The organism is Sunxiuqinia rutila (genome assembly GCF_050589705.1).
In the GTDB taxonomy this organism is placed as follows: domain Bacteria; phylum Bacteroidota; class Bacteroidia; order Bacteroidales; family Prolixibacteraceae; genus Sunxiuqinia; species Sunxiuqinia rutila.
This window is the reverse complement of the sequence record NZ_JBNGOT010000002.1, coordinates 407,429-465,099: the sequence shown is the minus strand read 5'-3', so window position 1 is coordinate 465,099 and position 57,671 is coordinate 407,429. Positions and strand designations below refer to the sequence as shown.

Below are 57,671 nucleotides of genomic sequence, written 5' to 3'. Positions count from 1 at the left end.
TGTTCGTATTCGTAGTCTTCTTAATAATAAATATTTTAAAAGCAGCTTTGGATTTGAAAAGGAAGTTACCGATGATAAAGAGTTTTCGACAATGTTGAAGGAATTTTTAGAGGCAGGAGATAAAAAGAATCTTTTGTACGTCGATTTTAAGTCTGTTGGATATGAATTTCAAATACGGGAGATTTTAACCAATGCTATTGGAAATAAGCTATTAAATCAAGCAAGAAAAGGCAAGTTTAAGGAATCTCCAACAATCTGCTTCATCGATGAGGCACATCAATTCTTAAATAAAAAGATTAAAGATGAGTTTTTTGAAACTATTGAACTGAATGCATTTGATCAAATTGCCAAGGAATGTCGAAAATATGGTTTGTTCCTTTGTCTTGCAACACAAATGCCACGAGATATTCCTCAGGGCACTTTAAGTCAAATGGGAGCATTCATTGTTCATCGTCTCATCAATGAGAATGATAAAAAGACTGTTGAAAATGCTTGCGCATCAGCTAATAGGGATGTTTTAGCCTATATGCCTGTATTGGGCGAAGGTGAAGCGCTTCTATTAGGTGTTGATTTCCCAATGCCTTTGACGATTAAGATTAAAAAACCAGATGTAACTCCAGATTCTGAAACACCAAAATTCTCAAAAAATGGATAAAGAGAAAAAGACAGGTTTAGAGTTTTATAATTTGCTGTTTGAAGATGAGGGTTTTACGATGGAAATGGGACGTGTGACATTGGCGGCAGGACGGTTAGAAGCTGAGTTAATGCAATTTTTAAAAAGAAAAGGCATAAAAAGGAATGTTACTAGCAAAACATTAGGCCAATTAATCTACATAGGAAAAGATAAAGGGGTTATAGATAATGATGTTCTAAAAACATTAGAACTAGTGTTAAAACAACGTAACTATTTAACACATAATATCTATTCTCTATTTAATGAACTAATAGATGAGCCTGATATCGTAAAAGGAGACTTATTATTAGATGATGTTACGGTGTATACAGATCGGGCATTTGTATTGAGAAATAACCTAAATGATATTGCGGACATGCTTACAGGTTGATCTTCATCGACCTTGAATAATTATGATGTTTATATCGTATTTTTTGGGAAAGTGACAGTGGTATAGTAATTTGACCTCAGCAGAACCTTAAGTTTAAAGACATCTGAGGATGAATATGATTCAACCAAAACTTTCCTGCGGTTGAATCTTGCTTGGGCCTATTGCTTGCCGGAGGTTCGTCTGCCGATGGCTTCCAGCGCCGGGATCAGCAGTTCGGGTTCATCGGTTTGGATGATGTTGGCTTGGTATTTTAAAAGGTTATCCAGGGCTTTCTGTAGGCTTCCGGAGCGCATGATGGAATCCTGAGTTCCGAGGGCATTTAGCCAAATGCGGGCGCCTTGGTTTTGGATCAATTGGCAAACTTCTTCGGTGTAAAACGAATGGTCGATATGCACCACGGGCGGCTTGAAAAGCAAGAGGGCCGAGTCAGCCATTTGATAGGAGTAGGCACGGGGCATCAACATGGCATCGGGCTGCCTGTCGCGCACTTCCTGTAAGGCCAGGTAGTCGTTGTCAAAGAAAAAGATGTGATCCCAGGTGTCCGTTTGGGTAATGACATCAACAATGGGCTTGAGATGGCTGGTTTTGATGTCGATGTCAATCATGGCCTTGCCTTTGACCAGCAGCAGCGCCTCCTCGAAGGTGGCTATTCGCTCGTTGGTCAGGGTACCATCCGGCATCTCCAGTCGAAATTGTTGCAGTTCCTTCCAGGCATAAGCTTCCGGATCTCCGGTCCCATTGGTTGTGCGGTCAATGGTTCGGTCGTGGTTTATAACGACCACACTGTCGGTGGTCACTTTCACATCCAGTTCAATGATATCAACGCCCAGGCCAATCGCATGCCGGATGGCCGGAAGCGAGTTTTCGGGGTAACCATTATGTGCCGCGCGGTGGGCAGCCACCATCACATAGCTGGAGTTTGGGTTGTGAAATTCGGCCAGGATGCGCGCTATGGGCTGCTGTGGTTTGCAGGACCAAATCGTAAGAGCAAGCAGGACTGCAAGGCGGAGAACGGAACTTTTTAGAAAAGGGCGCATATTTTTTTAGTTGTTGGATTGATGACGTTTCATGATTTCTCGCCAGGTGGTGAGCACAATGCCGTGATCTTTAAAAAACCGGATGACCTCCGGATCGGAAAACATCTTGGCTTCCCAAACCCGCTGTTGCCACGAGCCGGTAATGCTTTTAAGGTGGTCGGTTTCAATGGACGGATGAAAGATAATCTCGGTAAGCCCGGGATCGAGCGCGTTGACCAGCTGAAAGAAGTTGGCCTTCTTTTCTTCGTAGCTTGATCCTTTGGGAACACTGGTAAAGTTGTCGAGCTTCGGAAGCGTATAGGCGGCCAGCTGGGCAATGGTTTCTTCTGAAATTGGATAGCCGGCTTGCTTGTAGTAGGCGGCCACCTTGGGGTTGGAGAGGTCGATGGCATTTGCCGGAATCTGGTATTCCTGTGCCACTTTCAAAAATACGGTCAGAAATTCGGCCGAGCCATAGAGCGTTCCCATATGCGTATCGATATGCGTTGGTTGGTACCCAAGCTCAAGCATGCGGTCAATCTGGGTGCGAATCTCCTGTTCCACCTCTTCGGGGCTGGCATGACGAACCACATCAATGACTTCGGGCCAAAGCTTTCCTTTGGGATCAATCAATCCGGGAACATCAGCAGCCGGAGCCAAGGGCCCCCAGCGATAGTTTTTCCACTCACTGGTCAGCGTCAGGTGAACACCGATGTCGGCTTGCGGATGTTTCTTGGCCCAGGCCACCATTTCTTCCGCGTTGGGGCAGGGCATCATCACGGCCGCCGATTGAACGTGGTTCTTCAGGGAATAGGCCATCACCGAAAGGTTGGCTTCTTCACACATCCCGGCATCGTCGGAGTGCAGCAGCAGGATCTTTTTTCCTTTGGGGAACCCCAGTTTTTCGGCATTGGTTGGGGCTGAATTTTGGGCGGTCGAGGTTTTGCCTGTAGCAACTGTGGCCAGCAGGAATACACCAGCTAAAAGCATTCGACCCGTTTGTTGTAAGGAGTTGGCTCGTTTCATGATGTGCTTATTTTTGTTGGTTGTTTTGATGTGGATTTTCGAGGTAGTAAAAATGCCCGTCTTCCGCTCCAATTAAAAGATCGGGGATGCCATTCTTGTTCCAATCAACAAGGGTAGGCGAAGTGGTGTGTCCAGCCAGCCGGTGCTTGGAAACCGGGCCCATATCTTCTAGAACTGTCCGGCCATTGTGAGTGCCTTTGTTCCGCAGGAAGTTAACATTTACGCTATTGACCAAGAGGTCGGGCAAGCCATCGCCATCCCAGTCGGTGATGCAGAACTTCCTACGTCCGGAGCCTCCGGCCTCCCTGGTGTTGAGGCGTAGTAAGCCGTCTTTGTCATTGGTGAATTTATCGTTGAAGGCTTGTCCTTCAGCAGCGGTGAACAGGCGTTGTCCGGGGTTCAGGTGAAGCTGGCTGTTCTCTTCATAACGCTCCCAAAAGCAAAGGTAACCTTCGTGATCCAACATGATGAGATCCATCAATCCGTCCTGGTTCCAATCGTAGCCAAGCGGTGTCGTTCGCCATTGCGTTGCCAGGGTGTTCCCTTCCGGACTCCACCAGTTCCAAGCCGGTTTGGGATTGTCGCCTGGCCAGGCAACTTCCAGCGGTTGCGAAGCCGCCAAAACCGGGTTGCCGGGAACGCCAATGTTTTTGAACCAGCCAACTTTCCCCCAAATGGAGTTGTAAAGAATATCAAGCAGCCCATCGTTGTCCCAGTCCACCACGGACAGTGTTGTATAGCCCCATTTCTTTTCGGCAGGCCCTTGGATGGAGCCGTTTTCTCCGGCTTGAATAAGAATGGTTTTGCCATCGGCCTGAAGGAATTTGGGCTCGGCCCATTGAGGCGGATTTGCACCGCCCAGATTCTCGATGAAGCCAATGTGTCCGGCAGTGTTCCCACAAATTAAGTCCTCATCGCCATCCTGATCCCAATCCACGCTGAAGGGAGTCACCAGCGCCCCGAATTTCAGGTGTTGCGCTTCCTGGCGCAGGTATTCCGGCTTTTGAAAGATCGGGCCATCGGAATTGGTTTTTCCGGTATTTCGAAGATAGACCACGCGCCCGTCTTCAATGCCTACAACCAAATCCATGTGTCCGTCCTGATCCATATCGGCTGCAGTGGGCACGATCATTTCCAAATCCAAGTGAAGCACCTCTCCCTCGATTTTCAAAAACTCAGGCGTGGCATAGTTCGGATGCTTGCGTGTTCCCGTATTTTCAATCCAGCTTAATCGATCGACAAATTCCCCAAGAATCAGGTCCAGATCACCATCGCCATCAAAATCTTCGAAAAGCGCTCCTGAAATGCTGTAATTGTCAATCGGTTGGCCTCCCGCTAAAACCGGAACGGGCTTTTTATACGTATTGGCGGCTTCCTGCTCGATGAGGTAAACAGTTCCATGCAGCGGGCCGTTGGTCCAAACACCTGCTTCATTAAAGGCATTGTCCCAGCCGTAGTCCGTCCAATCATCCAGGGCAAGGATTAAATCCAGGTCGCCATCCTGATCATAATCAACCTGACGCCAGAGGTTAAAACGGGCCTTTTTGACAAGGTGTTTGTAAAAGCTTTCCGAAATGATGGTGTCCGGCTTTTGAAAGAAGGAATGCTTAAAATCGCGGTAAACAACCCCGGGAGTCATGGCCATGATTTCATTGTCGATCACCGATAGTTGCAGGTTTCGTTTGCTCTCAGCCAACCAAACAGGGGCTTTAAACAGCAGCTCGTTTTGATTGTCCCCATTGTTCTCAAAATACCAAAGTCCGTTGAAAGGCTTATCGGGGCAATTGACCAGTAAGTCGAGGTCTCCGTCGTTGTCAAAGTCAACCGGAAAAGGCCAGGCCCACAGCCCGACTCCAAGGTCGGCATGCAGGCCTGTATGGTTGTATTGAACTCTTGTAAGCTGATTGGACTCATTGGGTTGAGCCCCGCAAATGAGAGTCAGCACAACACAGCTTATGAGAAAAAATACTTTGAGAATAATCGGTTTATTGGTTTTCATTGCGTCGGTTCTAAGCAGATTTTAACGATTGGGCCATTGTCCGTTTTTAATGGGTTTAGTGCTTAGCTTTTGCGGATCCACCACCACATGCTTGATTAGCTTTCGGTTCCAGGTATAGGTGATGTGAATCTTTCCATCCTCGGTTTGAATGACGGCCGGATAGGAATATTCTGAGTCCGGATCGGAATCGTTTTCAAGCAGAGCGGCTGCTTCCCAGTTGATGCCATCTTTGGATATGGCCAGGTTGAGGATGTTGCGATCGCCCCATGACTCGGCAGGTTTGACGTGATTGTAGATCAACACATGTGTGCCATCGTTTAAGGTAACGCCATCAATGCCTGAGTTGGGGTTGGGCAGGTTGATGGGAGTTAAGGGTGTCCAGCTGCGGCCGTTATCTTCCGACCAGGTCGATAATATCTGTTTATTCTGACTGCGGCACAAAGCCTGCAGTTTGCCATTCGGATGAATCAAGATGGTTGGCTGGATAGCGCCAACTTCTTTACCGTCATTTAAGGATTTGGTCCGTTCCCAGGTTTTTCCCATATCCGGAGTAATTTCCATGTGCACCTGCCAGCCGGTAAGCTCAGTGCTTGAAGGGCAGAGCAGATCGCCATTGGCCAGGCGTACCGGCTTGTTTTTGATGGGGCCCCAGATTTCTTCGGGCAGGCGCTCGGGCGTCGACCAGCTTTTCCCATTATCCGTTGAGCTAATTACTTCTCCCCACCAGTCGGAACAGTTGGGGCCTTCTTTGTAAAAAAGCTCGATGGAATTACCCGTATTGAATAAAACCGGGTTCCAGGTAGGATAGCGCAGGTCTTTGTGCTGAATGCCATTGGCCACTTCCTTGGGATTAGTCCATTTGCCGTTAGTCCAGCGGCTCACCCAAATCCCCACATCGGGGTCTTTCTCGGCAGTGCCTCCAAACCAGGCAGCAATAAGTCCTTCATCGGTTTGTTCAATGGTGGAAGCATGACAACTTGGAAAAGGAACGTCAGCGGACTGGTAGATAAATTCTGATTTTACGATGGCTTGATCGCTATTGAATAAGCTTTGTGCAATGCCCGAAAATGTCGTAAGCAACAGGGCTAGGATTAGCAGGTGTTTCATTGTTCCGTGTATTAATGGTTAAACAGTTTGAGTTTGCTTCTTGTTGAACAACTTCATACTCAGAAAGCCAACAAGGAAAATAACGAGTGTTCCAATAACAATGGTCAGGTTACTATGGAAGGGGCTTCGAAAAGCCAAGAGATCTTCATCATTGAAATAGAGGGGCGACAGGCTCATCCAAACGATGATCAGAACACCCAAAATAACCCCAATGAGTGCGTCAATATTGCGTACTTTTTTCGACATAAATGCCAGTAAAAACAGGCCGAGCATGCCACCACTGAAAATGGAGGCCAATGACCACCAGGCATCCAGAACACTTTCAACACCAACAAGTGTCAAGGAGATAATGATACCAAGACTTCCAAAAACGATCGATGAAATGTAAAGCACAGTCATCGATGACTTCTCGGAGGCTTGCTTGTTGATATAGCGTTGGTAGTAGTCGGATAAAACAATGGTGGCGGTGCTGTTCAAGCTGGTTGATACCGTACTCATTCCAGCCGCAAAAATAGAGGCAATGAGCAAGCCGGTAATCCCGCGTGGAAGACCATTTACAATGAAATAAGGAAATACCTTGTCGCCGGCACTGGGGTCCTGCAGTTCGGCGGGTAACAGGTTGGGCTGGGCGGTATAGTATGAATACAAGGCAGTTCCGATATAGAAGAAGACCAGCGAAACAGGAACATACAGTAAGGCGCCAAATAAAGCCGATGATTGAGCTTTTTTGTTGGAGCTGGTAGTCATGTAGCGCTGAACAAAGTTTTGGTCAATGCCGTAGTTTTGCAGGTTGATAAACAGTCCGTAAATGAGCACAACCCAAAAGGTGGAGTCGGCCAGACTGGAGCCAAAACTGCCCAAACTAAATTTATCGTTGGCCGCAGCAATTTCAAATACCTGTGCCGGCCCTTCCGGCATGGAAAAGGTTAAAACAGCTGCACAAACCAAAGCACCAATAATCAGGATGATTCCCTGAATGGCATCGGTCCAGATCACCGCCTGAATTCCTCCCATCATGGAATAAACCGTAACTGCGATGCCGGTTACAATAATGATGGTTTTGATGTTCCAGCCAAATAAGGCGTTGAGGGGGAGGGCCAGGAGCAGCAGAATGGCCCCGGTTCGCATCATTTGCGTTAAAATGTAACAGGTTGAAGCATAAATGCGGGCCCAGCTTCCAAAGCGCACTTCCAGGTAATTGTAGGCCGAAATGCTACCAAGGCCGCGGTACAGCGGAACAAAAAAGCGTGACGCAAGAATCGCAGCCACCGGGATGGCAAAGCTAAAAACCAAAGCATTCCAGTTGGACATATAAGCTTTGCCGGGCAGTGCCAAAAAACTGATGCTGCTCACAAAAGTGGCAAATATGGACATGCCCACCACCCAGGCCGGCAACTTGCCTCCGCCGGAAGTAAACTGATCCGAGGTTTTGTTTCTCAGGAAGAAGCTGGCTCCAAAAATGACGTTTCCAAGGGTTATAATGATAAAGACGATCAGGTCGATAACCGGTAAGTTCATAAGTCGTTTTTTAGTTTAGTTGGTTTGTACCGTTTAGTTTTTACTGACCATTTCCTGTAGGTTGGCTGCCAACTGCTTTTGTTGTTCGGGGCCAAATTGCCGGAAAGGCATGGCAACAAACCCATTGCAGATTCCCATGATGGAAAGGGCACATTTAATGCTTTTAATGTATTTGGAACTTTCATGCCCGACATTGTAAACCTTGTCTTCAATTTGAATGATTTTTTCGCGGAAAGCAGCAATTGCTCGCGCATCCTTCTTTTTGCTGGCATCATATAAATCAACAAAAAGTTTGGGAAAGAGGTTGGCTCCTCCCGGAACAGCACCATGTCCGCCATTGATCATTGTTTCAGGAATGAATAGTTCAGTTCCTACAATGATAGAAAATTCAGGAGAATCTTTAAACTCTTCAATGAGTGCGTACAGGTAGGCCAAATCGCCTGAACTGTCCTTGATTCCTATAGCTCCCAGCTCTTTGGCTTTTCTTACTGTGTTTAACGACATATGCATTTTAGTACAGGAAGGCATATTGTATAACATAAAAGGTAGCGGAAGTTGTGGAACCAGGTATTCCAGGTAGGCTGCCATCTCTTCCTGCGACATGGGGAGGTAGTAAGGAGCAGAAATAACAAGGGCATCAGCGCCTGCTTCGTGCGCTGTTGCAGCTATTGCCAGCGATCCGGTAATGGAGGTATCCGTAATTCCTACAACTACCGGAATGCGGTTTCTGATTAGCTTACAGGCCTTTTTGATAAAGGTTTTTCTTAGCTCGTAGCTCAGGTTGGGGGCTTCCCCGGTTGTGCCCAAAAGAAACACGCCATGAACACCGCCAGCAATAAGGTGTTCAATCAATTTTTCCAATCCTGCTTCATCCAGTTTGGTATTACTAAGTAAAGGGGTTACAATAGGAGGGATCACTCCGGTTAATGGTAATTTCATCTCAGTATAGTTGTTCGTTTTCATAGGTTGTTGGTGGGATTTACTTGTACTGTTTTTTCGGCATGCATTTGTGTTTATATGCTCGTTTCAAATTGATTGAAAAAGGTGTTCATGCTTCCGTTCAATTAAATTGGATGCTTGTCCCATCTTTACAAAGGAACTGCAATCGGCAACCAATTGCTTAGTGTATCTTGTTCGTTTTGCATTGAATTTTAACCTGAACCTTTCCAATAATTGCCTATATTTGTTAGGAACGGTTAAAAAAGTGTATTATGGAATTTGTCTATGAAAAGATCTTTGTTCCCCACAAACACTCCTTTATCACCCGGCGTCTTCAGATGGATCCCAACTCGGATCAGATGCATTCCCATAAAAATTTTGAGCTGAATTTGATTACAGAAGGGGCAGGCCGACGGATCATCGGGAATCATATTTCGAGTTATACACCTGGTGATTTAGTCTTGCTGGGTCCCAATCTTTCGCATTGCTGGGAGGTATTGGAAACCGAAAAAGGGAAGGAGCCGGAGTGCATTGTAACACACTTTTATGAGAACATCATCAGTTCGGATTTTTTCAATATCCCGGAATTGGAAGAGGTCATTGAATTGCTGAAAAAGGCAGATAGTGGGATTTTATTCAAAGGCCCCAAAACAGAACGGGTAGCGGCAACCTTAAAGCGAATGGTTGACCTGAAAGGGCTGGAGCGCTACATCGGGCTGTTGAAGGTGTTTAATCTTTTGCTGAAGATTGAAGACCGCGAATTTCTGGCTTTGCCGTCCTCACTACCCAGTTCGTATGATAAAGACCGGGACCAGATTAATAAGATCTACGAATATGTTTTTCAGAACATTCAGGAAGGGATAAACCTGAAAGAGGCTTCGAAACTGGTTTTCATGGAGCCCAGTTCGTTTTGCCGTTATTTTAAAAAGAAAACCAATCAAACTTTTATGGAGTATGTGAAAAGTGTGCGGATTGGTATTGCTGCCAAGCTTTTGGCCGAGACGGATAAGCCCATTACCCAGATTTGTTATGAATGTGGCTACAACAACCTGGCAAATTTTAACCACTATTTCAAAGTTATTATGCAAAAAACACCTTCTGAATACCGAAAGGATTTTAAGTAGTTGAGAAGATAGCTTGTCCTGATTGTCTGGCGTATTTAGTGGTATGTGGAGTTATCAGATCAATTGTTGTTGGTAGTTCATGTGAACTAAGACCTTATTTCATTCTGTTAAAAGTATGTCGAAGGCAGGTTTGTTTTTTTACTTAATCCGGCTTAACTTCCTCAAGTTAATATTGTATTGAAAACAGCCAACAAATGTGAGGTTTAGGAACGTAATCTTTTGTTTTTTTGATTGTGCCCGATTTGCTGGCTATTTTTTAAAGTAAAAGAAAACAGTTTAAATTTTTATCGATATGATTTCAGCAAAAGCCATCATTTTTGATATGGATGGGGTATTGGTTGATAGTGAACCGCATCATATCCGGTCAGAAAGACGGATGTTTGAAAAAATGCAAATCCCGATCTCGCAGGAAGAGCATGCTCGTTTTATGGGAACAGCCACCGATGTGATGTGGTCCAGGATAATTGAGAATAAGCAACTTGATCTGGAGTTGGAGGAAATGGTGGCTATGCAAAACCGGGAAACCCATTTATACTTTTCGGGACTGCCATACATGGAACCGATGTCCGGCTTAGTATCGCTTTTAAAACAGATCAAGAAACAAGGAATACCGATGGCTGTAGCTTCGTCCTCCAGCGTGGAAACGATTGATATTGTTATGGACAAATCGGGTTTGCGGAGTTTCTTCGAGCATGTTGTAAGTAGCAGTGTTGTTGGAAAAAGTAAACCGGCGCCTGATGTATTTTTATATGCTGCACAGTTGCTGCAAACAGCACCAGAGGACTGCATGGTGATCGAAGATTCAACAAATGGTGTTCGAGCGGCAAAGGCAGCCGGTATGTATTGTGTGGCTTATGCCGGTGCCAGCAGCGAAGGACAAGATCATTCCTTAGCTGACCGGATTATTTACGATTATGCTGAACTTGAGGAACTCGTGACGACTGTAATCGATGGAGGATCCTAAGCGGTGAATTGACTACCTAACCATAACTAAATGAAACAGCTATTCTCAAATTTTTACTGGATCAACCCGCCTGATGAGTTTTCGATTGAGGAGCAAGAGGTTTGTTGGCACACAAAACCGCAGACTGATTTGTGGCAACGTACGGGTTATGGCTTTCGTCACGATAGTGCTTCGCTTTTCGTAACGGAGGTCACCGGCGACTTTTCATTCCAGTTAAAGACAGCTTATCCTAATGCGGAGTCTTTGTACGATCAGTGTGGGATCGTGATGTATCAAAATAGCGAGCAATGGCTGAAAGCTTCGGTTGAGCTCATTTCCCGGGATCATGCTCATTTGGGAGCCGTATTGACGCAACAGGGGTATTCGGATTGGAGCAGTACCGATATTCCTGCTTCGGTGCGGGAGATGTGGTACCGCTTGAGTCGCCGCGGCAATGATTTTTATCTTGAAAATTCGGAGGATGGAAAGTTGTTCAAACAAATGCGTCTGTTTCATTTTAAGTTGGAAACAACAAAAGCCCGAATTGGAGTTTATGCTTGCAGCCCCACATCCGGAAGTTTTCAAGCTTCCTTTTCAGAATTTGAGCTCGGCCCATGTACCTGGAACCTGAAATAGATCAAACGAATACCTAAACTTCAATACCATGAATCGAACGAACTGGTTAAAAGAAAGAGGCATGATCATTCTTTTAGCATTAATAACAGGTGCTGGACAGCAATTGAAAGCGCAGGACAATTTGTTGTGTCAAGGACGTCATTGGACCGAAGATGAAGGAGCAGAAATGATGGCTGTATTTCAGCAGGAGTGGCATGATCAGGCTTCGTGGGAAAAGCGGGCAAATCGCATTAAGCAAGGACTTATTGAAGGCATGCAGCTGGATCAAATGCCTCCAAGAAGTACGGAGTTTAACGTTCGAATAAGCCATGCACGGAAAATGGATGGCTATTGGGTTGAAAATATTGTACTGGAGAGCTTTCCTGGCTTTTACATTACCGGTAATTTGTACCGACCAGTTGACTTGAATGGAAAATGTGCAGCTATTCTTTGTCCGCATGGACATTTACCTGATAAACGATTAAAAGAGGATGTACAAACCCGGGCGACAGCATTCGCGCGGATGGGTGCGGTGGTGTTTGCTTACGATATGGTTGGTTTTGCCGATTCGAAACAGGTCACACACGATATTCCGATTGCCTTGGTTTTGCAAACATACAATAGCCAGCGAGTGTTGGACTACCTTTTATCGCGAGCGGACGTGGATGCCGAGCGTGTAGGGATAACCGGAGGCTCTGGTGGTGGAACGCAGACTTTTATGTTGACCGCTATTGACGATCGCATAACAGTGGCTGCTCCGGTGGTTCAGGTGTCAGCCCATTTCTTTGGCGGTTGTGTCTGCGAAAGTGGAATGCCGGTACACAAAAGTGCTGATCATCAGACCAACAATGTGGAGATTGCTGCTCTGTGCGCTCCTCGTCCCTTGTTGCTCATCTCCAATGGAGCCGACTGGACCCGAAATACGCCAGCTATTGAATTTCCTTACGTCAAACGTGTTTATGAGGCGTATGGTGTTCCTCATCGGGTGGAGCATGTACACCTGCCGCTCGAGAAACACGACTATGGCCCCTCGAAACGTGCTGCTGCCTATAACTTCTTTGCGCACCACCTTAAGCTGAATTTGAACAAGCTACCCTATAAGAATGGTTTTGATGAACGTTTCGTGCATGTCTTTCAAACCGACGAATTACGGGTTTATTCAGCCGACAATCCATTGCCAGCAAATGCTTTGAAAGGCAATCAAGCTGTGATGGATTACCTGGGAATTTGGGGCACTGATTCGAAATAATGAATCACAAACTAATCAACTAAACGGATTATGGAAAATTCAACGTATTACCTGGGAATTGATATTGGAGGAACCAAATGTGCGGTGGTGGTTGGCAATGCCAAATTTGAAGTGCTGAAGAAGGTGCAGTTTCCAACGCGAACCCAGGAGCGAGGTTATGAGGAAGTACTACAGGAGTTTCATCGTCATATTACGGAACTGTTCTTGATATTCCCGAAAGAACAATTTGAGAGCATTGGAATCAGTTGTGGTGGCCCTTTAGACTCTGTTCAAGGGGTGATTCAATCGCCGCCCAATTTGCCGGGATGGGATGAGGTTCCCATTATCGATTGGTTTCGCAGGCAATATGGTATTCCGACTTCCTTGCAAAATGACGCGAATGCTGGCGCACTGGCTGAGTGGATGATGGGAGCGGGGCAGGAGACACGCAACATGGTGTTTCTGACTTTTGGGACGGGCATGGGTGCAGGCTTAATTTTGAATGGGCAGCTTTACGCCGGAACCAATGACTTGGGAGGTGAAGTGGGGCATATTCGCTTGGCTGATCAAGGCCCTGTCGGATTTGGAAAGGCTGGATCGTTTGAAGGTTTTTGCAGTGGCGGAGGAATTGCCCAGCTGGCTCAAAAGATGGTGCGCGACAGCTGGGAGCAAGGAAACGATGTTGCCTTTTGTCGGAATGAAGAAGAATGGGAAAGTCTAAGTGCTAAAACAGTGGCCCTGGCTGCGGCGGACGGCGATGCTTTGGCGCTGGAAGTTATCCGGATTTCAGGAGAATTCCTGGGGAGAGGATTGGCTGTGTTGGTTGATATTCTGAACCCGGAGTGTATTGTTATTGGAAGCATTTATGCACGAAATGAATCGTTGTTCAAGCCTTTTGTTGATCGAATTTTACAGGAAGAGGCCATCCCCGGAGCTTGGCGTGTTTGCCAGGTGAAGCCTGCCGCCTTGGGTGAAGCTATTGGTGATTTTGCCGCCTTATGTGTGGCCATTTACTCCAACCAGCAAATGTCAGCCGAATGAATGATCATCTTGCCTTAAAAGCGCTGATAAACCGTTATCCGGAGTTGGAATCGCAGGGGCCTGCTATTTCCGAGGCAGCTTCTTTGTTGGTTCACTCTTTTCGAAAAGGCAACAAGCTGTTGTTGTGTGGGAATGGTGGAAGTGCTTCGGATACCAATCATCTGGTTGGAGAATTGGTCAAAAGCTTTGAGGCAAAACGGCCACTTCCGATTTCCTTTCAGCGTAAATTAAAAAGAATGGATGAGGAGCGAGGTGCATTTTTAGCTAAAACGCTGCAGCAAGGCGTGTCAGCCATTTCATTAGCCAGCAACACGGCTTTGTTGACGGCCATTAGCAATGACCTGTCCGGAGACCTGATCTTTGCCCAACAAATTATGGGATACGGACAAGCCAACGATGTGCTGCTGGCGATCAGTAGCTCCGGTAACTCCCAAAATGTGCTTGATGCCTTGCTGGTCGCTCGTGCCAAGTCGTTAAAAACAATTGGACTGACTGGTGAAACAGGGGGCCAAATGGCTGCATATTGCGATGTACTCATTCGCGTTCCTGCCACTTCAACACGCCTGGTGCAGGAATATCACTTGCCTGTTTATCATACCCTTTGTCTGCTCATTGAAAGCGATCTGTTTGGGGCTGAAGTTGGATAGGAGCCCGTTGGTGGAATCCGTAAACCTTAGCGCATAAAAAAAGGCCTTCAAGTGAAGGCCTTTTTTTATATTATAAACGTAGATCTTAGAATCTTCTTTCTTTGATTCTCGCTTTCTTACCAGTACGCTCGCGTTGGTAAAAAATACGTGCACGACGTACGCTACCTTTTTTGTTAATTTCAATGCTCTCAATGAAAGGTGAAGTCATTGGGAAGATACGCTCAACACCAATGTTTCCTGACATTTTACGAACAGTAAATGTTTTGTTTGTTCCACTACCTTTCACCTGAATAACTACACCGCGGAAAGCCTGAATACGCTCTTTACTTCCCTCTTTAATTTTGTAGTTTACAGTGATGGTATCTCCTGCGCCAAATTGTGGCAGGTTGTTCTCAACCTCAAAAGCTTGTTCGGCTACTTTAATTAAATCCATCGTTTCTAAAGTTTAAAGCAATGTTACACATCTTGAGTGTAAGAGATTGCATAATTTGGCGCAAAATTAACAATATTTATTGGCTTACAAAACAATTCAGGCCTTTTTTAATGGGTTGGGCCATCAATTACTTTCAAGTGATCGCCGGTACTTTCGATAATCGCTTTGTACCACCATTCCGGGTATCCCGGGAATTCAGGAGAGGCTGGATCTCCATGCTCATTGCGCAGGAATTCACCATCTTTCTCTTTCTTCACGTTTCCATCCATGTATTTCACAATAAGATAGTGGGATAACTCTTTCCATTCAGCGGTCATGTTGTTGGCTTCGTTGACAGCGTATTGTGTCAGGAACTCGCGCGCCTTCGTTTCTCCTTGTGTATCGTAAAGCAGTTTGGCCGCCTGGTCAATGGCAGGCGTGTAAGCGATAAACTTGCCTTCAATTTCGGCTTGCTTTGCACGGATGTGCTCAATCATGGCATCGTAGCGCAGGTAAGCAAAGTTGGTTACGGTATTGAACACCCAGAAAGCCGATGTTTCAGAATAGTTGAGCATGTCGCCGTTACCTACTGCAAACGTCTCCGGAATTTCAGTAATGCTGGAGTACATGGGCGCGTAGCAGGTGCTGTACGTATCGTCAACGCCAAACCACAGGATTCCTCCGATGGCATCGGGCAACCACGAGCGGCTTTGCGAAACAAACGAGAAAGCCGTTTGCTGGGTTGAAATGGCCCGTTCGTTGCAGTACTCCACCGAGTCTACTTCCCAGGTCAAACCACGCCAGCGGTAGGGCAGTTTATAGGGTCCGGCACCAATGTCCTGTGTCATATCCAGCGGAGTGCCTTCGTAGTGGTCACGCATCATTTCCATGACATCTTTTACCGATAATTTCTGGTCGGGTTTAATCCACAAGGGCATCCGGTTGGTGGCATAGTTGGTTAAAGTATCGTACTCCACCAGTCCTTTGGCATAGTTGGTATATTGCTCCATGCCTTCGGCTACCTTGTTGAATCCGGCCCACACACGGGCTTCGCAAAAGCGGGCTGCGCCGAAGTCAACGGGTGCATACACATCCGAAAAGCTAAAGTCTTTGTTTTTACCGTCGAACCAGCCTTTTTCGCGGGCAAAAGAAATGACATCTTTCGAGTACAGGCAGTTTTGAGGATCATTCAAAGGGAAGGTCGTGATGCGGGCCTGGTTGGCGTGTCCGCTGATGTATCCGTCAGGTACGCGAAGTGCTACCCAAACAGCTCCTTTTTCATTCTTCCCTTTACCAATCATTTCCAGAATCCACACTTCCTCTTTGTCGGCAATTGAAAACGACTCGCCGGAGCTATAATAACCATGTTCTTCCACCAGGTCAGTCATTACCTGAATGGCCTCGCGGGCACTTTTTGAGCGCTGCAGAGCTACATAAATCAAGCTGCCGTAATCCATAATGGCACCATCCTGGCTCGACAGTTCTTTGCGGCCTCCAAAGGTTGTTTCGGCAATGGCTACCTGAAATTCATTCATGTTTCCCACCACACTGTAGGTGTGCGGAACCTGAGGAATAACTCCCAGGAACTTGCCTGTGTCCCACTCGTAAATCTCGCGGGTGGCCCCTTCGGGGTAATCAGTGGCTGGTTGAAAGTACAATTCACCATACAGGTTGTGCGAATCAGCGGCATAGGTTACCATGGTAGACCCGTCCGTTGATGCCCCTTTGGTAATCAGAAAGTTGGTGCATGCCCAGCTGTGTGCCGAGCCTGCAACAATGAGGAAAGCAATTAAACTACTTTTTTTTATCATTTGGTATCAATTTAAATTTTCCTTTTAGGGTTTGAATTCGAATCAGCTAAAAAAGTGAAAAAAAGCCTCATTAAAAAATGAGGAATCTCAAATCGCCCGATTTTTAACGATTTGTTTGAGACTGCCCACCGCAGCCGTTGGGCGACTGGGGTGTTTTTGCGGGCTTAAGGAAGTCTGCCGGAAGTGATAAAAGGCGAATTTGAATCGGGTTTTCTGTGGAATTCTGCAAAAATATCTTCATTTTTATGTAATTAAAGCCTTATGCTGAAGGCCGATCCATTAACCCAGCAATAAACGTTAAACCGATAAGAAGATGAAATACAAAGCTTTTCATAAGATGTCCTACGGCATGTACCTGGTGGCTTCCGAGCTGGATGGCAAAAAATCAGGCTACATTGCCAACACAGCCTTTCAGGTAACCAATTCGCCGGAACAGGTGGCTATTTCGTGCCACAAAAAGAATCAGACCACCGATGTTATTCGCCAGGCCGGTGCTTTTTCCGTGTCTGTTTTGAAGCAAAACCTCGATGTTAAACTGATTGGAAACTTTGGGTTTATGTCGGGACGTGATCTGGATAAATTTCAGGATGTGCAAACACAAACGGCCAAAACCGGCATGCCAATCGTTTTGGATGAGTGTGTGGCCTGGCTGGATTGCGAGGTGCGGCAAACCCTTGATGTGGGATCGCACTGGCTGATCATTGGCGAGGTGGTGGGCAGTGCAGTGGTATTGGATGAGGAGCCTTTAACCTATCAGGTGTACCGCGAGAAATACAAAATGTTCTCACCCAAAAACTCGCCGACCTACATTGAGCAGGAAACGCTGCAGCAGGAGGAAGCCGAAGCGAAAGCGAAAACACCGGAGCCTGACGCGCCTGAGGAAAGTGCCCCTGCCGAGGAGGCTTCAGCCCATGTGTGTGTGATTTGTGGTTACCATTATAACCCGGAGCAGGGAGATCCTACCCGCGGAATTCCGCCCGGAACCCCCTTTGAGGAATTACCCGACGACTACCGGTGTCCGATTTGCAACGCCACCAAAGACTATTTCAAAGAAGTCTAAAAACATGCCGGAGGCACAAGAATCATTATAAGGAATAACAGTTGCCTAAAAGAAAGACTATTAATTTAGCTTGATTTTTTTGTGAAGTTGATCGGCCTATTTTTATCAAAGCCGGAATCAAACTGAAAGCTTAGTGTAAACGAGAAGTTCCGACGAAGGAGGAAATCACTCGTTGAACTTAGCTTTTAGAAAGATGGAGGATGAAGATAAAAATCAGCCTTGAATTTTCTGTTTACTCTTTGTTTCAAGACAAAGAGTAAAATCCGTCTGATAAGACTTTACTGCAAAGTAATTGTCAATATTTGGCGCAATGTGTCATCGATTTCTGAATAAACAGAAAGCCTTATAAATAAAATGCCGGACTGAAAAATCAGCCCGGCATTTTTATATGATCGTTGCTTGTTGCAATTACATGTTGGTATCTTTCAGAATAACGTCGTGTGCGCCACCTTCAACAATACTGGTTGCCGAAACCAGGGTAATCCGGGCTTCTTCTTTCAGTTGCTGAATGGATGTTGATCCACAGCTGCACATGGTCGACTTCATTTTACCCAGGGTAATGTCCAGGTTGTCTTTCAATTTTCCGGCATAAGGAACATAGCTGTCCACACCTTCTTCAAATTTCAGACCGGTGCTGCCACCCATGTCGTAACGTTGCCAGTTGCGGGCACGGTTCGAACCTTCGCCCCAGTATTCTTTCACATAGCGGTTGTTAACCATCAGCTTGCGGGTTGGGCTCTCGTCAAAACGGGCAAAATAGCGGCCCATCATCAAAAAGTCGGCTCCCATAGCCAGTGCCAGTACCATGTGGTAGTCCTGTACAATACCACCATCCGAGCAAATCGGGATGTAAACACCTGTTTTCTCAAAATATTCGTCGCGGGCTGCAGCCACTTCAATGATGGAAGTTGCCTGACCACGTCCAATTCCTTTTTGTTCGCGGGTAATACAAATCGATCCGCCGCCAATACCCACTTTAATGAAGTCGGCTCCGGCTTCGGCCAGGTATAAAAAGCCATCTTTATCGACTACGTTTCCGGCGCCGATTCGCACTTGGCCGTTGTATTCTTTTTTCACGTACTCGATGGTTTCGCGCTGCCAGGCCGAGAAACCGTCCGAAGAGTCGACGCAAAGCACGTCAACACCGGCAGCAACCAGCGCAGGAACACGCTCTTTATAGTCGCGGCTGTTGATTCCGGCTCCTACCATCAGTTTTTTATTCGAGTCCGAAAGCTCATTGGGGTGTTCTTTGTGGCTTTCGTAGTCCTTACGGAACACAAAGTACTGCAGGTTCTGATTTTGATCAATAATGGGCAGGCTGTTCAGTTTGTGATCCCAGATCACATCGTTGGCATCGTTCAGTGTCATGCCCAGCTGGCCGGTAATCAGCTTGTCAAAAGGGGTCATAAATTCTTTGACCTTCTTGTCCAGCGGATCTCTGGTCACGCGGAAATCACGCCCGGTAACAATGCCCAGCAGTTTGCCGTTGGGTGAGCCGTCTTCTGTAACGCCCAGCGTTGAGTGTCCTGTGTTTTCAATTAATTCAATGACATCGGCTAAGGTATGCTCCGGTGTCAGGTTGGAGTCGCTTACCACAAAACCGGCTTTAAATTTCTTCACTTTGCGCACCATTTCAGCTTGCGTGTCAATGGGCTGTGAACCGAAAATAAAAGAAAGTCCGCCATTTCGAGCCAGGGCAATGGCCATGTTGTCATCGGATACCGACTGCATAATGGCCGAAACAAATGGAATGTTTAACTCCATGCTTGGCTTTTCACCTTTCTTAAAACTCACCAAAGGAGCTCTTAAAGAAACATTATCAGGTAAACAGTTTTTGTCGGTCAGTCCGGGAATCAGCAGATATTCACTAAAGGTTCTGGAAACTTCGTTTGAGTACTTGGCCATAATCTGTCAGCTTTTAAATGAAAAATTGCGCAAAACTACAATTAATTTTTGAATGCGTGAGTTTGGTTGGTAAAAATATGGATTTTTCGGGAGATAGCGGGCAAAGGCGGTACCTGAAAAACCATTTTACCGGAATCTACCCGCCGGGCACTCAGAGCCTGCCGGATTGCCGGTCAACGGGAGGGGAGGGTTTCCAAATCGCGACTTTGCCGCTGCACGCTTGCAGGAGCCAAGCCAATGGAGTAAGGGCCTGGCCGCAAGCGTGCGGCAACCCAGCCACCAAAATTTTTCGCTTGTTGCACGGCTGCGGCAAGCGAGTGACGAAAATTTCTTGCCTGTTGCAGCGCTGCAGGAAGCGAGCCACAAAAGTTTTTCCCTTGCTGCAGTACTGCGGCAAGCGAGCCAACAGATTTTCTGGCTTGCCGCACGGCTGCAGGGACGCAAATATCAGGTAGTTACAGCGTCTTGTGGTTCTGTTAAGTGCTGAAAGTCACTGATTCCGGGCAAGTGCCGGCCTGTGTCCTGTATCTTGCTTTCAAAAAGCAAAAGCTGGCAGGCAGGGCACCTACCAATCGGCACCAGTATCAGTTGTTTAGAACGAAAATAAAATAAGTTTACGTGGTTATATCTTTTGTAAAGTTTTGTAAATTGATCAGCGAAACTGAAAAACGAAAACCAATGACTATGTTATCCTACATGCATCAACCACTCCTAAGCAGTCTATTAACCAACAAAAGTACATCCAACTAAAGCGAATATATCCACAAGACTTTGGGGATACATGTGTTAGCAAACATTATAAAAAGACTGCATATAAATTGAAATATTTGAATAATTCATATCAATACTTACCAGAAGAATATCATCTAAAACATGACTATTGTGAATTCGTCGTTTCTCAAATTGAGGATTTAATATTAAACGAAAGATTTATTGAACTAAAATCCAATTCTTTTGAGTTTCCTCCCGACATAATGAAAGAAATAGAAAAAGAAGATATCCACATCTTAGATATTTTAGAAAAACACAATTATTCGGACGTGACTTTCCATATTGTGAAAAAGGCTCTTTTAAACTCATTAATAATGGAGACATGCTACTTTCTTCAAGAAAGTTTGCAATGTTCGTTAAAAATGAGAATGACTGTTTGCTTCACTCTCTTGAGAAAACCATTTTTAGAAATTCTAATTATTTTCATGCGGATTTTAAATGAGGATGATTTCATTACCAATTTCAATGAAAAAGACGGTTTTGACCCAATAAGAACAAGCCCTGAGAAGAAAAAAGAACTTATTGAAAAAACTAATAACCAACTGTTTGACAAATACCCGACTGATGACATTTTTGACTATATTTTTGCTAAAGATTTTGGAGACAGTCTATTTAACGTGACAAATAACTCAATACATCTCTTTACAAATAGAAATCCAGTTTCAGCTACTGAGAAACAAAATTTGAACTTTATATTTAGTCAACAAGAGGAAATAAATTATCAATGGGAATACATATATGATGTTTTACCAATGCTATTAACTTTTATTGCGGACTTGACAGATTTACTCGTTTTAAAATCAACGAGTTTAAAGGAAGATATATTTTTAGACCGAATTAAAGAAAGAGATAAATTAAAAGAAAAAAATAACGTTTGCTAACAAAAGCTATATGCAATGCGGGGTGCAGCAGGTAATTCAACCGTAGTTCGTTGTTGAAACACCGCCAATTTGTCTTTGACGATTTGGCTATAAAAACTAAAATATGAATAAAACGAATTGGCTCAGTGGCAGCCTGACAGCGAAGCGTTTTAAAGTCTCGCACTCCACATAGCCAAACCGTTACCAGCCAGTTTAAGCACGACACCTAAATTTTAGTATTGAATGCGAACTATTAAAGATATGATGAAAGAAATATTGATTGTATTGGGCTCACCCAATTCTCCTTCCGGTGAACTAAGTGATATATCCAAAAGTAGGCTAGATTATTGTGAAGAACTGTATGAAAAAGGGAAATTGATACTGTGCACAGGGGGATGGGGAACACATTTTAACACGTCAAACTATTCTCACGCTAGTTATGCAAAAAAATACCTACTAAGAAAGGACGTCTCAGAAGAGGATTTCTTAGAATTTGCCTTATCCTCAAATACTGTTGATGATGCTGTGAAAATAAAATCAATTTTATCGGATTTTAAGAATACCAACCTGACAATAATTACTTCAGATTACCATGTAGACAGAGTAAAATTGATTTTCAATGAAATTTTAGCCGAGTATAAAATGAAGTTCATTGGAGTAAAAAGCAATCTAACTAAAGAGAAATATGCTCTTTTAATACAACACGAGAAAAAAGCAATAAGCTCTATCCTGGAAAAAGGCTTGTATTATTAGCTCTTTCAGAAGGAAGAAAATAAAAGCCAGCGGGTAATCGATTAGCCTGCCCCGCTAGCATACATTAGCAGGGAGAGGTTCTCACACCATTCAGCGTACGCGAGCTACGCTTCTCTAATAGCCTTACTTTGTAGCCAACCCGGGAAGGTAACATGGTGGAACGTTGGAACAACTTAAAATCAGATACTAATGAGACACTTTATCATCCTGTTCTTTTTTCTGGTTTCATCAGTGGCTTTAGGGCAAAAGCACCTGATCGGAATCCAGGGAGGGTTGAATCTGACTAATTTCAGCTCGAACGAAAGTTTTGAAAATACGACATTCAGGACCGGATGGATAGGCGGGCTAACTTATGACTGGCTGCTGAACGAAAAATACCGGCTTGGCTTGGACATTTTGTATGCTCAGCGAGGCATTAAGGATAAATTTTATCTCATGGATGACAACGGGGTGTATACCGGAGAGATCAAGACCGAAATGAACTACGACTATTTGAGCTTTCCCCTGAAATTAGGCTATGTATTCGGAAATAGCGTACGATTAATTCCGAAAATTGGCATTGTTCCCGCCTTTGTAATGAAGGCCGAAATCACTGTCCCCGCCTTTGATGGCAATGGGGTGATCACAGGGTGGGAGACCGTTGATCACAAGGATTATGTCACTCAGTTTGACTTGGGTTGCATTGGCGAATTGGGTGTTGAAACGGATTTGTCTGAACGCCTTATTCTTTGTTCAAGCTTCAGCTACAAGCACAGTTTCACCACTTTTTCAAATTCCGGCTATTTTGACGGCTACCAACTGAGGCACTATGGGTTTTCAGTTGCCCTTGGAATAAAGTATCGCTTAGACCAATAATATGTATTCAGTTGCCTGACCGGACAACGCGCAGTCATCCGGTCAGGCAGAAATTTGGAGATCGGGAAGGTCTTATTCGTACCAGTTGATTTTACGGGTGAAGAACATGGTGAGTCCTAAAATCAGGAACAGGCCGATGCTTCCGACCAGCAACGCAAACGATTCGAGTTGCAGCAGGATGAAGATGAAGAGAAAAACCAGGGATAAGATTCCGGTTAAGGTCAGGGAACTGAGCCAGGTTTTTAGGAAGGACCGCGAATAGGCAAGCACCATGGCAATAACCGACAAGGCAGAGATCAGGTAGGCCCGGTTAAACCCAACATGCTCGGAGAAGGAAAGCAGCAGCAGGTAGAAAATGAGCAGGGCAAAACCCACCAAAATGTATTGAAAGGGATGAACGCGCTGCTTGGTAATGATTTCATTTAAAAAGAAGGACAGGAAGACGAAAACGATAATCAGGATGCCATATTTGGCGCTTCGCTCGTTTTTCTGGTAGTGGTCGGCCATATCAACCAGGGTGACCCCAAAGTCGCTTGTCTTCAGGTCGTAGGCACTGTCGGTCCAGTGCTGCGGAAAATCACGGTTGTAGTTCAACACCTTCCACTGGGCTGTAAACCCTTTCTCGCTGATGCTGCGTTCGGTTGGTAAAAACAGCCCCTGAAAGCTGGGATCGTTCCAGTTTGAAGCCAAGTTGACAAGGGTTGTTTCGCCCAGTGGCGCAAAGGAAATGGCACTGGAGCCTTTGAGTTGAAGCTGGATGGCAAAGTCAGCCGGCATGTTTTGGATGTCGTTTTGTGGCAGAGTTAGTGAAATGCCATTGTTGCCCAGCAATTGGGTTGTCATGCCGGGGGAGAAGGGGATTGTCCGGTTGTTCCACTTCAGGGTTACCGCCGAACTGATGCCGCGTAGGTCGCCCACAGCCAGCGATACCCGAACCTGATCCCACTTGACATCTTCGGGCTTAATGCCAAAACTTGCCAGATCCGGCTTCTCAAAATGACCGTTGATTTGAAGCTCGCTCTCATAAACAATGCTGTGGTAAATGCTCCGGTTCAATTCTTTGGGAAAAAGTTCGCCCTGAACATGCAGTGTTTTGGGAAGCAGGTGATATTCGTGATGTTCTTCTTTAACCAGTTTTCCGTCCTTATCCATAATCTTTTCGATGTAGGGAATACTGAGAATGGGCCCGCGGACCGTTTGTTCGTAGGACCACGACCGGTGCACTTCCATTTGTGCTGTTTCCGAAGTCATTTTGCGCTCATGAATCACGCCCATAATCATCATTTTCGGAATCAGCAGAATCAAAATGATGAAGCCAATGGTCAGCAGTTTGACACTAAATCTGAAGCTTTTACTTTTTGTTTTTTCTTCCAGGAATTGTTGTGTTTTCATGTTTGAATTGTTTATGGTTTAAAGTACTTTGTATTTCAAAGTGGATGGATAAAAAAAACTACAAGCCTTTAATGATGGCTTCAAGGGCCGCTAAATGTTTTTCGAAGGCTGCTTTTCCGCTTTCCGTAATGGAATACTCCGTGTTGGGCTTGCGGTTGATAAAGCTTTTAGTCACCGAGAGGTAGCCCACCTTTTCGAGGTGTTTTAGGTGACTCGCCAGGTTTCCGTCAGTGGCTTCCAGGGTCTCTTTCAGACTGTTGTAAGAAGTGGATGCATTGACCGAAAGAATGGACATGATGCCTAGCCGCAACTTGTTTTCAAATGCTTTATCCAGATTTTGAATGATGTTTTTCACGCTTGCTCTGTTTTTCTGTCATAGCGAAAATGCATGACTGTTCCATAAATCAGATGAACAAGCCCAAAGCCCAGGGCCCAAAAGATGAGTCCGATGCCGGGAAACAAAGCCGAAAGCAAGCCCAGGCCAATTTCAACGAGCCCCATGTAGAAAATTTCCTGTCGGGTGTATTTGGCGGCATTGACCAAAGCCAAGCCATAAAAAACCAGGTAGAAGGGAGCCACAACCGCGTAAACGCCCCGGTAGGAGAAAATTAGAATCAGGATGCCACCGGTAATCAGCGGAATGGCTAAATTGATGAGCAAGCGCCGCGAGCCGGCAGACCAGAATTTTTGGTTCGTTTTTCTTATTTTGGAGAAAGTAAGCCAAACAACGGTCGACAAGGAAACAAGCAGCAGGCCGGCTGCCAGTAGAAACAATTCCGTTGTTATTTGATTGGCATAAACTTTTCGGTATTCCAGAGGACCGGGCAAGTAAATCATTTTATAGGCCATGAAGGAGCCAATTAGGGCATACACGCCAATGAGAACGCCCGACAATCCGCTTAGCGATAGGAATCGGGTTGACTGTTCCATCATTTTCTTGATCTCTTTGATCTCATCCAGGTAGTGATCGGTCGTTTTCATAGTCTGATTTGAAAGTACTTTGAAATGCAAAGTAAAAGCTTTTTTAGTTTTCTGCAATAGTTTGTTCCCAAAAAATTTCAGATTGACCAAGGAGAAAACAAGCCTTGTACCCGAAGCGTAGCTTGTTGACTGTGTGATTGCAAGTTAAGTGCAAATTACGATTAGTCTTAGGACATAATTTCATATATTGGGGTGATTCTGATGACTTTACCGTCCGAAGACTCCAAGTCCAGGAATTGAAAAATTGGGTTCCTTTCTAAAATTAAGCCAATGAAAAAGGTAATTATACTTCTTTTACTAAGCCCTGTGGTGCTGCTGGTGCTGTTTTTTGGCACCTTGGCCATTGCTTATTCTCCGGTGTATGTGTACCGCCTGGTAAGCATGAATGTTGCTGATGTTTACGACTACCAACATTTTGACAACCGGGTCATTCAAGGGGCTGAAGATGTTTTTCAGTTCCAAAAGCAAATAGATGAAGATTATGTCGAAGGTTTGTTTCACGACCGGGTTGTACGGTCAGGGATGGAAACCTTTGATGAATGGGCTGAAAAATCGCAAACCACCGCCCTGATTTTTATCCGCAGAGATACCATTTTATACGAAAAGTACTTTAACGATTTTTACCGGGAGTCTTATTTTCATTCTCAGTCCATGGCCAAATCGTTTATCTCATTTTTGATAGGAGCAGCCATTGATGATGGTTTTATTGGAGGAATCAATGATCCGATGACCCGCTATATTCCGGAGCTGAAGGAACGGGATCCGGACTTTGAAAAAATTACGATCCGGCATTTGCTCGAAATGCGATCGGGGCTAAAATACAATACGAGCCTGCTACCTGGAATAAATATTCATGCTCCTTGGCACGACGAAGCTGTTGGCTACTACCACCCCAATGTGCGAAAGATATTACTCGAAAAACTAGAAGTTGAATCTGAACCGGGTAAGCTATTTGAATACAACAACTACAATACAAGTTACCTTGGTTTAATCATCGAAAGGGCAACCAACAAAACCGTATCTGCCTACCTGGAGGAGAAGTTATGGGGTAAAATAATGGAATACGATGCTCTTTTTTCCATCGACAGCCAGAAGTCAGGCTTCGAATACATGCCCAGTCGCCTTATTGCGCGGGCTATTGATTATGCACGATTTGGACGTCTCTATTTGCATCATGGAAACTGGAACGGCCGGCAAATCGTTTCGGAAGACTGGGTGGTGGAATCAACCCGTGAGAATAAAAATATTCCTCGGAATAGCTATCCCGACTGGTTTGGTGAAGGGTGTAAACGAACCTATTACAACTTTCAGTGGTGGGGGCATGCCAACTGTGATTCCACCTTTCAATTTGCCGCTTCGGGCAACCTAGGGCAAAACATTTATGTGATTCCCTCACAGGAAGTAATCATCGTTCATTGTGGGAACTCCTTGGAACACTATGGCGACTGGGATTTGTGGCAGATTGCTGAAAAGATTACCAGCCCATCAGAGCCGTAACATGCCTATACGTTCAAAATAAAAAAGCCACTTCCCAATATGAGAAGTGGCTTTTCGTGTTTATTTCAACTTAACTATTTCCTTATACGTCGTAGGTGGTTGAAGCGGTGTCGCCGCCACGACCAGTCCAGTTGGTGTGGAAGAATTCGCCACGTGGCTTGTCGATACGCTCGTAAGTGTGCGCTCCAAAATAGTCGCGTTGTGCTTGCAGCAGGTTGGCAGGCAAGCGCTCGCTGCGGAAGCCGTCAAAATAGCAAAGAGCCGATGTTAATGCAGGAACCGGAATTCCGTACGACAGGGCCGTTGCACAAACCCGACGCCATCCGGCCTGGGCCTTTTCTACTTTTCCTTTGAAATAAGGGTCAAGCAACAAGTTGGCCAGTGTTGGGTTTTTGTCGAATGCTTTTTTGATATCGGCCAAGAAAACCGAACGAATGATACAGCCGCCACGCCACATCAGGGCAATGCCGCCATAATTCAGGTTCCAGTTGTATTCTTTGGCCGCTTCCATCATCAGGTTGTAACCTTGCGCATACGAAATGATTTTGGCTCCAAACAAGGCGTCCTTCAGGTCGTTGATCATTTGGGCTTTGTCGCCTTCAAATTTCACCTTTGGGCCTTCAATGACTTTGGATGCTTCCACGCGTAAATCTTTTTGAGCTGACAAACAACGGGCAAACACCGATTCTCCAATCAAGGTTAACGGAATACCGAGGTCGAGCGCTGAAACGCCAGTCCATTTCCCGGTGCCTTTTTGTCCGGCCGTATCCAGAATTTTCTCTACCAATGCCTCGCCGTCTTCTTTATAACCCAGAATATCGCGGGTAATCTCGATCAGGTAAGAATCCAGGTCACCTTTGTTCCATTCTTTAAATACTTCGTGCATTTCATCGGAACTCATGCCCAGCATTTCTTTCATCAATTGGTAGGCCTCGCAAATGATTTGCATATCGCCGTACTCAATCCCGTTGTGTACCATTTTTACAAAGTGTCCGGCACCATCTTCACCCACCCAGTCGCAACAGGGAGAGCCATCTTCTACCTTGGCAGCAACCGACTGGAAAATGTCTTTGACAGCAGGCCATGCAGCTGGCGATCCGCCCGGCATCATAGAGGGCCCTTTCAGTGCGCCTTCTTCACCACCTGAAACCCCGGTTCCGATGTACAGCAATCCTTTGCTTTCAACGTATTTGGTGCGGCGAATGGTATCGGGGAAGTGTGAGTTTCCACCGTCAATGATGATGTCACCTTCTTCCAAATGAGGAATAATCAGATCGATAAAGTCATCAACCGGTTGTCCGGCTTTAACCAGCATCATTACCTTACGGGGTTTTTCCAGCGAGGCACAAAGCTCTTTGATGGAGTGCGCTCCGATGAAGTTTTTGCCGGCGCCACGTCCCTTGATGAATTTGTCTACTTTCTCAACAGTGCGGTTATAAACGGCTACCGTATAGCCTTTACTTTCCATGTTTAATACCAGGTTTTCGCCCATTACGGCTAACCCAATTAAACCGATGTCTGCTAATTTTGTCATGGTATTGCTCTTTTATTGTTTTTTTTATGTTTGCTAATTCATGTTAATTTTCAATATTGAATCCCAGTTTGCTTAATTTTTCCAGGATTTTTTCATCCACTCCTTCGTGGGTAATGTGAAAGACTGGGTATTCGCGCCGAACGGGATAATCGCCACGGAGTTGTTCAAACAGCTCAGGTTGTGCGCGTAAGCGTTGGTCGTCTTCCCGAATGTCGTAGGTGAATAGCACGGCTTCGCGAATAATAGCCTCTTCTGTGCGATTTAAACCATTCAAATGAATTTTTGTTTGCTCCGGAAGGTCGACTCCCTGCGGTTGCCAGTCATCAATTCCCAGATTGAAGAACCGACTAATGGCTTGGACACTCATGGTTGTTCCGTTTGCTTTTCCGTCTTTGGAATAGCCGGCAATGTGTGGAGTGGCCAAATCAACCAGTTGCAGCAGGTTTCGGTCAATCTGTGGCTCCCGTTCCCAGCAATCCATTACCATGCCCGAAACTTGTCCGCGCTCAATGGCTGTTTCGGCAGCAAAGGTATCGACCACTTCGCCGCGGCAGGTGTTCAGAACAATGGGACATTGCTGCAAGGATTCGAAAAACAGGGTGTCGGCCATGTGAAACGTGGCATCTTCGCCTTGCATGGTTAAAGGGACGTGGAAGGTAATGATATCAGCTTTTGCGATGATGTGCTGAAAACTGACAAACTGTTCGGGGCCTTCTGCTCGCTCGCGTGGCGGGTCGTTCAGCAGCACGTTCATTCCAAGCAGCTCGCAAACACGGGCCACTTTTGAACCCACTTGCCCAACGCCAACAATCCCAATGGTTTTGCCTTTAAGTTCGAAACCTTTCTGCTCTGCCAGAACCAGCAACGCCGAAAGCACATACTGCTCCACTGACTTGCTGTTACACCCCGGCGCGTTGGTCCATTCAATACCTGCTTGCTTGCAATATTCGGTGTCAATATGATCGTAGCCAATGGTGGCCGTGGCAATCATTTTGACCGATGAATTACCAAGCAGGCTTTCGTTGCAAATGGTACGCGTGCGGGTAACAATCGCGTCGGCATCCTGCACAATTTCGGGTGTGGTTTTGGGGCCCGGCAAGTAAATAACATCTCCAAAAGGCTCCAGTGCGCCCTTGATGTAGGGGATTTTATCGTCAATAATAAATTTCATGCTCCTCGTTTGTGCCCGCCAGACTTGGCGGTGGTTATGTTTGTTTCAAATGCCAAAAATAGCCATTATCATAGGGCTTTCGTTGTTTTTTTCAACTTTGTCAGTGATAATAATCCTGAACAATTTGTTCCATCACCCAATTGGTGCGTGCTGCAGAAACTCCGGTGCTTACACATTCGGCCTCCCCCCGCAGGCTTTGTACCACTTGGTCTACCAGGTTATACGAAATATTCTCCGGGTTTTGGAAGCTGAAGCTCAGCGTACCTTTGGCCGTTGTTAGCTTCAGGTCGGTATGCTGAAAACTGGGTAAGTTAATTTTTCCTTTTGTACCAATGATTTCCAAGTCATCTTTTGTAGCGGATTCGTCAGCAACAAAACTCCAAAGTCCGTTTCCTACCACGCCGCTTTCCATCGCAAAACTGGCAACAACCGTATCTTCAGCCCGATACAAGCCGCCCCGGTTAACAGCTGTACCGGCTACCCGGGTGATTGGGCCAAACAAAAAATCAAGGTAGTCGAGCTGATGCGAAGCCAGATCGAAAAAATAGCCGGCCCCCGCAGCTTTAGGATCCACCCGCCAATTGTCATTCGATGTGTTCTTATCCTGTTCTGAAGCGCCCTTAACCAGCGTAATGCTCACGCTAATTGGCTTGCCAATGACGCCACTTTCCACCAGTTCCTTCATTTTTAAAAATGCAGGGAGAGTGCGGCGGTAGTAGGCAACAAACAGTGGCATGCCGGTTTCTTTGGAGACTGCAATCATCTTTTGACACTCGGCATGATTTAGAGCCATCGGTTTTTCGACATACACCGGTTTGCCGGCACGCATGGCCTGAATGGCGTATTGGGCGTGTGTGTCGGGTGGGGTAGCGATGTAAATGGCATTCACCTCCGGATCATTAATCAAATCATCCGCCTGGTGGTACCATTTCGGAACGCCGTGCCGCCTGGCATAATCGGCTGCTTTTTCTTTGTTGCGCCGCATAACTGCAACCAAGCTGGAATGCTCTGCTTTTTGAAAAGCCGGTCCGCTTTTTACTTCCGTCACATTGCCACAGCCAATTATGCCCCATTTTATCTGATTAAGCTTCATAAATCAAGTTGTTAAATGCCAGCCTTTTTGAATGTTGAAGGCTATTCCCATTCTTAATACTTAAACCGGTCTTTAAAGGCCCACAAGCCAATGGCCGGATTGGAAATATAGAAAATTTCTTCTCCATCGGGCAAGGTATTGTAACCATCTTTCAGCGTTTCGGGATTGTAGCGTGCTGTAACTTCATCGATGTCAGCATAGTTGAAGCCAACACTTTCAATCTCTTCTTTGGTCAGGTTCCCGGGCTTTTTGCCCGGGCAATACGTAATGCTGAAACGGCCTTCGGAAGAACCGTGAATCAGGTGAGCCGCTGCACTCAGGTTGTTGCGAAGTTCTTCGTTTTCATCGCAGGCTTTTAAGGTAGCCGGTGTGCCAAAGTAACCGTACTTCCGAATCAGGCGATCAATTTCCTTGTCCTCGCCAAACTCTTTCAGTGCCGGCGCCAGCACGATAAGCTCGCCATCGTCGTCAATAGCCATGCGGGTACGGTACACCGATTTGTTGCCCAGCCAGGTTGACTTAAATTCTGTGGGATCGAGCCAGACGACCACTTTCTTCAAAGGCTTGTCCAGCATCTCAAAGTTGACTTGAAGCGAAAGCTTGGCCGCTTTGTCAAACACCTCATAGTCATCACCAATAAATAAACCACGGGTTTTCACTTTGCCATCGGTTTTGTCCAGACCAACCACGGTTTGTACGTAGAGTAGCGGCAGGTGATTGGTGAAGTTATCCGAGGCGTAATTAAAGATTTTGCGTACCGGTGTGTCGGCATGTCCCATCATGCGCTCCATGCCGTATGCGGCCCCTACAAAATGACTTTTATTGATTCCTTCAACGCCACCCGTGCCCACAAACACATTTTTGTTGTAATTGGCCATGCCAACCACCTCGTGCGGAACAACCTGCCCGATGGATAGAATCAAATCGAAATTTCCGGAAAGCAAAAGTTTGTTGACTTGTGCAGGCCATGGAAAGTCGACTGCTCCTTCCGATACTTCCTTTACAAATTCAGCCGGAACCTCGCCTACATTCACCACATCATTCCGCCAGTCGTGCTCGCGAATGAGTGATTTGGGCAAGCTGCCAAACATGTGCGCAATTTGCTCATCGGTCATTGGCGAGTGGGTGCCTAAGGCCGGAAGCACATCCGTGAGCTTATCGCCATAGTACTGCCAGGCAAATTCGGTTAGTTCTCCCGAACGACTGGGTAAGCGTGTATAATCCGGAGGAATAGCTAGCACCTTGTTAATTCCGCTAAGCTTGTCCAATGCCGTGTAAAGCCCTTTTTTTAGGTCTTCCGCGGTCAATTCATGTTCTGTTGAACCTATTTCGTAATATAACATCTTCTTTATTTACAATTTAGCTATTTGTAATTTACTATTTCTGATCCAGCTGGTTCAGCTTTTCCCCTGGTTCATTTTTTGCTTCATGGTTTTAATCGAACTCACGATTATTTTTAAAAGCTCTTGATTTTCTTTTATTAAGTCATCAAGTAAGGCAGGCTTAAGCAATCCTGCCTCAATAATCAGTTCCAACCAATAAAGCGTTTCATCAAGCTCTTCTTCGACTATTTTCAATTTATTCAGAAAATCTCTATCAGATTTCCGCAGACAAGCAGACCGATAGTTTGCGCCAGGCGATGTTCCTGAACTAATAATCTGTTTCGCAATCGTTTGCCCTGTTAAGTCATGTGGCAGCCGATCAGAGAGTTTAATTATTCTCAATGCAAAAACTTTGAACCGCTTTTTTAGTTCTTCTGAGTTCATGCTTGTAATCTGTAAATAGTAATTGGCTCAATGGTTAATGCATTTATCGCTTCACCCTGGCGTTGCCTTCCCAGATGCTCCAGACCATTTCTTCGTCGGCGGGCTGCGCATAGTCGGTCAGGAAGGTGGTGGCCATAGCTCCGGTGGCCCATCCAAACTGGGGCCATTTTTCGGGATCCCACCCCTTCAGAATTCCATAAAGCAAGCCGCCAACAAAACCATCGCCTCCGCCAATGCGGTCAAGTACGTTGATGGTTCGGGGTTCAATAACTTGCCAGTTGTTTTCTCCTTCCAGCATAATCGCGCCCCACAAATGCTCATTCACGCTAACAACCTCACGCAAGGTATTGGCGAATACAGAAGCGTTAGGGAAGGCTTCTTTGACGCGCCCGATCATGCCTTTAAATCCTTCAATTTCCTCTTCAATTCCTTTTCCGCCAGCTTCGGGGCCTTGAATGCCGAGGCAAAGCTGGAAATCTTCTTCATTGCCAATCAGTATATCTGTTACGGATGCGATTTCCGTAAAGTTTGCACGTAGTTCCTGCTCGCGACCTTTCCAGAACGAAGCACGGTAGTTCAGGTCGAAGGAAATACGGGTGCCGTGCTTTTTGGCTGCTCGTGCAATCTCCAGGCAAAACGCGCTTGTTTCAGGCGAAAGGGCCGCGATTAAGCCGGAAAGGTGGACGATTTGTACGCCTTCTTCACCAAAAATACGTTCCAAGTCAAAGTCTTTGACATTGAGCGTGCGACCCACTTCACCGGCACGGTCGTTTTGTACACGAGGTCCCCGTGATCCGTAACCGCTATCGGCAATGTTAAACTGATGGCGGTATCCCCACGGATCGCCCTGTTCTACTTCCGGACCCTCGTAGTCCATGTGGCGGCTCTTCAGATTGCTTTTTATAAACTGAGCAATCGGGCTTCCTTTTACAAAAGTTGTCAGCACTTTAACGGGTAAGCCCAGGTATGAAGCAATGCTGGCTACATTGGTTTCGGCGCTGGTGGCCTGCATTTTAAAGGTATCGCTGCTATGCACGGGCTGACCATTAACCGGGGTAATGCGCACCCCCATACTTGTGGGAACCAATAAGGAATATTGGCAATTATTTTTTAGTTCAAGACTCATGTTTAAACGATTTTAGAAATTGGAGACTAGATTATTAATATGAGAATTAAATTACCAGATGATCGAAATTGACCATGAAGTCACAACCGATTATACGCCGCCAAAGGCGCTGTATCCGCCGTCAACCGGAAGTACTACGCCGGTGATGAAGCTTGAAATGTCGGAGATCAGAAACAGGGTAGCGCCTTGCAAATCTTCCGGTTCGCCAAACTTGCCCATCGGGGTGTTGTCCACAATCTTTTGTCCGCGAGGGGAGAAGTTGCCTGTTTTTTCATCGGTAACCAAGAAACGGTTTTGGTTGGTAATGAAGAACCCGGGAGCAATAGCGTTAACCCGAATGCCCACTTTTGCCAGGTGAACCGACAGCCATTCGGTAAAGTTGTTGACCGATGCTTTGGCGGCTGAGTACGCCGGAATTTTTGTTAATGGCTTATAGGAGTTCATGGATGAAATATTCAGGATAACTCCTTTTCTGTTTTTGAGCATGTCTTTGGTAAAAACCATGGAGGGAAGCAAGGTGCCTTTAAAATTCAAGGCGAATACCTTGTCAAAGCCGTCCATCTCCAATCCATAGAAAGAGTCTTCCAAATTGTCGATGTTTTCCTCGAGCAATTGCTCCACTTTGGTGGTGGCTGAAGGGTGGTTGCCTCCGGCGCCATTGATCAGGACCTCAACAGGTCCTAATTTTTGTTTGATTTCTTCATTGGCTTTTTCAAGCGAAGCCCGGTCCAGCACATTGGCTTCAACGCCAATTACCTGCGATTTAAATTCACTGGCTATTTCCACAGCTACTTTTTCGGCTACTTCTTTATTAATATCGGCAATGGCAATTTTAACTCCAACAGAGGCCATAGCTTTTACCATTTCAACTCCGATAACACCAGCACCGCCTGTGATGACACATACTTTGCCGCTTAGGTCTTTAAAACTAATTGGTTCCATAGTTATTTGTATTAAACTCCTGGTAGAAATCCAGGTTTTCTTTGGTTATTATATCAATTGACGTGTAATTTTCCGAAGGCACTGTTTTCTTCAGAATCAGGTGCTGAAACAAGGTAACAATGGCCTGATAACCCTGTTCTTCCGGGCGTTGGCAGATCAGGAAGTCAACAACACCTTTTCGTACAAATTCGGAGTTGTTGGGAATTAAGTCGTGCCCAACCAGGCGTAGGTCGGGGATGGGATGTGCTTCCACAAATTCGGCAATCTTGTAAACCCGTGAATTGGTGACAAAAATTCCTTTGACATTTCCCGCTTTTTGAATTTCATTTTCGAGTTTCAGATAACAATGATCATCAGCGGCATCGTTGATTTCAACCGTGAGAATTTTTCTGTCTGCCGGGCTCTTCTTTTCTTTGAAATAGTTGTAAAAGCCCATTTCGCGCTGCATTAAATGGTTTTGGTTATCCATTTCCTTGGCCACATGTACAAGCAGGATGGTGGCATCGTTCGGAACGGAAAAGTCGAGCAGTTTAGCCGCCAGGGTTCCACTTTGAAAGGAGTTTTGACCAATGTAGCTTAACTTGCTGCTGTCTTTTATGTTCGAGTCGATGAAGACAAAAGGAATATTACGTTCTTCCAGTTTCTGTATAAAGGCCTTGGATTCGCGCGAGAAGAAAGGCGCCAGCACCACACCATCGTAAGGTTTTTCTAAAAGTCTCTCAGCCTTTGCCTTAAAATCTGCAACATCATTCTGTTTAAATTGATGAATCTCAATTTCAATGCCGTATTGCTGAATTTCATTGAAAGCCCGGCTGATCCCAATCAGCGGTTTGTTCCAGTAAGCCTCTTCTGTTTGGGGTTCGGGGATGATTACTCCCAGCGAATAGACCTTTTTGGATGCCAGTGTGCTCGCCAGTATATTCGGGTGGTAGTCCAGTTCTTCAATTATTTTCATGATTTTATCACGTGTGGCTGGTGATACCTCGCCACGCTTATGAATTACCCGGTCAACCGTGCCAATGGATACATTGGCCTTTTCGGCAATGTCCTTGATTCGTATTCTTCTTGTCGGTTTGATAACTTTCCTATTTTTCGTTAAACATATCTCAGTCCAACAAAGCTATGTAATTTTTCCTTTATTCGTGTGCGAACACGGTTAAAACTATTTTATAACATTTTTCGATCGATTTTTGATTTTTTCTATGGTAGTGAATAAGAAATGATCTACTTTCGTGTGCGAACACGGAGTGTGTTTTTCTCCGTGAAGAAATTGCTTAAAAAATCAATTAAAATATAGACCATGAAATTAAGTAAATATAGTTTTGGTGTTGGCGATCGTTTTTCGCATCAGGGACAAGCTCAGTTACGGGCAATTAGCAGGGCTAATGAGGCAGGAGTTGAGGTTAGTCCGGTGTGGAATAAGTCGAACCGCGAGCACGGCATTGTTAAAACCCTTCCGGCAGATGTACGTTCCGAAGCTGATGCGGCCGTGAAAGCTTTGGGCTGGAATAAACCATATTTTGTGGATGCCGACCACATCAACCTGACGACTGTGGCTCCTTTTGTAGAGGCCTCTGACTTTTTCACGCTTGATGTGGCCGCTTTTATTGGCAACGAGAGTTCCAAGGAAGCCATTGAATCTTTTCTGGCTTCATGCGAAAAATACAAGGGAGTGCTTCAAATTCCGGGAATTGCAGAGCCCATACAAGTGGATGACGAGTTGTTGATTGCGATTGCAGTCAAATTTTTAGCAGCAACCGATCAGGCAGCTGGCATTTATCAGTACCTGGTTGAGAAGAAAGGAGAGGGGAATTTCATTACAGAAGTGTCAATGGATGAAGTGGAATTGCCACAAACGCCGGTTGACCTGTTCTTTATTTTGAAAATGCTGGCCGATAAAAAAGTGCCGGTACAAACGATAGCGCCTAAGTTTACAGGACGTTTTAATAAAGGAGTGGATTACGTAGGTGATTTGGATCAGTTTGCCAAAGAATTTGAAGAAGATGTACTGGTAATTGATTACGCCGTCAAGGAGTTTGGTTTGCCGGCAGATTTGAAGCTGAGTGTTCATTCAGGCAGCGACAAATTTTCAATTTACCCGATTATGGCTGATGTCATTAAAAAATACGATAAAGGGCTGCATGTAAAAACCGCAGGAACCACTTGGCTGGAAGAAGTGATTGGACTGGCTGTGGCCGGCGGAGAAGCACTTGAAGCAGCGAAGGAGATTTACGCCAGCGCTTTGGGTCGTAAAGATGAATTGTGTGGACCGTATGCCGATGTGATTGACATTGATGATAGCCAGTTGCCCGCGGTGGCTGAAGTAAACAGCTGGTCGGGCGAAAAATTTGCCAATACGCTACGTCATATTCCGGGGCACCCGGATTACAACCTGAACTTCCGTCAACTTATTCACGTGGGCTACAAAGTAGCCGCCGAAATGGGCGAACGCTATTATTCGTTGCTGGAAAAGAATGCTGATGTGGTTGGTGCTTGCGTTGAAGAAAACATCTATGATCGTCACCTGAAACGCTTATTTAATTTGTAGAAAGTCATGAATTGAGCTCGTTGGTTTGCTGTGTGCTGATTAACGGGCTCAGTAAATAATAGTAAAAAGGAAAAGGAAGATGAAAAAATTCATGGATGAGCATTTTTTGCTTCATACCGAAACAGCTCGGAAACTGTATCATGAGCATGCGGCTAAAATGCCGATTTTTGATTACCACTGTCATATTTCTCCTAAGGAAATAGCAGAAAACAAGTCGTTTGAAAACCTTACGCAGATTTGGTTGTATGGCGACCACTATAAATGGCGTGCCATGCGCACCAATGGCGTTGACGAACGCTATTGCACTGGCGATGCCAGCGATTGGGAGAAGTTTGAAAAATGGGCGGAAACAGTTCCGCACACCTTGCGCAATCCGCTTTACCATTGGACGCATCTGGAGCTGAAAAAATTCTTTGGAATTGACAAAGTTTTGAATCCGGAAACAGCCAGGGAAATTTGGGATGAGTGCAATGAAAAATTGACCTCCGGCAATTATAAATGCCGCGACATTATTCGTATGGCCAATGTTGATACCATCTGCACAACTGACGATCCTTTGGATTCCTTGGAGTACCATCAGGCTATTAAAGAGGATGGCTTTGAAGTGGCGGTATTGCCTGCGTGGCGTCCGGACAAGGCAATGATGGTTGAAAATGTTGACTTTTTCAATGACTATGTTGACCAGTTAGCCGAGGTGGCTAATGTGGATATTGATAGCTTCGATGCTTTCATGGTTGCCTTGGACAAGCGTCACCAGTTCTTCCACGACAATGGCTGTCGTTTGTCTGATCATGGACTGGACACGGCTTATGCCGAAGATTATACCATGGTGGAAATTAACGCTGTTTTTGATAAAATCCGGCAGTTGAAAGCTTTGAATGAAAACGAAATCCTGAAGTTTAAATCGTGCATGTTGTATGAGTTTGGTATTATGGATCACTCGCGCGGCTGGACTCAACAATTTCATATTGGCGCACAACGCAATAACAATACCCGCTTGTTTAAAAAGTTAGGTCCCGATACGGGCTTTGACTCCATTGGCGATAAGCCGGTAGCAGCTTCGCTGGGCAAATTGCTCGACCGTCTGGATCAGGAGAACAAACTGAGTCAAACGATTTTGTATAACCTCAATCCACGCGATAATGAGTTGTATGCCACCATGATCGGCAACTTCCAGGATGGATCAGTTCCTGGTAAAATTCAATACGGATCAGGCTGGTGGTTCCTGGATCAGAAAGACGGCATGGAAAAGCAAATGAATGCGCTATCGAACTTGGGATTACTGAGTCGCTTTGTGGGAATGTTAACGGATTCACGCAGCTTTTTGTCGTACACTCGTCACGAATATTTCAGACGGACTTTATGTAACCTGCTGGGGAATGATGTCGAGAATGGTGAAATTCCGAACGACCTGAAACTGCTGGGCGAAATGGTGGAAAATATTTGCTACAACAATGCTCGCAATTATTTCAAATTTCAATGATTTTCAGATCAAAGGCGTTTAAAAGACGCTATTTGAATTTGTTCTTGAATAAAAGAGTTATATTTTTGCAATCGATTGCATTGATCGATTAAAAGGAAAGAAAAAATGAATAAGAAAGTTGTTACGTTTGGAGAAATTATGTTGCGGTTGGCAACACCCGGATATTTGAGATTTAACCAGTCTGATAGCTTGACTGCTACTTTTGGCGGAGGTGAAGCCAACGTAGCTGTTTCGTTGGCTAACTATGGCATTCCGGTTGATTTTGTAACTCGCTTGCCCGAAAATGATATTGCCCGTGCCTGCAAGATGGACTTGAAAAGCTATGGTGTTGGGGTTGATCAGATTGTAACTGGTGGTGATCGTGTAGGGATTTATTTCCTGGAAACGGGTGCTGTAAGCCGCGGAAGTAAAGTGGTTTACGACCGGGCACATTCAGCCATTGCTGAAATTGAACCAGGCATGATTGATTGGGATGCGGTATTTGAAGGAGCCGGCTGGTTCCACTGGACCGGAATTACTCCGGCCATTTCGCAGGGAGCTGCCGATGTGTGTCTGGAAGCCATCAAAAAAGCCAATGAAAAAGGAATTACGGTTTCTTGCGATTTGAACTACCGCAAGAATCTGTGGAACTATGGAAAGACAGCCGGCGAGGTGATGCCTGAATTGGTAGCCGGAACCGATGTGGTGCTTGGAAACGAAGAAGATGCAGCCATGGTTTTGGGTATTCATCCTGAGGGAGTTGATGTGACCGGAGGTCATGTGGAAGGAGCTGCTTACGAGTCGGTTTCAAAACAAATTATGGCGCAATTCCCACGATGCAAAAAAGTGATTACGACTTTGCGTGGTTCCATCAATGCTAACCACAACAGCTGGGCTGGTGTGCTTTGGGATGGCCAAAAATTGTACGAATCACGTCAGTATCAAATTACACATATTGTTGACCGTGTTGGTGGGGGAGATTCGTTCATGGGTGGACTGATTTATGGATTGCTAAGCTATCCGAATGATGACCAAAAAGCGCTGGAATTTGCAGTGGCCGCATCCTGCCTGAAACACACCATTTATGGCGACTACAATCAGGTAACGGTTCATGAAGTTGAAAAACTGATGGGTGGCGATGCCTCAGGCCGTGTAGCCCGATAATAGCCAAGGAAAAGGAGTATCGATATTTAATAATAATTCAATCCGTTTCGAAAGCGGAAATGAGTACCTGGAATCTAAAGGATGGGAAAGGAAGGCCTGGCTTTCCTTTATCTACTCATGAACCATTCGAAATTCGAACTAAAAAAACTGATAAAATGGCTCGATTTACAAGAATAGATGTAGCGCAAGCAATGAAAACCACAGGCCTGGTGCCGGTATTCTATCACGCTGATGTTGATTTGTGCAAGCAGGTAGTAAAAGCTTGTTACGAAGGTGGTATTCGTGTTTTTGAATTTACCAACCGTGGCGATTTTGCGGCAGAAGTGTTTGGCGAACTGAACAAATGGACTGCCAAAGAGTGTCCGGAAATGATTATGGGGGTTGGGTCCATCGTGGATGAGGCTACCACTGCGCTTTACATTTCCATCGGCGCAAACTTTATTGTTTCACCTTTGATTGATGAAGGAATGGCTAAGGTTTGCAACAAACGTAAAATTGCCTGGAGCCCGGGTTGTGGCTCGGTAACTGAAATTGGTCGTGCGCATGAACTGGGATGCGAAGTGGTGAAGATTTTCCCGGGCTCATCGGTGGGCGGACCTGATTTTGTAAAAGGAGTAATGGGGCCAATGCCTTATGCCAGCATTATGCCAACGGGCGGTGTTTCGCCTGACGAAGACAACCTGAGTTCTTGGTTCAAGGCCGGAGTACACTGTGTGGGCATGGGCTCGCAGCTGTTCCCCAAAGAGGTACTGGCTCAGAAGAATTATGCCTATATTAGCGAGAAATGCCAGGAAGCGCTGGCCATCATTCAGAAGTACAAAAAATAACCAACAACAATAAAATGACTAAAATCAGTCCAACTAAACTATTCATACTTGCTATGCTGATAAGCTGCTTCTCCTGTACGGGCCCTTCGGCTAAAAAGGAGTTGAAGCTGGCGCATGGGCTTCCGGTGGACCACCCGGTGCACCAGGCCATGGAGTTTATGGCTCAGCGAACAGCCGAATTGTCGGAAGGCAAGTTAACGATTGAGATTTACCCGGCCGAGCAGCTGGGCTCGGAGCAACAGTGTGTGGAATTACTTCAGATTGGAAGTTTGGCAATTACGAAGGTTTCGGCTGCCGTAATGGAAAGCTTTACCGATGCCTACAAAGTTTTTGGCTTGCCTTACATTTTCAAATCCAAAGAGCATGCCTTTAAAATTATGGATGGCCCCATCGGAAAAGACTTGCTGCTGAGTACAGAAGATAAGTGGATTCGCGGTTTGACCTACTACGATGCCGGATCACGTAGTTTCTACACCAAATCAAAACCCATCAATCATCCCGATGACCTGGCTGGTTTGAAGATTCGGGTTATGCGCAGTATTACGGCCGTTGAAATGACCAAGGCGCTGGGTGGCTCACCAACCCCAATTTCATGGGGTGAACTTTACACGGCTTTGCAAAGTGGTGTAGTTGATGGCGCTGAAAACAACCCTCCAAGCCTTTACACCTCACGTCACTACGAAGTGTGTAAATTCTACTCGATGGATGAGCATACCACCATCCCCGATGTTCTGGTTTTTAGCCAGATTATCTGGGATAAGTTGTCCGCTCAGGAGCAGGAATGGATTCAGCAGGCTGCTGATGAGTCGGCTGTTTTGCAGCGTAAACTGTGGGCCGAATCCGAAAAGAAATCCCTGGAGGAAGTTCAAAAAGCAGGTGTTAAGGTGAATTATCCGGATAAAGCTCCTTTTATTGAAAAGGTACAGCCTTTACTGGAGAGTTACCGGGACAATGAGGTAATCTATTCATACATCAAGCGTATTCAGGCGGTTGAATAAAATCAAAATAACATGACTGTACGAAAATATATTGATAAAATAATTGAGTGGGTGCTGGTCTTTCTAATGGGAATCCTGGTGCTGGATGTGCTTTGGCAGGTTTTCAGCCGCTATGTAATGAACGAGCCCAGCAGCTTTACCGATGAACTGGCGGGCTTCTTATTAATTTGGGTAGGTTTGCTGGGAGCTGCATATGTGGCTGGTCAGCGCGAACACCTAGCTATCGATTTGCTGCTTCAGCGAAGCTCACCTGAGCGGAAGTTTAAACTAGAAATGATCATTAGTGTGGTGGTCATTGTGTTTGCGCTTACCGTTATGGTTATTGGCGGATCGTGGTTGGTTTACACCCGTTTTTTCTTGTCGGTAAAGTCAGCTGCATTAGGATTACCGCTGGGACTGGTTTACCTGGTGCTGCCAATCAGCGGTTTGTTGATTGCTTATTTCGACTTGGATAATATGTACAACATGGTTAAAGAGAACCGGAAAAAATAGCATTATGGAATTTCTTGAAATATTTGTACTCGTTTTTAGTTTTATCCTCTTGCTGGTCGTTGGTGTACCCATCGCGTTCAGTATTGGTATCTCCGGAATCCTGACCATGCTGGTTAGTATTGATGTGATTCCGGCCTTAACTACATTTTCGCAGCGTATGGCTACCGGGCTCGATAGTTTTGCCTTGCTGGCTATTCCGTTCTTTATTTTAGCCGGTAACATCATGAATAGCGGTGGAATTGCCATTCGTCTGATTGATTTTGCGCGGGTGTTGGTTGGTGGAATCCCCGGAGGTGTTGCCATTGTAAACGTACTGGCCAATATGCTTTTTGGAGCTATTTCCGGTTCAGCTGCCGCCTCGGCATCGGCGATTGGAAGTATCATGGGGCCCGAAATGAAAAAAGAAGGTTACCCTGAGAATTTCAGTGCTGCAGTTAACATTACCTCTGCAACCACCGGTTTATCCATTCCGCCCAGTAATATCCTGATCGTATATTCTTTGGCAAGTGGTGGTGTTTCCATTACGGCCTTGTTTTTAGCGGGCTATGTGCCGGGTATTTTGACCGGGTTAGCTATTATTATCACGGCTGTTACGATGCTTATTTATAAGCGGAAAGGGCTTCAGGCTGCACTAAAAGGCCTTGGCATTGCAGTGCTGTCTGCCATTGCTTTAGTCCTGGCTTTCCAGGGAATCAGTTTGGCTCGTGAATCATTTAATCCGGCTGTTAACCGAAGTCTGTCTGGGGTTGCACTGGCTGCATTTGCTGTTTTTGCCTTCATCAAAACCAAAAATAACAAAGAAAAAGCCCTGGATGGCACCAAGAAGTTATTGGATGCCATTCCCAGTTTGCTGATGCTGATTATTGTAATTGGAGGTATTGTAGCCGGTTATTTTACCGCTACCGAAGCTTCGGCTATTGCCGTGTTATACTCACTAATTCTGGCATTCATTTACCGCCAAATTAAGGTTAACGATTTGCCGCAAATTCTTTTACGCTCGGTTAAAACAACCGGTATTGTTTTGTTGCTGGTAGCTACCTGCTTGGGCTTATCATGGATTATGGCTTATGAAAACATTCCTCAAAATGTTAGCGAGGGGCTGTTATCGGTTTCAAGCAATCCGTTCATCATCCTGCTACTCATCAACCTGATTCTTTTGGTGGTCGGTATCTTTATGGACATGACTCCGGCTGTTTTGATTTTCACGCCAATATTCCTGCCCATTGTTACGGCTATGGGAGTTGATCCGATTCACTTCGGAATCATTATGGTGCTAAACCTGAGTGTCGGTTTGTGTACACCTCCGGTAGGTTCCGTACTTTTTATTGGATGTAGCGTTTCCGGGCTTAGTATCGACAAGGTGATAAAACCCCTTATCCCGATGTTTTTAGCAATGGTAGTTGTCTTGTTATTGGTAACTTACCTGCCTCAGCTTAGCTTGTGGTTGCCCGCAAAATTCGGATTTTGATTAGTATAAAATAAGCTCTACAAAAACGGGATGTCTCAACTGCAGGCATTCCGTTTTTTTGTTGAAGGGAATGGTGCGGATTGGTGTAAAAAAACAAACCCCTGACCAAATATTGATCAGGGGTTGATTATGATTGTCTTGGTGACCCCAAGCGGGAAAATGTCGAACTTTTAGATTAAAAATTATGAGGCAGTTTTGCATTTTATGAATACTGAAAACAGAAGAACAACTTAAATTGTAACAGGTTCCTTTTATTAATTTATTTCTTTCTGGCATAGTCATTCTGTGCTAATCCGTTTTTATTTAAGAACCCCAATCTGGAACTGCTACATTTGACTGGACGGTAGGTTAAGTATAATTTATTTACCTACATTATGAGTCCTATGAGAAAGAAGTTTGACAAAGAATTTAAGAAAAAGGCAGTGGAATTATCCTATGCTAGAGGCAACGCCAGTGAGATTGCAGATGAACTGGGGATCGACCGAGCATTGCTCTATCGATGGCGTAAGGAATTTAGTCAATATAAAGACAATAGTTTTCCAGGTTATGGGAACCCGAAGATGACGGATTTGGAGCGGGAAAATGCTCGCTTGCAGAAAGAGCTTCGAGAAGCGAGGATGGAACGAGATATCCTAAAAAAGGCAATCAGCATCTTCTCCGTGAACGATGGGAAATCTACCAGTTTATAAGTGATCACCGCAATCGGTTTTCTATCGAGATGATGTGTAAAGTATTTAAAATAAGTAAAATCGGTTATTACAACTGGCTTCAGAACGGAGACTCTGGTCGTTGGAATGAAAACCAAAAGTTATTGGTAGAAATTAAACGGATTTTTCAGAATAGTGGTCAAAGCTATGGAAGCCCACGGATGACCGAGGAACTTCGTTCTCTAGGACACAGGGTGTCACGACCACGCATGGCACGAATCATGAGCACTGCTGGATTGCAAGCCAAGCGGAAACGGAAGTTCAAGGCAACAACAGACTCCAGGCATAACTATCCGACTGCTCCCAACCTGTTAAATCAGGATTTTTCGGTTACGGCTCCAGCAAAGGTTTGGGTTTCCGATATCACCTATATCAGAACAAATAAGGGTGGATGTACCTGACCGTCATTATTGATTTATTTGATCGTAAAGTTATTGGCTGGGCCATGAGCAAAAGTATGAGCACGGAAGAAACAAGTATTTCTGCATGGAGGATGGCTGTAAAGAATCGTCCGATTATGGATGAACTAATCTTTCATTCTGACCGTGGGATCCAGTATGCCTGCAATTCTTTCACCAATCTTTTGGGACGTGAGAGGTTGGTTATCCAAAGCATGAGCAGAAAAGGTAACTGCTGGGATAATGCCGTTGCCGAAAGCTTTTTTAAAACCATTAAAGTTGAACTGGTTTATCACCAGAGATTCGTTGACCAGGAACACGCTGAATTAATCCTGTTTCGCTGGATTGAAACCTGGTACAACAAAAGAAGAAGACATTCGGCTTTAGGATAAAAGACAATAAACGAATTTGAACAACTAAATAATTATCAAAGAATAGCAGCGTAACTCTTAACTAGCCGTACAGTTTTTTGTTGCATATCCACCAGTGCCATTAGTCTAATTTGTTAATTAATATTAGATGTGTGAGAACAGAATTAAATATGTAGGATTAGATCAATATTTGTATGTAAAAGTGTGTGTGGATGTAAAAAATCCGTTATAATTATTGAAATATAACGGATTAGTGTTTATTAAAGTGACCCCACCGAGATTCGAACTCAGATCGCAAGAACCGGAATCTTGTATTCTATCCATTGAACTATGGGGCCAAAAGCGAGTGCAAAAATAGTAAAACAATCCTTTTTAAAAACAATTTTGAGAAAAAACTTGCAAATAACTTTATGTTTCGGAGTTTTTGTTGAAAAACTAGCGGGTTATTGGGTTTTTAGAATGCCTAAAAGAACTATTTTTGCAGCACCATGGAAGAATTATCATTTGTGAAACAAAACAGTATTGCAGCCAGTGATTTTTTTGAAAAATACACGGCTGGATTTTTGAGGAATGAGAATCAGGAAATCGCTGACCTATTAATGTTGAAGAAGGAACACTCCTTGCGTGTGGCCAAACTGAGTGGGCAGGTGGCTACCAACCTGATGCTTGAAGAAGAGGATATTTTGCTGGCTGAAGTGATTGGTCTTCTGCATGATTTAGGCCGGTTTGAACAGTTCGAAAAGCACCAGACTTTCGATGATCAGGTGGCAGGTAATCATGCCGAGTTAGGCGTGGCTCTATTGAAAGAGCAAGTGTTTTTCTCGGCGTTTTCAGAAGAACATCAAAACCTGATTTGTCAGGCTATTTTAAATCACAACAAAGAAAGCCTGTCGTTGAAGGAAGATAAGCTGGTGGTAACGTACAGTCAGATTTTGCGCGATGCCGACAAATTAGACATCTGGGAAACTTGCGTTAAAAACCTAAAACGGGATGGAAACTTTAAATACAGTGCCATTAGTTTAAACCTTCCGTCTACCGGAATGGTTAATGATAACATTGTTCGAAGCATTGAAAACCAAAAACAGGCCAAACGCAAAGACATGCAATCGGTCATCGATTTCAAGCTAATGCTTATGTCGATGGTTTTTGATTTGAATTTTAGGGTGAGCTTTCAGTTGCTTAGCGAGAAACAGCTTATAAAACAGCTGTACGAATCCATGTTAAAGAAGGACGTGGTGATTGATGCCTACCGGGAGCTTCGGCTTTATATTGAGAATAAATTCGTGGTGTAGTCGGATGAGACCATTTGATTATACCATTGTGTAAGTTGAATAAATGCTAAATGAAGAGTGATAATGGGAGATCGATTGGTTTGTATTTGTAACATGGTTTCAGAAAAAGAGATTGTAGCCGCCCTAAAGAAAGGAGCGGTTTCAACCGAAGATATTCAATATGCCACACGGGCTGGAACAAGTTGTGGAAAATGTTTGATGACTATTGATCAGCTGGTGCAGGAACATGAAGTGAATGCGGTTCCTGACCCGCAGCAAAAATTGAAATTTTAAAAGATTAAATCCGAATTGAATGCATGGCGAAACCCATGCATTTTTTTATTGCATGCGAATTGGAGTTTCCGGGTGATGCCGGAAATGAAGGCGAGCATTGAAGGAGTAGGGAAGCAGAACGAAATTGTACTTTAGTCACCGTTATTTTTGTAGATTTAGGGCTTGAAAACAAAACCGGGCGGGCAGTGCTCCGAAAAAGCACCTAACGCCTGCTGACAGTTTATGCTTGAAAAAACATGAAATAACGACAGAAATAATACATCTATGAAAAAACTGATTTTTTTATTGGTACTAGGAGCCGGTGTCGGACTGGCATCTTGCACCAACAAAACCAAGGAAGACACAACCATGAAAAGTGAACTCGCTGAAAAGGCCGATGCTTTTGCGCCATTCCGCCTGACCACCGATTTGTCGGTATTAACCGAAAAAGAAAAGCAAATGTTGCCTCATTTGTTTCGTGCTGCAAAGATTATGAACGAAATTTTCTGGGTTGAAGCTTTCGGCGACAAAGAGGCCGTATTGTCAAAAGCTGCTGATCCTGCAGCGGAGAAATTCATCAAGATTAACTACGGTCCTTGGGAACGGCTGAATGCCAATGAGCCTTTCCTGGAAGGTTTTGGTGAAAAGCCAGCCGGCTCCAATTTCTATCCGAAGGATATGACAAAAGAAGAGTTTGAAGCCTGGGATGAGCCAACGAAAACGAGTTTGTACACGCTGATCCGGCGTGATGCAGCGGGGAAGCTACAGGCTATTCCTTTCCACGAAGCGTTTCAGGAGCAAATTGCCCAGGCTGTTGAATCTATCCGTAAGGCTGCTGAGCTTGCAGAAGACCCGGGCTTGAAAAAGTACCTGGAGCTGCGGGCTGAAGCGCTATTAACTGACGATTATTATGCAAGTGACGTGGCTTGGATGGAGATGAAAACCAATACCATCGACTTTATTGTTGGCCCTATTGAGAACTACGAAGATCAATTGTTTGGTTATAAAGCTGCCCATGAGGCATTTATCCTGATTAAGGACAAAGAGTGGAGCCAGCGTTTGGAAAAATATGCAGCCTTGCTTCCTGACCTTCAAAAAGCCTTGCCCTGTAAGCCGGCTTATAAAAGTGAAACACCAGGATCGGATTCGGATATGAATGCTTACGATGTGGTGTATTACGCGGGTGATTGCAATGCCGGAAGCAAAACAATTGCCATTAACCTGCCCAACGATGAGCAGGTGCGCGCTGATAAAGGAAGCCGTAAATTGCAGCTTAAAAATGCCATGCAAGCTAAGTTTGATCAAATTTTATTGCCAATTACGGATCTGTTGATTGCCGAAGATCAACGTCAGCATGTGAAGTTTGATGCTTTTTTTGAAAATACCATGTTTCATGAAGTAGCACATGGGCTGGGAATGGGCAACACGACTGATGGCACACAAACCGTGCGCGAAGCGTTGAAAGAAACCTATACATCCATTGAAGAAAGTAAAGCGGACATTTTAGGACTTTGGGCCGTGTATCAGCTCAACGAGCAGGGTGAGTTTACCGATAAAGATTTGATGGATAACTTTGTCACTTTCATGGCCGGAATTTTCCGCTCTGTACGTTTTGGAGCAGCCAGTGCCCACGGAAAGGCCAATATGATTCGCTTTTACTATTTCCAGGAAAAAGGGGCATTTGAGCGCGATGCCGCGAGCGGAACCTATCGAGTAAACTTCGAAAAAATGAAACAAGCTATGCTTGACCTGTCTGATTTAGTTTTAACAGTTCAGGGAGACGGCGATTATGCCCAAGCCAAAACGTTAATTGAAGAAAAAGGCTTTGTTCGCGAAGGCTTGCAAGCTGATTTGGACCGGATTGGAGAAGCAGGAATACCGGTAGATATTGTTTTTGAACAAGGACCTGAGGTGCTTGGGCTTTAACGAAATCTTTTTGTTGAAATGAAAATCCGTTTGGCTGTTGATAGCAGCTGAACGGATTTTTTTGTTTCTGAAGGAGTGCAATGCTTTATGAAACAGAGCTGCATAAAAAGGAAGAAGGGGCTTTAAGCCCCTTCCTGCTGCTGTTAAACGAACTGCTAGCGTATTAAAGAGCATCGCGAACTCTTTAATTGCGAACGCTATTTTCTGACTTTCTTGAACCACATGCGGTCCCCAACATTGTAATATTGATCTTTTAATTCTGGGTTCTCCGCCAGATCGCTTTTTGTATAAGGGTAGTGAGGAACCATCATATCATCACCTGCATTCCAGTTCGCAGGAGTCAGTAATTTGGTTTCATCGGCTGTTTGCAGTGCAATAACGGTTCGTTCGATTTCAACTATGCTTCGGCCAACTTCAATAGGGTAAAAATTGATGGATCTTACGATGTTCTGAGGATCGATGATGTAAACTCCCCGTATATCGCGGCTGGTGCTGGTGGGCGAGTGTAGCATGCCATAGGTCTTTGAGGCTTTCTTGGAAGGGTCTTCAATAATTGGGAAATGGATTGCTTGCTTGCCCCTTCCTTTGTAATCCAATTCTTCTAAGTGGGCTTTCCACATGTTGTGTTGCGAAATATTATCGGTTGATATGATCGCAAATTTTACATTCATCTGTTCCAATTCATCCTGCAGATAGGCCAGTTCCAGAAGTTCCGAAGAGCAAACTGGCGTGAAATCCTTGGGGTGACTGAAAAGGATTTTCCAGCTTTTGCCGAAATCATCCGGAAATGTCATTTCTCCATTCGTTGTTTGGGCTGTAAATGATGGCGCTTTGGATCCAATGAGAGGAATGTTCGTGGGCTGAGAGTATGCGGTACCGATGAGACATGCAGCGAGTACCATAAATATTAATCTAGTTTTCATAATTGTTTCTATTTTTTGCTATTAATTTGAAAATGAACTGAGTTTCTGTTACGTAAAGTATGGAAGAGGACATATGAATAAAAGAATCAGCTTGGGAGCTGTTTTAATATTCGGGTTCGTATCGGACTAAGAATTCATCGTCCTGCTGTGCAGTTGTTAACAACGGGCAAATAAACGGCAATAGGAAATCAAAACGCAATACGTGATTTCCGCACCTTTTTGTCCGTTAATTGAACTTGGGATTTCTCATGTGCGTGTAATTGACTGTTCACTAGCGAGAAGAAGGTTCTTTTTTGCTTTTGATTTTCGAGTTAAAAAGAATGCTAAAGAATGTTAAAAGGGCAGTTTCTTGCCTTTTTGTCGATTGTAGAACTGAGGTGTTCGAAAAGGTAAGATACGTATCAATCTATATGTGAATTCCATAGGATTTGTCGGGGTAAAGTAGACTTTTTTATTACAATCGTCAGGTGTTCATTTTTGACTTATCGATAATAAAAATTACTGGACTGCAGGATAATTAAAGCTAAAGGATTGGTGTAAAATGAAGGAATAAGGTTTGGTCGAATGGGTAGGACAGGGTGAATTGTAAAGAAAGAAAGTCCAATCAGGCTGATAAAATGGCATCAGGCTAAGTGGACTTTCTTTTTAGTTGGAGGACAACTTAGTTATTCCATTGACGAATCGCATTCAGGTTACGTGGGTTGATCATGTTTTTGGCCTCCGGAGTGTAAAGGAAATCCAGCTCATCGGCAAAGTATTCGTAGATTTTTCCACGAACCATTTTCATCATCGAATTAAGCAAATGGTTTTTCTCCGAGAACGCTTCCGGAAGAATCACCACCGTTGCCGGCAGCCAGCGCTGCGGAAACATGCTTTCATATTCCCCTCCGGTACGGTATTTATTGAGCTCCGCTGAAAGTATTTTCAGGCTTTCTTCATCACCTTCGTCGGTTCCCGGTGTAATTCCCCGGTGTTTTAGTTCCTGGTTAATGGCTGTGATATTCGGCACAATCATACCGGAAGTGTATGGATTTTGGTTGTTGTAAAGCATGCATTGATCGATGAATTTTGATTGATCAATCAACGCTTCTTCAATGCCTTCGGGGCTGAATTTTTCGCCATCGTTTCCAATCAGCAAACTTTTAAAGCGTCCGAGAACGTAAAGGAAGCCATCGGCATCCACGTAGCCCATGTCGCCCGTGTGTAACCAACCATCGCGAATGGTATCCTCCGTGGCTTGCGGGTTGTTCCAGTAACCCAGCATAACATTGTCTCCTTTAATGATGATTTCGCCTTTTTGACCGGTTGGCAGTTCCTGGCCTTCGTCATCTACAATTTTCAACTCCATATGCTGAACGGGTTTGCCCGAAGAACCAAATTTTATGGCGTGCAAGGCGTTGGAAGAGATAACCGGCGATGCCTCGGAAAGTCCGTAGCCCTGGCACATGGGTAAGCCTATGGCGTAGAAGAAGCGTTGCAGCTCAATGTCGAGCAGGGCGCCTCCACCGATGAATAACTTCAGGTGCCCGCCAAAACCATCCCGGATTTTTGAAAATAGAATTTTATCGTAAATGGCTAATAAGGGTTTATAAACAAAGCGCAGTCCTTTCCCTTTGTCGTAGCCATATCCATTGTATTTGTAAGCTATTTTTAAAGCGTGATTGAATAAGCTTTCAATGGTTTTTCCCTTTTGCCGGATACTGGATTCGATGCCTTTGCGAAAGTTTTTGGCCACAGCCGGCACACTCATCAAAATGTTGGGCTGAATTTCTTTGATATTCTTTGGAATGTTCTTCAGGGTTTCCATTGGGGTTGACCCTGTTTCCAGTGAGGCAATGCTGGCTCCGTTATACATCAGGCAATACAAGCAGGCCGTATGGGCAAAGGAATGATCCCAGGGAAGAAAGGCCAGAGTTTTCCAGTCTTCAGTAATGTCCATAAGCGTATTGGACTGGATGGTGTTGGCCGCATAATTGAGGTGCGTTAGCATAATTCCTTTCGGGTCGGCAGTGGTGCCTGAGGTGTAGGAAATGTTGGCCAGGTCGTTGGGTTGAATGGCTTGGTAAACAGCTTCCAGTTTTTCCGGGCTTTTCTTTAAAAATGCTTTTCCTTTTTCAATAATTTCCGCATAAGTCAAGTCATTTTCTCCCGGATTGTCTTTCCCATCCAGGAAAATCACTTTTTCGAGTGTGGGGATTTCATCCCGAATGGACTCTATTTTAGCGGCTTGTCCTTTGGAAACAATCACCATGCGTGCCCCGGAGTGGGCGAGACGGAACTTTAGCTCGCTGGCTTCATCCAGCTTAACAGACAAAGGCACGTTGGCAGCGCCGGCATACAGCATGCCCAGTTCGCTGATGATCCATTGGTTGCGTCCTTCTGAAACTAAGCCGATACGATCGCCTTTTTGGATTCCAATGGCCAGAAAACCAGCTGCCAATTGCAATACTTGTTCGTGGGTTTGACGGTAAGTTGTTCCCTGGTATTCGCCTTGTTTCTTTTCCCACAGGTAAATGTTGTCAGCATAGTTTTGTACGCTTGTCTCAAAAAGCTCAATGATTGTTTTCATTCAAGTTTAATTTAAGGATCGGTTAATTGTCTGAAAAAACCAAAAATACAATTTTTTTTAGATCTGCTTCAGCTATGAAAAAAACCTCAATATTCTGAAAATATTGAGGTTTTTTGCCCAATTATGGAGTGGCTTACTGGCTAACTCCAAATTTATAGATCGTTTGTTGTTCGTACTTTTCGTTGGGGGCTAACACGGTAGATGGGAAGTTAGCGTGGTGCGGTGCATCCGGATAATGCTGTGTTTCCAAAGCAACACCGGCATAACTGCCAAATTTTTTCTCACCACCAATAGTCAATTCCGGAATCCAATATCCGGTGTAAACCTGCATGCCGGGCTGGGTGGTGTACACTTCAACCTGACGGCCGCTAGTTGCTTCCTGCAAACGTCCGGCAAATACGAGTTTCCCTTCTTCATTGTCCAGCACATAGTTCAGGTCATAACCTTCCGGTAGCTGACCCAAGTCTTGCGCTAGTTTCTTGGTGCTGGTGAAATCGTAAGGTGTACCTTCCACCGGAACAATTTGTCCTGTTGGAATCAGATCAACACTTTCGGTCATTTTATTGGCTGCCAACTGCAACTCATGATTTTTGATATCTTCCTTTCCGCCAGTCAGGTTAAAATAACTGTGGTTGGTCAGGTTGATTAGTGTTTTTTTGTCGGTCTCAGCTTCGTATTTTATGCCCAATTCATTTTGGTTGTTTAAGGTATAAATACAAGTGGTTTTCAATGTTCCCGGGTAGCCTTCTTCGCCATCAACGCTGGTGTAGCTTAGTTTTAAGGCAACTTCGTTTTCGTTAGTAAAAGTTTCGGCTTGCCATAGTTTTTTATCAAAGCCTTCCAGTCCGCCGTGCAAATGGTTGGGACCATTGTTAATTGCGCCAGTGTATTCCACGCCATCAATGGTGTATTTCCCCCCTGCAATCCGGTTGCCGTTACGCCCAATAAGGGCTCCAAAGTAGGGGTAGTTTCCCAGATAGTCATCACTTAAATAATCTTCCAACTTCTCAAAACCACAAACAATATTGCTTGTTTCTCCGTTTTTATCGGGGGTTTCAACAGAGGTGATAATTGCTCCGTAGTTGGTAATTTTAATAACAACACCGGCATCGTTGCTCAGTGTAAAAAGTTCTGCCTGAGTTCCGTTAGGTAGGTTTCCAAAAGCTTTACTGGTTATCTTCATTTCATTTCAATTTTATGTGATAAGTTTACAAATTTAATAAATGATACTGACTGGTAGGTACTGGTTGATAAAAATTTGTAATTTTGAATCGTTTAGCCATAATTCAAAAGATATTTTGTGAAGAATATACAGATTGATGATACGCTCGGAATTCCAAAATACCGTCAAATAATAAATTCAATTTATCAGGGTATTATAAATGGAAACCTAAAAGTTGGAGATAAGATTCCTTCCCTGAATCAGATTTGTCATGAGTTTGATCTTTCGCGCGATACGGTGATGGTCGCTTTTAATGAATTGAAAGCAAAAGGGATTATCAACTCAATTCCGGGAAAAGGGTATTATATAAATAGTACGGAAGTGAATGTTGACCAACGCATTTTTTTGCTTTTTGATGAATTAAATGCGTTTAAAGAAGACTTGTATACCTCGTTTTTGAACAGCCTGGACATCAAGTCGAATGTGGACATTTATTTCCATCACTTCAATTTTCAGGTTTTTAAGGACCTGATCATGGAAGCTGCCGGAAATTATACTTCTTACGTTATTATGCCGGCTACCTTCGATTTTACAGCGGATATTTTGTCGGTTTTGCCGCGCGAAAACGTTTATATTCTGGACCGCAAAAAAGCGGATCTGGAGGATTATCCGGTCGTTTACCAGGATTTTGAGGCCGATGTTTATGCCGCTTTAGATTCGGGCAAAGATTTACTTCAAAAATACAAGAAGCTGGTTATGGTTTTTCCAGGAGGAAAGGAGCCCGAAGGGCGCATGATTGGTTTTAAAAAATACTGCGAAGAGCATGAGATTAACTACGAGATTGTTCGTAGTTTAATCAATCGCCCCATAGAAAAGGGAGAAGCTTACTTTGTTCCTTCCGACCGAAATTTGGTACGGTTGGTGAAAATGGCGACCGAGAATAAGTTCACTTTGGGGGTTGATTTTGGAATCGTTTCTTTCAATGACACCATGTTGAAAGAGGTGGTTGCCGGTGGAATTACAACGATTTCAACCGATTTTAACTTGATGGGACAAACATTGGCCCAAATGGTTTCGGAGCGTTCCAAGGCGCAAACCAGTAATCCCGCAACATTAATTCGTCGAAATTCTCTTTAGTGTGTTTTAAAACACAAAAAAAAGAGGGATAGCAAAAGCAATAATCGGTAATTTTGCCCACCAGTACCTACCAGTTGGTTTAATAAGAAAGAAAATGAATAAATTTAACAGTACAGATCATCCACACAAACGGTTAAACCCGCTTACCAATGATTGGGTTTTAGTTTCTCCACACCGGTCAAAAAGACCGTGGCAGGGACAGGTTGAAAAAGCGGTTGTTGCCGAACGTCCGCAATATGATCCGACGTGCTACTTATGTGCCGGAAACGAACGCGTTGGCGGGCATAGAAACCCGGATTATAAAGGAACCTTTGTTTTTACGAATGATTTTAGTGCGCTTTTGACTGACACGCCGGACGGCGGTGTTGATGAAGGCAGCCTTTTTCAGGCAAAAAGTGAAAGTGGGATTTGCAAAGTGATTTGCTTTAGCGAAGACCATAGCTTGACGATTCCGGAAATGGAAGTTAAGGATATCCGCAAGGTGGTGGATGTTTGGGGCGAGCAATTTGCTGAGCTAAGCCAGAAAGAACAAATTAATTACGTACAGATTTTTGAAAATAAAGGGGCTATCATGGGCTGCTCCAACCCGCACCCACATGGGCAAATCTGGTCTTCATCATCGGTTCCGGTGGAACCGGCCAAAGAATCGGAAACACAAAAAGCCTATTTTGAGAAACACGGAACAACACTGCTCGGTGATTACCTGAATGCTGAATTGGCTAAAGAGGAACGTTTGGTTGTTCAGAATGAGCACTTTGTAGCCTTGGTGCCTTATTGGGCCGTTTGGCCGTTTGAAACCATGATCATCAGCCGTCGTCCGGTTCAGAATGTCCTTGAACTAACCGATGAAGAGAAAGACGGTTTAGCGGATATTTACAAGCAGTTGACTGTAAAATACGATAACCTTTTTGAAACATCCTTTGCTTATTCTGCAGGCTTGCACCAGGCACCAACAGATGGAAAAGATTATCCGGAGTGGCACCTGCACATGCACTTTTACCCGCCTTTATTGCGCTCGGAAACGGTTAAAAAGTTCATGGTAGGCTATGAAATGCTGGCTACACCTCAGCGCGACATTACTGCCGAGCAAGCTGCTCAGCGTTTGCGCGACTTATCAGATGTACATTATAAAAAAGCAAATCAATAACTATAATCGACAATAAAATTATGACAAAAATTAATGCTTTAATTGAAAAGATAAACGGTGGAAACAATCCATTGTTTCAGGAATTATATGGAACAGATGCCGCTACATTGAAAGAGCAAGCTACGCGTTATGCTGATTTGATGGGCGAATTTGAAAAAACGTTTGGTGCGGATGATGTTGACTTGTTCAGCTCACCAGGCCGAACTGAAATTGGTGGAAACCACACCGACCATAACCACGGACGGGTGTTGGCCGGTGCTGTCAACTTAGACAATATTGCCGTAGCTGCTAAAAACAACAGCAACATTATCCGGATTAAATCTGTTGGCTACCCGGAATTTCAGGTTGATCTTTCTGATTTAAGCATCGACGAAGCGCAATTCTATACATCTGCATCTTTGGTGCGTGGAATTTGTGCCCGCATGAAAGAAGTGGGTTATGAAATTGGTGGTTTCGACGCTTGCGTTGAAGGTCGCGTACCCAAAGGCTCAGGCTTGAGCTCTTCTGCTTCGTTTGAAGTATTGGTAGGAGCTATCGTGAACCATTTGTTCAACAATGGTAAAATGGGTGGTGTGGAAAATGCCATCATCGGACAGTGGGCTGAAAATAACTACTTTGGAAAACCTTGTGGTTTGATGGATCAAACAGCTTGTTCGGTAGGAGGTTTAATTAGCATTGACTTTGCCGATCCAGCTAAGCCCATTGTGAAAGAAGTTGATTTTGACTTTGTTTCTACCGGCTTTTCATTGGTTATTACTGATATTGGTGGTGGACACGATGATCCGGCTTCACAGGCAGAATATGCTTCGTTGCCTACTGAAATGAAATCAGTTGCAGCTGAACTTGGTGCCAGTGTATTGCGTGAAGTTTCATTGGAGCAAATCATTGAAAAGTTACCTGAAATCCGCAAGAAAACAGGCGATCGCGCTATTTTGCGTGCCTTCCACTTCCAGGGAGACAACCAGCGCGTGGTTGACCAGGTGGCAGCTCTGGAGAACAACGACTTTGCAGCTTTCCTGAAAATGGTTGTTGAATCGGGCTATAGCTCATACATGTACAACCAAAACATTTATGACATTGTGCATAAGGATGAGCAGGTTGTTTCAGTAGCCTTAGCTTTGAGTGAAATGGTATTGAAAGGAAGCGGTGCATGGCGTGTCCATGGCGGCGGATTTGGAGGAACTATTCAAGCCTTCGTACCACAAGAGAAATTGGATGAGTATGTGAAAACTCTCGAGCATGTTTATGGTGAAGGAAAATGCCATAAATTGTTCATCCGTGCTAAAGGATCAATTAAGTTGGATATCTGATAAGATAATACAATATAGAAGAAGGGCTTGCAAGTAAACTTGCAAGCCCTTTTATTTTATAATGGCATCAGAATATTCAGCCAATGGATTTTTGCCTGTATTGCTATTGATTTTTTGATAAAAATAATAACTTGCCATTCGAAACAGACCACTTTTATATGTATGATATTATAGGTGATGTTCATGGCCAGGCAAGTATTTTAAAGGATTTGCTGAAATCAATGGGCTATAAAAAAGAAAGCGGTGTTTTTAAGCATGAAAGCCGCAAAGCCATTTTTGTTGGTGATTTTATTAACCGGGGCCCTCAAATCCGTGATACCTTAAGTATAGTGCGTAGTATGGTGGAGGCGGGGAGCGCGATGGCCATCCTAGGGAATCATGAATTAAACGCCATTATTTTCGAACTAAAAGATAAAGCGGGCAAGCCCTTTGCCAAACGCTTATTAAAATACCGCTTGCCTTTAATACAAACCCTGGAAGAATTTGTACACTTTCCGGATGAATACCGAAGCTATATCAGGTGGATGCGATCGTTGCCCATGTTCCTGGAGCTGGATGGCATTCGAGTTGTTCACGCCTGTTGGCAGGATAAAAACATTGCTTTATTAAAGGAAAACATAACTGAAGGCCGGCTTCGGAAAAGCTTTCTAAGGAAAATAAGTAAAAACAATTCTGAACTTTCCACCGCTTTTTGGCAAACCTGCAAAGGCATCGATTTTCAATTGCCTAAAGATTTATTGGTTTTTGATAACAAGGGACAGCCACATCGGAGCTTCCGATCCAAGTGGTGGCTCAATCCTCAAGGGAAAAATTTTCAGGAATTATCGTTTGAAAGTCGTTTCGATTTGCCGGCATATACCATCCCACCGGAAGTGAATGGAGCCCGCAAACCCTATGATGAGGATCAACCCATCGTTTTTTTTGGGCACTATTGCTTAAAAAACGGAGACAATATTCTTGCGCCAAACCTGTGTTGTTTGGATTCCTGCATCAGTCGGAACGGAAAATTGACGGCTTATCGATGGTCGGGTGAAAAAAAATTAACTCTTAAAAATATTGTTAAGTAGAAGTTGGCCCGAGTTATGAACTTGGATGTAAGCATTATATGTTCAGTGTTCGAAGAACGAAAAAATAGTGGTTAAATAAAGTTTGATTTTTTTTGCCGTTGGCTATTGCAGAGAAAAAAAAGAAAGCATATATTTGCAGAGCCTTTTCAGAAAAGGATATCACAAGGTTCTAAAGATAAAATGGTGGCGTAGTTCAGTTGGTTAGAATATCGGCCTGTCACGCCGAGGGTCGCGAGTTCGAGTCTCGTCGTCACC

The 57,671-nt window shown here is 44.6% G+C and carries 50 protein-coding genes, 2 tRNA genes and 1 pseudogene (1 of these 53 cut by a window edge); 29 read left to right on the top strand and 24 right to left on the bottom strand.

The window, feature by feature from the left end:
* Both ACRD6K_RS03780 and ACRD6K_RS03775 read left to right on the top strand, forming a co-directional pair.
* A protein-coding gene (locus tag ACRD6K_RS03780) for an ATP-binding protein (protein ID WP_430972142.1) crosses the window boundary here: on the top strand, positions 1–655 show its 3' portion. It extends 629 nt beyond the left edge of the window; only the last 655 of its 1,284 coding nucleotides appear in the window; its start codon lies off the left edge, out of view; it ends in the stop codon at positions 653–655.
* Positions 648–1,064, top strand: coding sequence for a hypothetical protein (locus ACRD6K_RS03775; protein WP_430972138.1), 417 nt, complete (start codon positions 648–650; stop codon positions 1,062–1,064). The genes ACRD6K_RS03780 and ACRD6K_RS03775 overlap by 8 nt, the downstream gene beginning before the upstream one ends.
* Positions 1,065–1,222: 158 nt before the next feature.
* Here the strand turns inward: ACRD6K_RS03775 and ACRD6K_RS03770 are convergent, their stop codons facing one another.
* From ACRD6K_RS03770 to ACRD6K_RS03745, 6 genes are read right to left on the bottom strand one after another with little or no spacing between them, the layout of a single operon-like run.
* On the bottom strand, positions 1,223–2,101 hold the full coding sequence (locus ACRD6K_RS03770; RefSeq protein ID WP_430972137.1) for a glycerophosphodiester phosphodiesterase family protein: 879 nt from the start codon (positions 2,099–2,101) through the stop codon (positions 1,223–1,225).
* Positions 2,102–2,107: 6 nt separating this feature from the next.
* On the bottom strand, positions 2,108–3,106 hold the full coding sequence (locus ACRD6K_RS03765; protein ID WP_430972136.1) for a polysaccharide deacetylase family protein: 999 nt from the start codon (positions 3,104–3,106) through the stop codon (positions 2,108–2,110).
* A gap of 7 nt (positions 3,107–3,113) precedes the next feature.
* On the bottom strand, positions 3,114–5,105 hold the full coding sequence (locus ACRD6K_RS03760) for an FG-GAP repeat domain-containing protein (protein ID WP_430972135.1): 1,992 nt from the start codon (positions 5,103–5,105) through the stop codon (positions 3,114–3,116).
* Positions 5,106–5,126: 21 nt separating this feature from the next.
* Positions 5,127–6,212: a sialidase family protein gene (locus ACRD6K_RS03755; RefSeq protein WP_430972134.1), complete on the bottom strand. Its 1,086-nt coding sequence runs from the start codon at positions 6,210–6,212 to the stop codon at positions 5,127–5,129.
* Between the two features lie 18 nt (positions 6,213–6,230).
* On the bottom strand, positions 6,231–7,730 hold the full coding sequence (locus tag ACRD6K_RS03750; RefSeq protein ID WP_430972133.1) for a sodium:solute symporter family protein: 1,500 nt from the start codon (positions 7,728–7,730) through the stop codon (positions 6,231–6,233).
* 33 nt (positions 7,731–7,763) lie between these two features.
* Positions 7,764–8,693: a dihydrodipicolinate synthase family protein gene (locus ACRD6K_RS03745; RefSeq protein ID WP_430972132.1), complete on the bottom strand. Its 930-nt coding sequence runs from the start codon at positions 8,691–8,693 to the stop codon at positions 7,764–7,766.
* Positions 8,694–8,941: 248 nt separating this feature from the next.
* Between ACRD6K_RS03745 and ACRD6K_RS03740 the strand changes: the two genes are divergently transcribed.
* The 6 genes from ACRD6K_RS03740 to ACRD6K_RS03715 all read left to right on the top strand — a co-directional run bounded on the left by ACRD6K_RS03740 (position 8,942) and on the right by ACRD6K_RS03715 (position 14,267).
* On the top strand, positions 8,942–9,793 hold the full coding sequence (locus ACRD6K_RS03740; protein ID WP_299582883.1) for an AraC family transcriptional regulator: 852 nt from the start codon (positions 8,942–8,944) through the stop codon (positions 9,791–9,793).
* A gap of 292 nt (positions 9,794–10,085) precedes the next feature.
* Positions 10,086–10,757, top strand: coding sequence for an HAD family hydrolase (locus tag ACRD6K_RS03735; protein ID WP_430972131.1), 672 nt, complete (start codon positions 10,086–10,088; stop codon positions 10,755–10,757).
* Between the two features lie 30 nt (positions 10,758–10,787).
* Positions 10,788–11,372: a DUF1349 domain-containing protein gene (locus ACRD6K_RS03730; RefSeq protein ID WP_133466251.1), complete on the top strand. Its 585-nt coding sequence runs from the start codon at positions 10,788–10,790 to the stop codon at positions 11,370–11,372.
* A gap of 28 nt (positions 11,373–11,400) precedes the next feature.
* Complete coding sequence (locus ACRD6K_RS03725) at positions 11,401–12,600, top strand: alpha/beta hydrolase (protein ID WP_430972130.1); 1,200 nt, start codon at positions 11,401–11,403, stop codon at positions 12,598–12,600.
* Between the two features lie 30 nt (positions 12,601–12,630).
* Positions 12,631–13,620, top strand: a complete 990-nt coding sequence (locus ACRD6K_RS03720) for an ROK family protein (protein ID WP_430972129.1) — start codon at positions 12,631–12,633, stop codon at positions 13,618–13,620.
* Complete coding sequence (locus tag ACRD6K_RS03715) at positions 13,617–14,267, top strand: D-sedoheptulose-7-phosphate isomerase (RefSeq protein ID WP_430972128.1); 651 nt, start codon at positions 13,617–13,619, stop codon at positions 14,265–14,267. Before ACRD6K_RS03720 ends, ACRD6K_RS03715 begins: the two co-directional genes overlap by 4 nt.
* A gap of 85 nt (positions 14,268–14,352) precedes the next feature.
* Here ACRD6K_RS03715 and rplS read toward each other — a convergent pair whose 3' ends face one another.
* Together rplS and ACRD6K_RS03705 are read right to left on the bottom strand one after the other, a co-directional pair.
* Positions 14,353–14,700, bottom strand: coding sequence for a 50S ribosomal protein L19 (gene rplS, locus ACRD6K_RS03710; protein WP_299582861.1), 348 nt, complete (start codon positions 14,698–14,700; stop codon positions 14,353–14,355).
* Positions 14,701–14,807: 107 nt separating this feature from the next.
* Positions 14,808–16,490: a dipeptidase gene (locus ACRD6K_RS03705; protein ID WP_430972127.1), complete on the bottom strand. Its 1,683-nt coding sequence runs from the start codon at positions 16,488–16,490 to the stop codon at positions 14,808–14,810.
* A 313-nt stretch (positions 16,491–16,803) separates the two neighbouring features.
* Here ACRD6K_RS03705 and ACRD6K_RS03700 point away from each other — a divergent pair, with 313 nt between their 5' ends.
* A complete protein-coding gene (locus tag ACRD6K_RS03700; RefSeq protein ID WP_430972126.1) occupies positions 16,804–17,550 on the top strand; it encodes a flavin reductase in 747 nt (248 codons plus the stop codon).
* Positions 17,551–17,958: 408 nt separating this feature from the next.
* Here ACRD6K_RS03700 and ACRD6K_RS03695 read toward each other — a convergent pair whose 3' ends face one another.
* On the bottom strand, positions 17,959–19,455 hold the full coding sequence (locus ACRD6K_RS03695; protein WP_299582855.1) for an IMP dehydrogenase: 1,497 nt from the start codon (positions 19,453–19,455) through the stop codon (positions 17,959–17,961).
* Between the two features lie 827 nt (positions 19,456–20,282).
* On the opposite strand from ACRD6K_RS03695, the gene ACRD6K_RS03690 reads away from it, so the two are divergent.
* The 3 genes from ACRD6K_RS03690 (at position 20,283) to ACRD6K_RS03680 (ending at position 22,694) form a co-directional block, all read left to right on the top strand.
* Positions 20,283–21,107 (top strand): hypothetical protein, encoded by an 825-nt coding sequence (locus tag ACRD6K_RS03690; protein ID WP_430972125.1) that lies wholly within the window; start codon positions 20,283–20,285, stop codon positions 21,105–21,107.
* 240 nt (positions 21,108–21,347) lie between these two features.
* Positions 21,348–21,839: a YdcF family protein gene (locus tag ACRD6K_RS03685; protein WP_430972124.1), complete on the top strand. Its 492-nt coding sequence runs from the start codon at positions 21,348–21,350 to the stop codon at positions 21,837–21,839.
* A gap of 189 nt (positions 21,840–22,028) precedes the next feature.
* Positions 22,029–22,694 (top strand): outer membrane beta-barrel protein, encoded by a 666-nt coding sequence (locus tag ACRD6K_RS03680; RefSeq protein WP_430972123.1) that lies wholly within the window; start codon positions 22,029–22,031, stop codon positions 22,692–22,694.
* 72 nt (positions 22,695–22,766) lie between these two features.
* Here the strand turns inward: ACRD6K_RS03680 and creD are convergent, their stop codons facing one another.
* The 3 genes from creD to ACRD6K_RS03665 are packed head-to-tail and all read right to left on the bottom strand — an operon-like array spanning position 22,767 to position 25,067.
* The gene (creD, locus tag ACRD6K_RS03675) at positions 22,767–24,086 is read right to left on the bottom strand and encodes a cell envelope integrity protein CreD (protein ID WP_430972122.1); all 1,320 of its coding nucleotides are present in this window, start codon (positions 24,084–24,086) and stop codon (positions 22,767–22,769) included.
* Positions 24,087–24,144: 58 nt separating this feature from the next.
* Positions 24,145–24,441 (bottom strand): winged helix-turn-helix domain-containing protein, encoded by a 297-nt coding sequence (locus ACRD6K_RS03670; protein WP_430972121.1) that lies wholly within the window; start codon positions 24,439–24,441, stop codon positions 24,145–24,147.
* Positions 24,438–25,067 carry a hypothetical protein gene (locus tag ACRD6K_RS03665; RefSeq protein ID WP_430972120.1) on the bottom strand — a complete coding sequence of 210 codons (630 nt, stop codon included), beginning with the start codon at positions 25,065–25,067 and terminating at the stop codon, positions 24,438–24,440. The genes ACRD6K_RS03670 and ACRD6K_RS03665 overlap by 4 nt, the downstream gene beginning before the upstream one ends.
* A 270-nt stretch (positions 25,068–25,337) precedes the next feature.
* On the opposite strand from ACRD6K_RS03665, the gene ACRD6K_RS03660 reads away from it, so the two are divergent.
* Complete coding sequence (locus ACRD6K_RS03660) at positions 25,338–26,564, top strand: serine hydrolase domain-containing protein (RefSeq protein ID WP_430972119.1); 1,227 nt, start codon at positions 25,338–25,340, stop codon at positions 26,562–26,564.
* A gap of 82 nt (positions 26,565–26,646) precedes the next feature.
* Here ACRD6K_RS03660 and gnd read toward each other — a convergent pair whose 3' ends face one another.
* The 8 genes from gnd to ACRD6K_RS03620 all read right to left on the bottom strand — a co-directional run bounded on the left by gnd (position 26,647) and on the right by ACRD6K_RS03620 (position 35,241).
* Positions 26,647–28,098, bottom strand: coding sequence for a decarboxylating NADP(+)-dependent phosphogluconate dehydrogenase (gene gnd / locus ACRD6K_RS03655; RefSeq protein ID WP_430972118.1), 1,452 nt, complete (start codon positions 28,096–28,098; stop codon positions 26,647–26,649).
* A 43-nt stretch (positions 28,099–28,141) separates the two neighbouring features.
* Positions 28,142–29,269 (bottom strand): 4-phosphoerythronate dehydrogenase PdxB, encoded by a 1,128-nt coding sequence (gene pdxB / locus ACRD6K_RS03650; RefSeq protein WP_430972117.1) that lies wholly within the window; start codon positions 29,267–29,269, stop codon positions 28,142–28,144.
* A 100-nt stretch (positions 29,270–29,369) separates the two neighbouring features.
* Positions 29,370–30,362, bottom strand: coding sequence for a Gfo/Idh/MocA family protein (locus ACRD6K_RS03645; RefSeq protein WP_430972116.1), 993 nt, complete (start codon positions 30,360–30,362; stop codon positions 29,370–29,372).
* A gap of 53 nt (positions 30,363–30,415) precedes the next feature.
* The gene (locus ACRD6K_RS03640; RefSeq protein WP_430972115.1) at positions 30,416–31,705 is read right to left on the bottom strand and encodes a nickel-dependent putative hexonate epimerase; all 1,290 of its coding nucleotides are present in this window, start codon (positions 31,703–31,705) and stop codon (positions 30,416–30,418) included.
* Between the two features lie 54 nt (positions 31,706–31,759).
* On the bottom strand, positions 31,760–32,128 hold the full coding sequence (locus ACRD6K_RS03635; protein ID WP_430972114.1) for a four helix bundle protein: 369 nt from the start codon (positions 32,126–32,128) through the stop codon (positions 31,760–31,762).
* A 43-nt stretch (positions 32,129–32,171) separates the two neighbouring features.
* Positions 32,172–33,254, bottom strand: coding sequence for a sugar kinase (locus tag ACRD6K_RS03630; RefSeq protein WP_299583947.1), 1,083 nt, complete (start codon positions 33,252–33,254; stop codon positions 32,172–32,174).
* Positions 33,255–33,344: 90 nt separating this feature from the next.
* Entirely contained in the window at positions 33,345–34,196 is an 852-nt protein-coding gene (locus ACRD6K_RS03625) for an SDR family oxidoreductase (RefSeq protein WP_430972113.1), read from the bottom strand.
* Entirely contained in the window at positions 34,183–35,241 is a 1,059-nt protein-coding gene (locus ACRD6K_RS03620; protein WP_430972141.1) for a LacI family DNA-binding transcriptional regulator, read from the bottom strand. Before ACRD6K_RS03620 ends, ACRD6K_RS03625 begins: the two co-directional genes overlap by 14 nt.
* A gap of 255 nt (positions 35,242–35,496) precedes the next feature.
* Here ACRD6K_RS03620 and ACRD6K_RS03615 point away from each other — a divergent pair, with 255 nt between their 5' ends.
* The 8 genes and pseudogenes from ACRD6K_RS03615 to ACRD6K_RS03580 all read left to right on the top strand — a co-directional run bounded on the left by ACRD6K_RS03615 (position 35,497) and on the right by ACRD6K_RS03580 (position 44,652).
* On the top strand, positions 35,497–36,744 hold the full coding sequence (locus ACRD6K_RS03615; protein ID WP_430972112.1) for a tagaturonate epimerase family protein: 1,248 nt from the start codon (positions 35,497–35,499) through the stop codon (positions 36,742–36,744).
* A gap of 79 nt (positions 36,745–36,823) precedes the next feature.
* The gene (uxaC, locus tag ACRD6K_RS03610; RefSeq protein WP_430972111.1) at positions 36,824–38,227 is read left to right on the top strand and encodes a glucuronate isomerase; all 1,404 of its coding nucleotides are present in this window, start codon (positions 36,824–36,826) and stop codon (positions 38,225–38,227) included.
* A 105-nt stretch (positions 38,228–38,332) separates the two neighbouring features.
* A complete protein-coding gene (locus ACRD6K_RS03605) occupies positions 38,333–39,370 on the top strand; it encodes a sugar kinase (protein ID WP_299583935.1) in 1,038 nt (345 codons plus the stop codon).
* Between the two features lie 155 nt (positions 39,371–39,525).
* Positions 39,526–40,197, top strand: coding sequence for a bifunctional 4-hydroxy-2-oxoglutarate aldolase/2-dehydro-3-deoxy-phosphogluconate aldolase (locus tag ACRD6K_RS03600; RefSeq protein ID WP_430972110.1), 672 nt, complete (start codon positions 39,526–39,528; stop codon positions 40,195–40,197).
* Between the two features lie 14 nt (positions 40,198–40,211).
* The gene (locus ACRD6K_RS03595) at positions 40,212–41,195 is read left to right on the top strand and encodes a TRAP transporter substrate-binding protein (RefSeq protein ID WP_430972109.1); all 984 of its coding nucleotides are present in this window, start codon (positions 40,212–40,214) and stop codon (positions 41,193–41,195) included.
* 12 nt (positions 41,196–41,207) lie between these two features.
* A complete protein-coding gene (locus tag ACRD6K_RS03590; RefSeq protein ID WP_299583926.1) occupies positions 41,208–41,687 on the top strand; it encodes a TRAP transporter small permease in 480 nt (159 codons plus the stop codon).
* 4 nt (positions 41,688–41,691) lie between these two features.
* Complete coding sequence (locus tag ACRD6K_RS03585) at positions 41,692–43,155, top strand: TRAP transporter large permease (protein ID WP_299583923.1); 1,464 nt, start codon at positions 41,692–41,694, stop codon at positions 43,153–43,155.
* Between the two features lie 374 nt (positions 43,156–43,529).
* Positions 43,530–44,652: pseudogene (locus ACRD6K_RS03580) on the top strand (IS3 family transposase).
* A 245-nt stretch (positions 44,653–44,897) separates the two neighbouring features.
* Here the strand turns inward: ACRD6K_RS03580 and ACRD6K_RS03575 are convergent.
* Positions 44,898–44,969, bottom strand: a tRNA-Arg gene (locus ACRD6K_RS03575).
* Between the two features lie 150 nt (positions 44,970–45,119).
* Between ACRD6K_RS03575 and ACRD6K_RS03570 the strand changes: the two genes are divergently transcribed.
* From ACRD6K_RS03570 to ACRD6K_RS03560, 3 genes are all read left to right on the top strand, one after another.
* Positions 45,120–45,923, top strand: a complete 804-nt coding sequence (locus ACRD6K_RS03570; RefSeq protein WP_430972108.1) for an HD domain-containing protein — start codon at positions 45,120–45,122, stop codon at positions 45,921–45,923.
* Positions 45,924–45,986: 63 nt separating this feature from the next.
* On the top strand, positions 45,987–46,196 hold the full coding sequence (locus ACRD6K_RS03565) for a (2Fe-2S)-binding protein (RefSeq protein ID WP_299584553.1): 210 nt from the start codon (positions 45,987–45,989) through the stop codon (positions 46,194–46,196).
* Between the two features lie 264 nt (positions 46,197–46,460).
* On the top strand, positions 46,461–48,101 hold the full coding sequence (locus ACRD6K_RS03560; RefSeq protein ID WP_430972107.1) for a dipeptidyl-peptidase 3 family protein: 1,641 nt from the start codon (positions 46,461–46,463) through the stop codon (positions 48,099–48,101).
* A gap of 197 nt (positions 48,102–48,298) precedes the next feature.
* Here the strand turns inward: ACRD6K_RS03560 and ACRD6K_RS03555 are convergent, their stop codons facing one another.
* From ACRD6K_RS03555 to ACRD6K_RS03545, 3 genes are all read right to left on the bottom strand, one after another.
* Positions 48,299–49,024, bottom strand: coding sequence for a redoxin domain-containing protein (locus ACRD6K_RS03555; protein WP_430972106.1), 726 nt, complete (start codon positions 49,022–49,024; stop codon positions 48,299–48,301).
* A gap of 661 nt (positions 49,025–49,685) precedes the next feature.
* Positions 49,686–51,593 (bottom strand): AMP-dependent synthetase/ligase, encoded by a 1,908-nt coding sequence (locus ACRD6K_RS03550; RefSeq protein ID WP_430972105.1) that lies wholly within the window; start codon positions 51,591–51,593, stop codon positions 49,686–49,688.
* Positions 51,594–51,726: 133 nt separating this feature from the next.
* The gene (locus tag ACRD6K_RS03545) at positions 51,727–52,776 is read right to left on the bottom strand and encodes an aldose epimerase family protein (protein ID WP_430972104.1); all 1,050 of its coding nucleotides are present in this window, start codon (positions 52,774–52,776) and stop codon (positions 51,727–51,729) included.
* 117 nt (positions 52,777–52,893) lie between these two features.
* Here ACRD6K_RS03545 and ACRD6K_RS03540 point away from each other — a divergent pair, with 117 nt between their 5' ends.
* The 5 genes from ACRD6K_RS03540 (at position 52,894) to ACRD6K_RS03520 (ending at position 57,671) form a co-directional block, all read left to right on the top strand.
* Complete coding sequence (locus ACRD6K_RS03540) at positions 52,894–53,892, top strand: GntR family transcriptional regulator (RefSeq protein ID WP_299584541.1); 999 nt, start codon at positions 52,894–52,896, stop codon at positions 53,890–53,892.
* A gap of 94 nt (positions 53,893–53,986) precedes the next feature.
* Positions 53,987–55,039, top strand: a complete 1,053-nt coding sequence (locus tag ACRD6K_RS03535; protein ID WP_430972103.1) for a UDP-glucose--hexose-1-phosphate uridylyltransferase — start codon at positions 53,987–53,989, stop codon at positions 55,037–55,039.
* Positions 55,040–55,059: 20 nt separating this feature from the next.
* Positions 55,060–56,349, top strand: coding sequence for a galactokinase (locus ACRD6K_RS03530; RefSeq protein ID WP_430972102.1), 1,290 nt, complete (start codon positions 55,060–55,062; stop codon positions 56,347–56,349).
* A gap of 158 nt (positions 56,350–56,507) precedes the next feature.
* Positions 56,508–57,416 carry a metallophosphoesterase gene (locus ACRD6K_RS03525; protein WP_430972101.1) on the top strand — a complete coding sequence of 303 codons (909 nt, stop codon included), beginning with the start codon at positions 56,508–56,510 and terminating at the stop codon, positions 57,414–57,416.
* Between the two features lie 182 nt (positions 57,417–57,598).
* A tRNA-Asp gene (locus tag ACRD6K_RS03520) sits at positions 57,599–57,671 on the top strand.

Bases quoted from the DNA above. Each gene is read 5' to 3' on its own strand.
- ACRD6K_RS03560 (WP_430972107.1), top strand. From the start codon at position 46,461: ATGAAAAAACTGATTTTTTTATTGGTACTAGGAGCCGGTGTCGGACTG.
- ACRD6K_RS03705 (WP_430972127.1), bottom strand. From the start codon at position 16,490: ATGATAAAAAAAAGTAGTTTAATTGCTTTCCTCATTGTTGCAGGCTCG.
- ACRD6K_RS03570 (WP_430972108.1), top strand. From the start codon at position 45,120: ATGGAAGAATTATCATTTGTGAAACAAAACAGTATTGCAGCCAGTGAT.
- ACRD6K_RS03525 (WP_430972101.1), top strand. From the start codon at position 56,508: ATGTATGATATTATAGGTGATGTTCATGGCCAGGCAAGTATTTTAAAG.
- ACRD6K_RS03715 (WP_430972128.1), top strand. From the start codon at position 13,617: ATGAATGATCATCTTGCCTTAAAAGCGCTGATAAACCGTTATCCGGAG.
- ACRD6K_RS03550 (WP_430972105.1), bottom strand. From the start codon at position 51,593: ATGAAAACAATCATTGAGCTTTTTGAGACAAGCGTACAAAACTATGCT.
- ACRD6K_RS03615 (WP_430972112.1), top strand. From the start codon at position 35,497: ATGAAATTAAGTAAATATAGTTTTGGTGTTGGCGATCGTTTTTCGCAT.
- ACRD6K_RS03755 (WP_430972134.1), bottom strand. From the start codon at position 6,212: ATGAAACACCTGCTAATCCTAGCCCTGTTGCTTACGACATTTTCGGGC.
- ACRD6K_RS03745 (WP_430972132.1), bottom strand. From the start codon at position 8,693: ATGAAAACGAACAACTATACTGAGATGAAATTACCATTAACCGGAGTG.
- pdxB (WP_430972117.1), bottom strand. From the start codon at position 29,269: ATGAAATTTATTATTGACGATAAAATCCCCTACATCAAGGGCGCACTG.
- ACRD6K_RS03730 (WP_133466251.1), top strand. From the start codon at position 10,788: ATGAAACAGCTATTCTCAAATTTTTACTGGATCAACCCGCCTGATGAG.
- ACRD6K_RS03630 (WP_299583947.1), bottom strand. From the start codon at position 33,254: ATGAGTCTTGAACTAAAAAATAATTGCCAATATTCCTTATTGGTTCCC.
- ACRD6K_RS03565 (WP_299584553.1), top strand. From the start codon at position 45,987: ATGGGAGATCGATTGGTTTGTATTTGTAACATGGTTTCAGAAAAAGAG.
- ACRD6K_RS03695 (WP_299582855.1), bottom strand. From the start codon at position 19,455: ATGGCCAAGTACTCAAACGAAGTTTCCAGAACCTTTAGTGAATATCTG.
- ACRD6K_RS03685 (WP_430972124.1), top strand. From the start codon at position 21,348: ATGATGAAAGAAATATTGATTGTATTGGGCTCACCCAATTCTCCTTCC.
- ACRD6K_RS03660 (WP_430972119.1), top strand. From the start codon at position 25,338: ATGAAAAAGGTAATTATACTTCTTTTACTAAGCCCTGTGGTGCTGCTG.
- ACRD6K_RS03725 (WP_430972130.1), top strand. From the start codon at position 11,401: ATGAATCGAACGAACTGGTTAAAAGAAAGAGGCATGATCATTCTTTTA.
- gnd (WP_430972118.1), bottom strand. From the start codon at position 28,098: ATGACAAAATTAGCAGACATCGGTTTAATTGGGTTAGCCGTAATGGGC.
- ACRD6K_RS03680 (WP_430972123.1), top strand. From the start codon at position 22,029: ATGAGACACTTTATCATCCTGTTCTTTTTTCTGGTTTCATCAGTGGCT.
- ACRD6K_RS03665 (WP_430972120.1), bottom strand. From the start codon at position 25,067: ATGAAAACGACCGATCACTACCTGGATGAGATCAAAGAGATCAAGAAA.
- ACRD6K_RS03775 (WP_430972138.1), top strand. From the start codon at position 648: ATGGATAAAGAGAAAAAGACAGGTTTAGAGTTTTATAATTTGCTGTTT.
- ACRD6K_RS03735 (WP_430972131.1), top strand. From the start codon at position 10,086: ATGATTTCAGCAAAAGCCATCATTTTTGATATGGATGGGGTATTGGTT.
- ACRD6K_RS03590 (WP_299583926.1), top strand. From the start codon at position 41,208: ATGACTGTACGAAAATATATTGATAAAATAATTGAGTGGGTGCTGGTC.
- ACRD6K_RS03625 (WP_430972113.1), bottom strand. From the start codon at position 34,196: ATGGAACCAATTAGTTTTAAAGACCTAAGCGGCAAAGTATGTGTCATC.
- ACRD6K_RS03770 (WP_430972137.1), bottom strand. From the start codon at position 2,101: ATGCGCCCTTTTCTAAAAAGTTCCGTTCTCCGCCTTGCAGTCCTGCTT.
- ACRD6K_RS03740 (WP_299582883.1), top strand. From the start codon at position 8,942: ATGGAATTTGTCTATGAAAAGATCTTTGTTCCCCACAAACACTCCTTT.
- creD (WP_430972122.1), bottom strand. From the start codon at position 24,086: ATGAAAACACAACAATTCCTGGAAGAAAAAACAAAAAGTAAAAGCTTC.
- rplS (WP_299582861.1), bottom strand. From the start codon at position 14,700: ATGGATTTAATTAAAGTAGCCGAACAAGCTTTTGAGGTTGAGAACAAC.
- ACRD6K_RS03750 (WP_430972133.1), bottom strand. From the start codon at position 7,730: ATGAACTTACCGGTTATCGACCTGATCGTCTTTATCATTATAACCCTT.
- ACRD6K_RS03640 (WP_430972115.1), bottom strand. From the start codon at position 31,705: ATGTTATATTACGAAATAGGTTCAACAGAACATGAATTGACCGCGGAA.
- ACRD6K_RS03600 (WP_430972110.1), top strand. From the start codon at position 39,526: ATGGCTCGATTTACAAGAATAGATGTAGCGCAAGCAATGAAAACCACA.
- ACRD6K_RS03595 (WP_430972109.1), top strand. From the start codon at position 40,212: ATGACTAAAATCAGTCCAACTAAACTATTCATACTTGCTATGCTGATA.
- ACRD6K_RS03645 (WP_430972116.1), bottom strand. From the start codon at position 30,362: ATGAAGCTTAATCAGATAAAATGGGGCATAATTGGCTGTGGCAATGTG.
- ACRD6K_RS03720 (WP_430972129.1), top strand. From the start codon at position 12,631: ATGGAAAATTCAACGTATTACCTGGGAATTGATATTGGAGGAACCAAA.
- ACRD6K_RS03530 (WP_430972102.1), top strand. From the start codon at position 55,060: ATGACAAAAATTAATGCTTTAATTGAAAAGATAAACGGTGGAAACAAT.
- ACRD6K_RS03585 (WP_299583923.1), top strand. From the start codon at position 41,692: ATGGAATTTCTTGAAATATTTGTACTCGTTTTTAGTTTTATCCTCTTG.
- ACRD6K_RS03535 (WP_430972103.1), top strand. From the start codon at position 53,987: ATGAATAAATTTAACAGTACAGATCATCCACACAAACGGTTAAACCCG.
- ACRD6K_RS03760 (WP_430972135.1), bottom strand. From the start codon at position 5,105: ATGAAAACCAATAAACCGATTATTCTCAAAGTATTTTTTCTCATAAGC.
- ACRD6K_RS03555 (WP_430972106.1), bottom strand. From the start codon at position 49,024: ATGAAAACTAGATTAATATTTATGGTACTCGCTGCATGTCTCATCGGT.
- ACRD6K_RS03635 (WP_430972114.1), bottom strand. From the start codon at position 32,128: ATGAACTCAGAAGAACTAAAAAAGCGGTTCAAAGTTTTTGCATTGAGA.
- ACRD6K_RS03700 (WP_430972126.1), top strand. From the start codon at position 16,804: ATGAAATACAAAGCTTTTCATAAGATGTCCTACGGCATGTACCTGGTG.
- ACRD6K_RS03605 (WP_299583935.1), top strand. From the start codon at position 38,333: ATGAATAAGAAAGTTGTTACGTTTGGAGAAATTATGTTGCGGTTGGCA.
- ACRD6K_RS03765 (WP_430972136.1), bottom strand. From the start codon at position 3,106: ATGAAACGAGCCAACTCCTTACAACAAACGGGTCGAATGCTTTTAGCT.
- ACRD6K_RS03545 (WP_430972104.1), bottom strand. From the start codon at position 52,776: ATGAAGATAACCAGTAAAGCTTTTGGAAACCTACCTAACGGAACTCAG.
- uxaC (WP_430972111.1), top strand. From the start codon at position 36,824: ATGAAAAAATTCATGGATGAGCATTTTTTGCTTCATACCGAAACAGCT.